Consider the following 56525-nt stretch of genomic DNA (forward strand, 5'->3'; position numbering starts at 1 on the left):
CCGGATACACCAGTGACAGCCCGAATCCGGCCAGCCCTGCGCCGATCAACGCATACGCAGTGGAGGGCGCCAGCCACAACATCACCAGGCCGACGGTTTCAACCGACATGCAAACGATGGCCGAGGCAAACCCGCCAAACCGGGCAATCGCCGAGATGAACAACAGCCGCGACAGGATGAAACACACGCCAAACACGGTCAGGCAGTACGCCGCGCCGGTCCAGCCTCGGTTGAGGTAATAAAGGGTGATGAAGGTGGTCAGCGTGCCGTAGCCGATCGAGGCCAGCGTCAGGCTGGTGCCGTACGGCGCAATCTTGCCGAACACCGCCCAGAACGACAGGCGCTCACCACGAATCACCGGCACCGAAGGCTTGTTGCGGATCAACCACAGCGCACCTGCCGCCAACGCCGACAGCGCGAGGCCAAGGCTGACAAAACCATATTCGGCAACCATCACCACGCCCAGCGGCGCACCAATGGCGATCGCGCCGTAAGAGGCGATGCCGTTCCAGCCGATGGATTTCGCGGTGTGCTCGACACCGACCTGGCCCATGCACCAACTGATGGTGCCGACGCCGATCAGGCCTTGGGCAATACCAAGCAGCAAGCGCCCGGCAATCAGGATCAACAGGCTGGTCAGCGGAAAGCTTTGCAGCAAGGTCGACAGCAACGTCAGCGCGCCACTGAGCACGATCCCCCACAAGCCATAAATGATCGCCCGTTTGGTGCCGAGCGTGTCCGACATGCGCCCGGCCATTGGCCGGCTGAGCAGGGTGGCGAGGTACTGCGAACCGATCACCAGGCCGGCAATGATCGCGCTGAAACCCAGTTGCTCATGGACGTAACCGGGCAATACCGCAATCGGCAAACCGATACAGAGAAAGGCAATGAAAGTGTAGAAAACGATGGAGACGATCTGCAGGGTGATCGCCAGGGAGCTTTGCGGTGGCAGTGGCTGCGCAGACATGAGCACTCGTTCGCGGGCGGCGGTGGGAGAGTTGCCGACATCATGGCGCGGGGCCGGGATAAAAGAAAGCAGGCTAACTACTTCGCCTTAATGATCGTTCCCACGCTCTGCGTGGTAACGCCGCCATGGACGCTCTGCGTCCGCTGTTGGGACGCGGAGCGTCCCGGGCTGCATTCCCACGCGGAGCGTGGGAACGATCAATGTGGGAGCGAGCCTGCTCGCGATTATCTGCGCACCCACAATTCCCAACCGCCGAATGCAAAAAGCCCCGTCACACGGACAGGGCTTTTAACTTGCAGCTTGCAGCTGGAAACTCGCAGCTGCCTTTAAAACACGACGCCCTGGCTACGCAGGTAGTCGTCATAAGTGCCGCTGAAGTCGGTCACGCCGTTCGGGCTCAGCTCGATGATGCGTGTGGCCAGGGACGATACGAACTCACGGTCGTGGCTGACGAAAATCAGCGTGCCCGGGTAGTTTTCCAGCGCCAGGTTCAGCGCCTCGATCGATTCCATGTCCAGGTGGTTGGTCGGTTCGTCCATGATCAGCACGTTCGGCTTTTGCAGGATCAGCTTGCCGAACAGCATGCGACCTTGCTCACCACCGGAGATGACCTTGACCGACTTGAGGATCTCGTCGTTGGAGAACAGCATCCGGCCCAAAGTACCGCGAATCATCTGTTCGCCCTGGGTCCACTGACCCATCCAGTCGAACAGGGTGACGTCGTCTTCGAAGTCGTGAGCGTGATCCTGAGCGTAGTAGCCCAGTTCGGCGGCGTCGGTCCATTTCACGCTACCGGCGTCCGGGGTCAGTTCGTTGACCAGGGTGCGCAGCAGGGTGGTCTTGCCGATACCGTTCGGGCCGATGATCGCAACGCGCTCGCCGGCTTCAACCTGGAAGCTGAAGTCCTTGAACAGTGGCTTGCCATCGAAACCCTTGGCCATTTTCTCGACCATGACCGCCTGACGGTGCAGCTTCTTGTTCTGCTCGAAACGAATGAACGGGCTGACGCGGCTGGAAGGCTTGACCTCGGCCAGCTGGATCTTGTCGATCGCTTTGGCGCGGGAGGTGGCCTGCTTGGCTTTCGAGGCGTTGGCCGAGAAGCGGCTGACGAACGATTGCAGTTCGGAAATCTGCGCTTTCTTCTTGGCGTTGTCCGACAGCAGTTGCTCGCGGGACTGGGTCGCCACGGTCATGTACTCGTCGTAGTTGCCCGGGAACAGACGCAGCTCGCCGTAATCCAGGTCAGCCATGTGTATGCACACGCTGTTCAGGAAGTGACGGTCGTGGGAGATGATGATCATCAGGCTGTTACGCTGGGTGAGGATGTTTTCCAGCCAGCGAATGGTGTTGATGTCCAGGTGGTTGGTCGGTTCGTCGAGCAACAGCACTTCCGGATCGGAGAACAGTGCCTGCGCCAGCAACACGCGCAGCTTCCAGCCTGGCGAGACTTCGCTCATCGGGCCGAAATGCTGTTCCATCGGAATGCCCAGACCCAGCAACAATTCGCCGGCGCGGGATTCGGCGGTGTAGCCGTCCATCTCGGCGAATTCGGTTTCCAGCTCGGCGACGGCCATGCCGTCTTCTTCGGACATTTCCGCCAGCGAATAGATGCGATCGCGCTCGGCCTTGACCTTCCACAGCTCTTCGTGACCCATGATCACGGTGTCGATCACGGTGAATTCTTCGTAGGCGAACTGATCCTGGCGCAGCTTACCCAGACGCACGTTCGGCTCGAGCATGACCTGACCGCCGGACGGATCGAGATCGCCGCCGAGGATTTTCATGAAGGTCGACTTGCCGCAACCGTTGGCACCGATCAGGCCGTAGCGATTGCCTGCGCCGAATTTGACCGAAACGTTTTCGAACAGCGGCTTGGCGCCAAACTGCATCGTGATGTTAGCTGTGGAGATCAATTACCTTACCTATCAATGGGTTAGAGCTGGTCTGTGGTGCCTGGTACCGGACTTGAATACCAATCTGGAGCTTTTCCAGCTCCCCCCAGTCTGTGCTTGAGTTGAGCCAACGCGCATAAGCCGTCCGCAACTGGGGCCGTTGAAGGCAAGCTGCTGAGCGACGAGTACGGGGTTCTTGTTGGACATTGGCGCGCATTGTCGCATAACTCAGACGGCAGTTATATGGCAGGCAAACGGGCGTACGCATCGGCTCGTCCGAGAAGTCACCGATATCCGCTGATCAAAATCTCGAAAACCCGAATGAACTCACTCGGCCATTTTCACTTCGGAAAGTGGAGCAGTAGCCATTTTCGTTCAAACGAGTGAGGACCAAGCCATGCGAGCAATGACCTATCACGGCGCCCATGACGTGCGCGTCGAAACCGTACCGGACCCGAAACTTGAAGCCGCCGACGACATCATCCTGCGCGTCACCGCTACCGCCATCTGCGGATCGGACCTGCACCTGTACCGAGGCAAAATACCCACCGTCGAGCACGGCGATATCTTTGGCCATGAGTTCATGGGCATCGTCGAAGAAACCGGCCCAGCCGTCACGGCCGTGCAGCGCGGCGACCGCGTGGTAATTCCGTTCGTGATCGCCTGTGGCGATTGCTTCTTCTGCCAGCAAGAGCTTTACGCCGCCTGCGAGACCACCAATGAAGGCCCTGGCGCGGCGCTGAACAAGAAAATGATTCCGCCGCCAGCAGCGCTGTTCGGCTACAGCCGTCTGTATGGCGGAATTCCCGGTGGCCAGGCGGAACTGGTGCGGGTACCGAAAGCCAATACCGGGCCGTTCAAGGTGCCGGGCACGCTGTCGGACGAGAAAGTACTGTTTCTCTCTGACATCCTGCCGACTGCCTGGCAAGCCGTGATCAACGCCGGCGTCCAACAGGGTTCGAGTCTGGCCATCTATGGCGCCGGGCCGGTCGGTTTGCTCACCGCAGCCTGCGCGAGAATGCTCGGTGCTGAGCTGATCTTCATGGTTGATCACCATCAGTACCGCCTCGATTATGCCCAGCGCACCTACGGCGTGATTCCGATCAACTTCGATGAAGACGATGACCCGGCCGACACTATTACCAGCCAGACTCCCGGCCATCGCGGCGTCGATGCCGTGGTCGATGCCGTCGGCCTTGAAGCCAAGGGCAGCACCACCGAAACGGTGATGGCTACACTCAAGCTTGAAGGCAGCAGCGGCAAGGCTTTGCGCCAGTGCATCGCCGCTGTACGCCGTGGCGGCGTGGTCAGCGTTCCGGGCGTATATGCCGGGTTCATCCATGGTTTTATGTTCGGCGACGCTTTTGACAAGGGCCTGACCTTCAAAATGGGCCAGACTCATGTGCAGCGTTTTCTGCCGGAGCTGCTTGGCTACATCGAAACCGGCAAGTTGCAGCCCGAAGCGATCATCACTCACAGGCTGTCGCTGGAGCAGGCGGCCGAGGGTTACAAGATCTTCAATAAAAAGCAGGAAGAATGCCGCAAGGTGATTCTGACCCCGGGTGGCAGCGATGTTCCGCTGGCGCAACTGGATGAAACCACGCCGTTCGCACCGGCCACCTGAAACCGAGGAGTTTTCATGGCGCTACCGTCATCTTCGTTCGCCGCCCCCGTACGCGCATGGTTCATGAACCTTTCGCGTACGGGCTGGGGAGGGCGCATTTTCTGGCTGACCCTGGTCGGTGTAACCGTGTTGCTGTTGATCAGTGGCTACACCGGTTTGGTCAGTACCGGCCGCGACACGCTACGCCTCGCGACTCTCGGCGGGCTGTCGGGTTTTGCCGCGACGGCAATCGGTGCGTTGCTCGCCCTGGCGTTGCGCGCGATTACTTCGCGAACTCAAGACACCATGCTCGGGTTTGCGGCAGGGATGATGCTGGCAGCCAGTTCCTTTTCACTGATCCTGCCGGGCATTGCGGCGGCGAAGGAGGCGGTGAGCAGTCCCATGCTCGCCGGTGCCGTCGGTGTGGGCGGCATGGCCTGGGGCGGAGCGTTGATGGTCGGCCTCGACCGTTTCGTTCCCCACGAACATGAAAAGAGCGGCCGGCGCGGCCCAGAAGCCAAGCGCTTCAATCGGGTCTGGCTGTTCGTGCTGGCGATCACCCTGCACAACCTGCCGGAAGGCATGGCGATCGGCGTCAGCTTCGCCACCGGCGACATGAAAATCGGCTTGCCGCTGACCACTGCGATCGCCATTCAGGACATCCCCGAAGGCCTCGCTGTGGCGTTGGCGCTGCGCGTGACGGGCATTTCCGCAGTGCGTGCAGCGTTGATTGCCGCCGCTTCAGGATTGATGGAACCGTTGGGCGCGATCATCGGTTTGGGCATCACCAACAGCTTCGCGTTGGGCTTCCCGGTGGCAATGGGCCTGGCTGCCGGTGCGATGATCTTCGTGGTATCCCACGAAGTGATTCCGGAAACTCACCGCAACGGCCACGAAACACCGGCCACGCTCGGACTGATGCTCGGCTTCGGCGTGATGATGTTTCTCGACACGGCTTTGGGTTAGCCAACCGGCGCACACCACTGAGCGCATCGCCCCGCACAAAAAAGGAATTTTTTTCAGCGCCAATCACTCTTTCGTTTATAGGCAATGCCAATAACGCAGGGGAATGAGTCATGTCGCTGATCGAAATCCCGACCAGGAAGTCTTCGGGTAAAACATCCACGCTGGCGGATACCGAGCGCCGGCTCTATGACCGATTGCTGGCGGAAGACTCCACGGTTGATCGCGCGGCACTGGACTTTCTGCGCCGGCAACTGAGCAAGGCGGCTGCGCTGTCTGACGATTTGCCGGCCAGCGCCGAAGACCTGCTGCAATGGTCGGAAACCCGCTGCGCCAGCGTGGCGGCCGAGTACGCCGATTACCTTGAGCAACGTCAGCAGGGCGCGCCGCGCCGCTATTTCCGCAACAAATCCCACGCGCTGTATTTCATTCTGCATGTGGCACCGACCAAAGAGGTCGATGGCGCCTGGTTGGCCGGGCTGTTGCCGCAGTGGCAGGACCCGCGTTTCGACGATTTACTCGATACCTATCTTGAAGAGCTGGGCGAGGGCGTGCCACGGCAGAATCATGTGGTGATCTATCGCAAGCTGCTCGCCGAGCATGACTGCTCCGATCTGAGCGGTCTTGCCGACGAGTATTTTCTGCAAGGCGCGGTGCAGTTGGCACTGGGACGTTTCGGCGGGCAGTTTTTGCCTGAAGTTATCGGTTTCAATCTCGGCTACGAACAACTGCCTCTGCATCTGCTGATCAGTGCTTATGAATTGGCAGAGCTGGGCATCGATCCGCACTATTTCCGCCTGCATGTGACCATCGACAACGCCAGCACCGGGCACGCGCGCAAGGCTGTGCAATCAATGCTCGAACTGATGCCGCTGGGTGAAGAGCGCGATGAGTTCTATCGGCGCATGGCCGTCGGTTATCGCCTCAATGACATCGGCAAGGGCACAACCGCCGTGATCACAGAGTTCGATCTGGACCACGAAGTCATCGCCATGCTTGAGCGCAAGGCTGTGTTTGGCCGGCACATGCATTCCGATTACTGCCGCATCGAAAACCGCACCATCAATCAATGGCTGGCCACGCCGGGGCAAATGGGCGAGTTTCTTTCGGCGCTGGAGCGCAAGAGCTGGATCAAGCGCGGCGAGGCGGTGGAAGAAAGTCGTTTCTGGCGTTTGATCGACGGCAGCGATGCGGCGATGTTCGGTGTGTTCAACGGCTATGAAAAACAGCTGCTGCGCGACTGGATCACTCAGGATTGCCCGGCCTCGCGGCCTCGGCCTTATGTGCGCCGCGAAGCTGCGGTAGAGGAAACCGTTGACGATGATGCCGATCTGCTCAATCTGGAAGCGGCCCTGGCTGACAAACCTGCCGCCGAGCAAATGGCGTTGTTGATGCCCTGGCTGCAACCGCAGCGGCATTGGCGCCCGGCCGGACTTTTCGCGACGCGTCGCTTCATCCAACTGCGCGCCCGCTTGCGTTGAAACAAGGAGGCTTCATGTCGGCACAAGAAACATCGGACAGAGCGCTGCTCGAGCTGGGCAATCGTCTGCTCGACAGCGGTTATCACTTCATTACCCCAACGCCATTGACTCACGAACGATTTCTGCAGCGCTTTGCCACGCCGTTGGCCAAGGATCTGCGCGATGTGTTTGGTTGGTCGATGCCGTTTCCTTCAGAGCTACTTCGCGCAGAGGAACTGGCCACGCTGGAGCAGGCCGGCGCAGTCGAACGCGATGGCGCGGTGTGGCGCAGCCATGTGCGCTGGTCGACCCTGAATGACCGGTTGTTCGCCCACTCGGCGTTCCCGACGACGGCGAGTGACGCGGTGTTCTTCGGCCCCGACACTTATCGCTTCGCCCAGGCCATCGAAGCGCAATTGCAGCAACGCTTTTCGCCGATCAGACGCGCGGTGGACATCGGCTGCGGAAGCGGCGCCGGTGCGGTGGTCATGGCCAAGGCACGTCCTGATGCCGACGTGCTGGCGGTCGACATCAATCCGCGGGCGCTGCGCATGAGCGCGGTTAACGCCGAGCTGGCGGGCGCAAACAATGTGTCGGTGTATCACAGCGACCTGCTCGCCAGTGTCGAAGGGCAGTTCGATTTGATCATCGCCAATCCGCCGTACATGAACGACGAACAACAGCGCGCCTATCGCCACGGCGGCGGGGCGCTGGGTGAGGGTTTGTCGGTGCGGATCGTGCGTGAGGCGTTGCCGCGTCTGGAAGTCGGCGGCACGTTGCTGGTGTACACCGGCGTGGCGATCGTCGCCGGGCAGGATCCGTTCCGCGAGGCCGTGGCGCCTCTGCTCAAGGGCGAGCGATTTGGCTGGACTTATCGCGAACTCGATCCGGATGTGTTCAGCGAGGAACTGCTCAAGCCGGAATACGAGCGCGCCGAGCGCATCGCCGTGGTCGCACTGACGGTAACCCGCGAGCAGTGACCGATAGTTGGGCCACTGCTCGCGCGGTGGCCTTCAGCGATTTCTGATGCGCGAGATCGTCAGCAGGCAAACCCCTACCAACATCGCAGCCCCGGCTACCAATAGCGGCGAAGGGCGGATCGGCTGCCGCGAAATACGCTCGATGCGCCCGCCGACGGAAGCGCGCACTGGCGCAGCAGGTTCCGCCAGATAAGGCGCTTCTTCGATCTCCAGGCGTAAGCCGTCCGGCATTACCAGCGTCAGCCCTTCGATCGTGCCGGCAATTCTGCCCGGATAAACCGGCTCACCGGTCGGGTCGAGCTGGTCGTAGAAGAATATTTGCCCTTCAAGCCAGCCAATGGCGGTCTGCAACTCAGGTCCCAGGTAATACTTTCCATCGAGAAAAAAGCCAGAGAATTGCGGCGCGCGCTCGACGCTTTCAATTCGATAGCGCTGACCTGGTTTCATACCGGTTTCTGGGGCGATCATGGGGGTTCCTCCGTTATTGGTAAGCGATAGAGGAGCGCGTGCCAAGCGTGGTTCCATCGAAATGAGCAACGGGCGTTTGTATGGGTTCAAGTGCGCTGGAGCTTTACACGCAAACGCGCAAGACAGTTTTTCACAGTTGAGGGTTCACTATCGGTTACGAACTGTGGCTAAAATGCCACCCTTTCACCGAGCGCCCGGAAACGGCGCGGGCCAAGGACGCGCCCTGTGCATCAAGACCGCTGCATAAGACGCTGGGCCTCAGGTCGCCACGCGCGCAGTTTGTTCACTTTTGACGTGTGACCCTTTTCCGTGAAACTCATCATTGCCGCTGTTTATGTCATCTCCATTGCTTACGTTCACTTGCGTGGGCGCGTGCGCCACAAACTGGGGCGGCAATTGAGTGATCACTCGACGTTCCTCGCGCCGATCAACTGCTTCCTCTATCTGTTTTCCAGGATGCCGAACAAGCCGTATCTGAACCCGGCAGACTTTCCCGATCTGAGCCCGTTGCAGGCGCACTGGGAAGAGATTCGCGAGGAAGGCCAGAATCTGTTGCGTGCCGGCGAGATCAAGCGCTCGAATCAGTATGACGATGTCGGCTTCAATTCTTTCTTCAAGACCGGCTGGAAGCGCTTCTACCTCAAGTGGTACGGCGACAGCCATCCATCGGCGATGAAGCTGTGCCCACGCACCACCGAACTGGTGCAAAGCATCGGCTCGATCAAGGCGGCGATGTTTGCCGAGCTGCCACCGGGCTCGAAGCTGGTGCGCCACCGCGATCCGTACGCCGGTTCCTACCGTTATCACCTGGGCCTGGATACGCCGAACGATCCTGGCTGCTACATCAACGTCGACGGCGAGAACTATCACTGGCGCGATGGCGAAGCGGTGATGTTCGACGAGACGTTTATTCATTACGCCGAAAACACCACGGATCAGAATCGCATCATTCTGTTCTGCGACATTGAAAGGCCGTTGAAGTACCGCTGGGCAGCAGCGTTCAACCGCTGGTTCAGCCGCACGGTGATGTCAGCGGCAGGCGCGCCGAATGATGCGGGGGACAAGACTGGCGGCATCAACCGCTTGTTTACCAAAATCTACAAGATTCGTTTGCGCGGCAAAGAGCTGAAGAAGCGCAACCGCACGCGGTATTACCTGGAAAAATGGGCGATTTTTGCCGCGTTGCTGGCGATCTTCATTCTGATCTGAAGACTTGCGGTGTCAGTACCGGCCTCTTCGCGAGCAGGCTCGCTCCCACAATCTGGAATGCGTTCCCCAGTGGGAGCGAGCCTGCTCGCGAAGGCGGTTTCACTTCCAACATACCTCTAGCTGGCCCAACGCTTACTCCCCGGACGCCTTCCGAGTCTTCTTCGCCGGCGCCGCCTTACTGGTTGATTTGGCCTTGGGCTTGGCCGGTGCCTTGCCGCCGAGGCTGCGTTTGAGCAGCTCGGTCAAGTCGATAACATCGGCAGTCTTGCGCTCTTCCTCGCCAGTAGCGGTCTCGACGTCCTCGATCTTGCCTTCATGGGCTTTCTTCTCGACCAGCGCCATGATCTTGTCTTCGAACTCGTCCTTGTAGTCTTCGGGCGACCACTCCGAGGTCATGTCTTCAACCAGACGTTTGGCCATGTCCAGCTCGCCCTTGGCCAACTGAGGCTTGGTCACTTCACTGCCCAGCGCCAGTTCATCAAGGCTGCGCACTTCCTGTGGCCAGCGCAGTTTCACCAGAACCAGCGCCGACTCCAGCGGCATCAACGCGGCCAGGTATTGACGGGTATGCAGGACAACGCGGGCGAGGGCGACCTTGTTGGTTTTGCTCAGGGTTTCACGCAGCAACGCGTAGACCTTGCCGCCGCGCTTGTCTGGCGCCAAGTAGTAGGGCGTATCGATGTTCTGCAGCGGAATCTGCTCGGCATCGACGAACGAGAAAATGTCGATGGTCTGCGTGGAAACCGGGTGCGCCGAGCGGATTTCTTCCTCGCTGAGCACCACATATCGGCCCTTTTCGTAGGCCACGCCTTTGACGATGTTCTCTTTGGTGACTTCCTTGCCGGTGACCTTGTTGATGCGTTTATAGCCCACCGGGTCCATGCTGCGGCTGTCGAGCCAATCGAAGTCCACGCCTTGGGACGACGTCGCTGAAACCAGCGCCACGGGGATGTGTACCAGTCCAAAACTGATTGCGCCTTTCCAGATTGCCCGAGCCATGACCTGTCCTCCGAGTGATGATCAGGTGACCCGTGGCGCGGTGAGAAAGTTTCCGGTGATTGCGCGGCTTCCAGCGGTACGGTCAAGCCGTGTTACATGTTGTTTAAGGCGCGAGGGTTAACAAATCCGAACCCACGGCGTAGCGTGGGCTCCAAGGCTCTAGTCCACGCACATCGAGAGGTATTTCCCATGAACCGGTTTCTGCTTGGCATCGCCGTCCTCGCCCTCAGTGGTGGCCTGGTTCACGCCGATGTCGTGCTGGCGCAAAGCCCTACCGGCAACAGCAACAATCCCTACAACAGCCCGATCCGCCGGGCCAATCCCAACAGCATGCAGGGCACCCAGCCCAGCGCTCCGCCCCTTCGCGGGCCGAACACCGTTCCCCTGCCACGTCAGCCAACCGTTGAAAATCGCGGTATCGGCAATGGCCAGCCAATTCGCTCGGTGCCGAGCAATCCTCCAACCTTCATTCCCAACCCGCCCCCACGGGGCACCGGCAGCAACCGTTGAACGGCAGGACTGATGTTCTGTCAGCCTTTCACACGAACAAAAGGAATCGTGCATGTTGCGTAAAACCCTACTAGCCACCTGCTGCGCCGCCGCGCTGATCAGTGCCCCGGCCTTCGCCGCCGCGCCCAAAGAGCTGAAAAGCGAACAGGGCATTCTTGAAGTCACCACCGTTGCCCAAGGCCTGGAGCATCCGTGGGCGCTGGCATTTCTGCCTGATCAGAAGGGCATGCTGGTGACCGAACGCCCGGGTCATCTGCGCGTCGTCAGCAAGGACGGCAAGCTGTCGGAGCCGATCAGTGGCGTGCCGCAAGTCTGGGCCAAAGGGCAGGGCGGTTTGCTTGATGTGGCGCTTTCGCCAGACTTCAAGCAGGATCGCATGGTCTATCTGTCGTATGCCGAAGGCGGTGGTGAGGGCGGCAAGGCTGGCACGGCGGTAGGGCGCGGACGGCTTTCCGATGACCTGAAGACGCTCAAAGACTTCAACGTGATCTTTCGTCAGGAACCGAAACTGTCGGTGAGCAACCACTTCGGTTCACGCCTGGTGTTCGATCGCGACGGGTATCTGTTCATCACCCTCGGCGAAAACAACGACCGCCCGACTGCGCAGGATCTGGACAAGCTGCAAGGCAAAGTCGTACGCATCTTCCCGGACGGCAAAGTGCCGGACGATAACCCTTTCGTTGGCCAATCCGGTGTTAGGCCTGAAATCTGGTCCTATGGCCTGCGCAACCCGCAGGGCGCGGCGCTCAATCCGTGGACCGGCACGCTGTGGGAGAACGAGCACGGGCCACGTGGCGGCGATGAAGTGAACATCATCGAACGTGGCAAAAACTATGGCTGGCCGTTGGCGACCCATGGCATCAATTACTCGATGCAGCCGATTCCGGAGGCCAAGGGCAAAACTGCTGAAGGCACCGTGGCGCCGCACCATGTCTGGGAAAAATCCCCCGGCGTAACCGGCATGGCGTTCTACGACGCCGATCGCTTCACGCCGTGGCAGCACAACGCGTTTATCGGCGCACTGGTGTCCCAGGAGCTGATTCGACTGCAGTTCGATGGCGACAAGGTCGTGCATGAAGAGCGTCTGCTGGGTGAGTTGAACAAGCGGATCCGCGATGTGCGCCAAGGGCCGGATGGCTATCTGTATGTGCTGACGGATGAAGAGAATGGCTCGCTGTACAGGCTGGGGCTGAAATGATTGCGTGCGGTTAATGATCCGACGCCTTCGCGAGCAGGCTCGCTCCCACATTGAAATGCAGTCTCCCTGTGGGAGCGAGCCTGCTCGCGAAGAGGCCCGCGCATCTTGCGCAGACTCCTAGCAGTCCCGCATTTGGCCGAACCGCCGCCCCGTTGCCTTGTTATAGTTCGGGCCTTAATTCCCATCCCGGTAAAGGATCACTGCCATGACTCAATACTCCGCCTTCAGCGTCGAACTGGCCGACAACATCGCGCATGTGCAGATCAATCGCCCGGAAAAAATCAACGCAATGAACGCGGCGTTCTGGAGCGAGATTGTCGAGATCTTCCAATGGATCGACGATACCGACGAAGTCCGCGTGGTGGTGCTCAGCGGTAACGGCAAGCATTTTTCCTCCGGCATTGACCTGATGATGCTTGCCGGTGTCGCCAATGAACTGGGCAAGGACGTGGGCCGCAATGCGCGCCTGTTGCGGCGCAAGATCCTCAATCTGCAAGCCTCGTTCAACGCCGTCGACAACTGCCGCAAACCGGTACTCGCCGCGATTCAGGGCTATTGCCTGGGCGGGGCGATCGATCTGATCTCGGCTTGTGATATGCGTTATGCCGCCGAGGACGCGCAATTTTCCATCAAGGAAATTGACATCGGCATGGCCGCTGACGTCGGTACGCTGCAACGGTTGCCGCGAATCATCGGAGACGGCATGCTGCGTGAGCTGGCTTACACCGGTCGCACCTTTGGCGCCGAGGAAGCACGCAGCATGGGCCTGGTCAATCGCGTCTACAGCAATAAGGACACACTGCTCGAAGGCGTGTTCGACATTGCCCGCGACATCGCGGCGAAGTCGCCGATTGCCGTGACCGGCACCAAGGAAATGATCAGCTACATGCGCGACCATCGCATCGACGATGGTCTCGAATACGTTGCCACCTGGAACGCCGCCATGCTGCAATCCACCGATCTGCGCGTGGCCATGGCCGCCCACATGAGCAAACAGAAACCCGAATTTCTGGATTGAGTTAACCATGACCTCTCGCTGGACCACTGCAGTACTCGACACCGATCAACCCGGCGGCTGGGCCGTAGCGCGCAGCCCGGAAGGCTTTCTGTTCGATGAAAACGGCGCACTGTTCCCGCGCGAATGGCTCAAGCGCCAGGACCTTTCGGTCCTTGCCGAGCACGGCATTGGTCATCTGAATGGCGAGCCGGTGTATCTGCTCGAGTTGCGCAGCGTCAGCGAAGTGCCCGGTTGCGGCTGGAAAGGCTTGCGGGCGTTCATGCTCGAAGGCGATCACACGCTGTACAAAGTGCTCGGCTATGCCGCACAGATCGGCACCTGGGCTCGCGAGCACCGCTTCTGCGGCAACTGCGGCCAGCCGATGACACAAGTACCGCGCGAACGAGCGATGTATTGCCAGCCGTGCGAACTGCGCAGTTATCCGCGCATTTCACCAAGCATGATCGTGCTGATTACCCGTGGCGACGAAATCCTTCTGGCACGCTCGCCGCGTTTCGTCACCGGGGTTTACAGCACGCTGGCCGGTTTCGCCGAGCCGGGGGAATCGGCCGAGGATTGCCTGATTCGCGAAGTGCGTGAAGAAGTGCAGATCGAAGTGAAGAACATCCAGTACATCGGCAGCCAGTGCTGGCCGTTCCCGCATTCGATGATGCTCGGCTTCCATGCCGAATATGCCGGTGGCGAGATTGTCTGTCAGGAAGACGAGATTGAAGACGCCCAGTGGTTCAACGTGCACGAGTTGCCGCCGTTGCCAGCGTCGCGTTCGATTGCCCGTTACCTGATCGACGTCTATGTGGCGCGGCGCTTAGGCCACGCTGAACCAGTGCTGCCAGGCTAAGCGCACAGTCAAGCCGAGCACGACGGTGATGAACACCGGACGAATGAATTTGGCGCCGCCGCTGATCGCGGTGCGCGCGCCAAAGAAAGCCCCGACCATCACCGACAGACCCATGCACAAGCCAATGATCCAGTCGACTTGTCCGGAGAAGATGAACACCGACAGCGCCGCGATGTTGCTGACAAAGTTCATGCTTCGCGCCACGCCGCTGGCCTTGACCAGGTCGATCGGATACAGCAGCAGACTGCTGACTGTCCAGAACGCGCCCGTGCCGGGGCCGGCCACGCCATCGTAGAAGCCGAGGCTGAAGCCTTGGGTCGATTGCCATTTCTTTTTGATCGGCGCGTCGCTGTCCAGCGGCGCTTTCGGCGTGCCGCCAAATAGCAAATACAGGCCACAGGCGAAAACGATCACCGGCAGCATCTTGTTCAGCCACTCGGCCGGCAGGTAATGCGCAACCACCGCGCCGGTAAGCGCGCCAACCAGAGTGCCGACAATCGCGTGGGTCCACTGGCGTGGATGAAACAGTTTGCGCCTGTAGAAGGTGAAACTGGCGGTCGCCGAACCGAAGGTCGAGCTCAGCTTGTTGGTGCCTAATACCAGATGCGGCGGTAAACCCGCAGTCAGCAGCGCCGGCGTGGTCAACAGACCGCCACCGCCAGCGATGGCATCGATGAAACCGGCAAGGAATGCAACAGCAGCCAGAATGGCCAGGGTGGTGAGGTCAACGCTGAGTTCGAAAGGCATGGAGTCGACTTATTCGGCAAGGCGCAGAACGTGGGCTGCGGGAGGGCGGTTATGTTACCTGTATCGAAGTGTTGCGGCGAGCCAGAGCATGCCGTCGTCAATTACAGTCTGGAATACATTCCTGTGTAGGAGCTGCCGAAGGCTGCGATCTTCCGGGACGCAGAGCGTTCCGGCTGCTGCGCATGGGAACGATCAAATCAAGATCAAAAGATCGCAGCCTTCGGCAGCTCCTACACAGGGGTGAGTAGCCCTTAGAGACCGAGTTCAGACAGCCCCGGATGATCATCAGGGCGGCGGCCCAGCGGCCAGTGGAATTTGCGCTCGCTTTCCTTGATCGGCATGTCGTTGATGCAGGCATAGCGCTGGAACATCAGGCCGTTGTCATCGAACTCCCAGTTCTCGTTGCCGTACGAGCGGAACCAGTTGCCCGAATCGTCGTGCCATTCATAGGCGTAACGCACGGCGATGCGCGTATCGGAGTAGGCCCAGAGTTCTTTGATCAAGCGATAATCCAGTTCCTTCGCCCATTTGCGCGTCAGAAAAGCCTTGGCCTCTTCGCGGTTGTTGGCGAACTCGGCGCGATTGCGCCACTTGGTATCGAGGGTGTAAGCGAGCGAAACCTTTTCCGGATCGCGGCTGTTCCAGCCATCCTCGGCCAGACGCACCTTCTCGATCGCTGACGCATGGTTGAATGGCGGCAATGGCGGACGTACCTGGGCTGCAGTCGACATGTTCAATCTCCTGATTCATTTAATGTATGAACAACAAGTCCGGCTTATCAAGAGTTACAGGCCCAATAACTTTCGCGCCATGCATTGCGCATTATCGGCGGCACTGTGATCACCCATCACAAGCGCTACGGTAATGGCGCCTTCAATCAGGATCAGCAACTGTCTGGCCAGCAGTTGCGGATCCTCGGCGCCATATTCGGTACACAGCTCGCACACGTAGTCGAGCAGCTTCTGTTTGTGTTCTTTGGCCACCAGCCGCACCGGATCCTGCGGATCGCCGGTTTCGCCGCTGGTGTTGATAAAGGCGCAGCCGCGAAAGCCTTCCGAGTCGAACCAGCCCTTGAGCACGGTAAACAGGTTGAGCAGGCGATCAACCGGGGTTTCGGCCTGATCGACAGCATGTGTGAACCAGTGCATCCAGCGAACATCGCGTCGCTGAAGGGCTGCGACAACCAGTGCGTCTTTGTCGGCAAAGTAACGGTAGATGCTTTTTCTGGAGACGCCGGCGGTCTTCACCAGAAGATCCATGCTGGTGGCAGCGATGCCACTTTTGTAGATCAACTTTTCGGTGACATCCAGAATGATGTCGCGTGTGTCATTGCTGATTGATTCGTTCATGTGGCGAACAGTAGAACGAGTGTTCTCCTTGGTCAAGCGAATTTCTTCAGCGTGTGTGAAAACGCTTTCGCGAGCAGGCTCGCTCCCACAGGGGAATGCAATTCAAAGGTGGGAGCGAGCCTGCTCGCGAAGGGGCCATTACGGACACTGACAAGACCCGGCGCAGACGATGGTGTAAGCTCTCAAACTCTTCGGAATCGAACCTTGCGAGCCTTATGCCGTTGCTTTTCAAACGTTCTCTGCTGCCTAAACTGCGCAGCTTCGCGCTGACCGCCGAGGCGGTGAGCATTCTGTCCAGTGCTGCCGAATTCCGACGCTGCCTGCTCGAGCAAATCGCCGCAGCGACCCAACGCATTTACATCGTCGCGCTGTATCTGCAGCAAGACGAAGCCGGCCAGGAAATCCTCGATGCCCTGCACGCGGCCAAGCTCAAGCGGCCCGAGCTGGAAATCGCCGTGGTGGTCGACTGGTTGCGCGCCCAGCGCGGTTTGATTGGCGCCGGCAAGCAGCCGGGCAACGCCGCCTGGTATCAGGACATGACCCGCACGCACCAGAGCGAAGTGCCGATCTACGGCGTGCCGGTGCAGACCCGCGAGCTGTTCGGCGTGCTGCACCTCAAAGGCTTCGTGATCGACGACAAGGTGGTTTACAGCGGTGCGAGCCTGAACAACGTCTACCTGCACAAACTCGACAAGTACCGTTTCGACCGTTACCACGTGCTGCGCAGTCGCGAGCTGGCGGATTCGATGCATCACCTGGTCAAGCATGGCCTGATCGAATCGAAAGCCGTGCACCGCCTCGACCTGCCCAACCTGCCGACTACCCGCAGCCTGCGCAACGACATCGGCGACCTGCGCAGCCGTCTCAAGTACGCGACTTACGACACCGGGGCCGGCAGCACCAGCCGTGAAGGGCTGTCGGTCACGCCACTGCTCGGCGTCGGCAAGAACAACCCGCTGAACCGGGCGATTCTCGAATTGATCGCCAGCGCGCAAAAGCAGCTGACCATCTGCACGCCGTACTTCAACCTGCCACTGGGCGTGATCCGTGAAATCAACCGAGCGCTGGCCCGGGGTGTGAAGATCGACATCGTGGTTGGCGACAAGACAGCCAATGACTTCTACATTCCGCCGAGCGAACCATTCAAGGTGATCGCCGCGCTGCCGTATCTATACGAGATCAGCCTGCGCCGCTTCGCCAAACGCCACCAGCACAGCATCGACAGCGGTCAGTTGAACCTGCACCTGTGGCGCGACGGTGACAACACCTATCACCTCAAAGGCATGTGGATCGATCAGCGCTACACCTTGCTGACCGGCAACAACCTCAACCCACGGGCGTTTCGCCTCGATCTGGAAAACGCGCTGCTGATCGACGATCCGAAAGGCGAATGGCTGGAGCCAAGGGCGAACGAGCTGGAGAACATCTTCCGCCATACCACGCGGATCGACAGCTTCCAGACCCTGGAGACACTGCCGGATTACCCGGCAGGGGTGGCGAAGTTTCTCAAGCGGGTGAGTCGGGTGAGGATTGAGCGGTTGCTTTACAGGATTCTCTAGAGCGTCCGGAATTGCTTTCGCGAGCAGGCTCGCTCCCACAGGGAAATGCATTCCAACTGTGGGAGCGAGCCTGCTCGCGAAGGGGCCAGACCAGAGGCTAAAAAATCAGTTCAGACCCAACTTCCCGCGCATCATCGACAAATCCTCCGCCAGCGTATTCACCGGCCCGACCAGCGCCTTGCGGTCGTTGTCTTTCACTTTGTCGTAGGTCTCAAAGCCACCATCCGCAGTCTTGTACTTGGCCAGAATCCGGTCGACCGTGGCGAAGTTCTTGTCGACTTTCGCTACAAACGCCTTGTCCTGCTGTTCGATCTGCGGGCGGAACAGATCGACGATCTTCTTGGCGCCGTCGATATTGCCCTGGAAGTCATACAGATCGGTGTGGCTGTAGCGGTCTTCCTCGCCGGAAATCTTCGTCGCTGCGACTTCTTCCACCAGCGCAGCAGCGCCGCCAACGACTTTCTCCGGCGGGAAGGTCAGACCGGCCACACGGGTTTGCAGATCCTGCACGTCCTTGTTCAAACCGTCGGCCAATGCATCCAGGCCCTTAGTGGACTTCTCCGCGAACAACGAATATTCGATGCGGTGAAAGCCAGTGAAGTCTTCAGCCTTCACGCCTTTTTCGTGGTCGTCGACGCGCGAGTCGATGGACGCATCGAGATCGCTGAACAGCTCGGCAATCGGCTCGATCGACTCGTAATACACCCGCGTCGGCGCGTAGAGCTTCTGCGCGGTCGCCAAGTCGCCTTTCTTCACTGCGTCGGTGAACTGCTGGGTGTGGCTGGCCAGTTCATCGAGCTTTTCGGTCACGTAGATCTTGTAGTCCGACACCGGCCCCACCAGATCCAGCGGCGCAGTCGCGGCGAACGCCGCTAACGGGGTGTTGAGCAAACCAAGGGTCAGCAATAACGCGAGTGGCGTTTTTTTCATGGGGCGGCTCCAGTGTCGGTTGGGTGTCATGCGGTTTTGTTTTGGGAGGTGGCAGCCAGTAACGAGCGACCGATGAAATCGTCATCGCCGGTAGCGCCGGGCAGGGTGAAGAAATAACCGCCGCCGACCGGTTTGAGATATTCCTCAAGCGGCTCGCCATTGAGTCGGGTTTGCACGGTGATAAAGCCTTTTTCCAGATCGGCCTGGTAGCAGATGAACAGCAGGCCCATGTCGAGCTGGCCGTTCTTGTTGACGCCGTTGGAGTAGTTGAACGGCCGACGCAGGATCAGATTGGCCTGGGTCGCGGCGGTGCGCGGGTTGGCCAGACGAATGTGCGCATCGAGCCTGGTCAGTTTGCCGGCGGGGTCCTTGCTGTAATCCGGCACTTCGCTTTCCTTGTGGCCGCCGATGGGCGCGCCGCTGCTCTTGACCCGGCCGAGAATGCTTTCCTGCTCCTGCAACGGCGTGCGATCCCAGCGCTCGACGAAGTTGCGGATGATGCGCACCGCTTGATAACTGCCGTGGGCAGCCCAGGCCGGTTCGTCACTGTCCGGTTGTACCCAGACAATCCGCTCCATCGCCTTGGCGTCGTTGGAATCGGGGTTGGCCGAGCCATCGCGAAAACCGAGGAAGTTGCGCGCCGACTGCGCCGGTACGCCGGGTTTGGCCGGCGCTTGCGGCGGGACGCTGCCTTCCTGTTTCCAGCGCACCAGCAGCAGGTCAGGCAGGTTTTTTACGATGTCGCGCAGGGCGTGAATGTTGGTGTCGGCGGTGTTGGCGCAGAACTGCAGACTGAGGTCGCCATGGCAGCAGTCGGCGTCCAGCGCATCGTTGGGAAAACCGACCATGCGTTGCAGACGCTTGGGCTTTGCCGCCGCCAGACCGAAGCGCTCGTCGAACAGCGAATCGCCGACGGAAACGGTGATGGTCAGGTTGTCCGGGGTGACCACCGGGCCGAGGATGCCAGAGTCCAGCGGCGGCAGTTTCGGATCAACCTGCGCGACCGGGCCGCCCTTCATCAAAAACGCGATGCGTTCGTTGAGAGTGCGGAAAAGCCGCTCAAGGTCTTCGCGATCGCTGGCCAGCACATCGAACGCCACCAGCATCCCGGAGGCCGGGCGCGGGGTGACGATGCCGGCCTGGTGCACACCGTGGAAGTCGTGGCGGTCTTCAGTCTTGTCGCTGCTCGGCGCTTCGGTGACTTGCGCCGGTACGGCGGCCATGGCCGGGCAGCTCAGCGCCGATCCGGCAAGGGCGACACCGGCGGCGCCCATGCCCATCAGCACGCGACGTCGTTGCAGGTTGAGAGGTTCTGAATCGTTCATCTGTCGTGGTCTTCTGCTTACAGGCCGGAAAGGCCGAGGGCGGGGTCGATGCCATCCATTGCCGCGGCCAGAGCCTTGGCTTTGGCGGCGATCTGCTGGCGTTGCGCGGCGGTCACGGCGTCGTAACTGACGTAGCCATCGGCGGATTTGAACGCGTTGAGCTGGTTGTCGAAGTCACTCATGGCCTGGTCGACATTCGCCAACACGTCAGCGGAGGATTTGCTCAGCATCGGGCGCAACAGGTCGACGACCTTGCGCGCGGTTTGCGCGTTGGCGGCGAAACCGTTGAGATCGCTGTGGCTGTAGCGTTCTTCCTCGCCGCTGCCGGCGCGCACATCGGCGAGGCTGCTGAGGTTGCGCACGAGAATGTTGACCAGTTGCTCCGGCGGCAGCGACTGCGCGAGCAACTGTTGCTTGAGGGTGGTGACATCTGCGAGCAAGCGCTGGGCAATCGGCGCAACCTCGTCGAGTTTGCGTTGCTGGAACAGCGCGTGTTCGAGGCGATGGAAGCCGACAAAGGCCGGATCCTGCTCACGCTTCTCGAAATAATCGGCGCGGGCATTGATCTGATTGTCCAGCTCGGCCAGACGCTGCGCCGCCGGCGCCAGACGCTGATAGGCTGCACGCGCCGGCAGGTACAACGCTTGCGCCTGCGCCAGATCGCCATTGGCGATCGCCTGATTCAGCGCCGTCGCCGCTTTGATCAACGCGCTGCCCTGAACGGCCAGATACACGCGAAATTCCGACAGCGGCCCGACGAAAGCCACCATCGATGGCTTGGCCTTGGCGGCGGCATCGGAAGCGGCCGTCGGTGTGACGTGCAAAGTACCGCGCGGGTTGCTGAGCAGGCCGCAAGTGATCGCATAGTCGCCCGGTTGCAGGTTGGCGTTGATCACTTGGCTCAGGCCCGGCGCGATGTTTTCCCGCTCTTCGACCACCAGCACGCCGTCGAGAATTTCCCACTCGACCGCACGCTCGGAGCGGTTGACGATGCGGAAACTGGCGCGGCCGGCCGGCACCGTCAGGGCATTCGGCTCGCAACTGTGGGGATGGATGTTGACGACGATTTCGTCGTGGTTGTGCTGACGCTTGGCGGCGGCCATGTTCGAGGCGTACCAGAACAGCCCGCCGGCGGCGACCATCAGCAGCACCGAGCCGGCCAGCGCCCAACGCAGGGCCGGAGGGGTTTGGGTAGTAGACATGAAGGGCCTTATTGGCTGGAAACGGAAGTGGTTGGCGTCGCCTGGCGAGGCGCGGGCATGAAGAACATCACCAGTGCCAGCAGCAGATAAATCAGGTACGCGCCCAAGGTGCTGACGGTCGGCGCATCCTGATAACCGAACATGCCGGCCAGCACCGAGCCCAGCGGGCCGTCCATCGGCAGCGTCGCGCTGAAGTCGAACAGCACCGTTTGCAGGTGATTCCACAGCCCGGCTTCATGCAGCGCCTGCACCGAGTTGGCGAGAATCCCGGCGGCGACCACGAGGATGAACAATCCGGTCCACTTGAAGAACGCCGAGAGATTGAGGCGCATGCTGCCGCTGTAGATCAGGAAACCGACGATCACCGCCAGGACCAGGCCGAGCAGGGCGCCAATCGGCGCGCCCGGGCCTTCGCTTTGCTGGAACACGGCAAGCAGGAAGAACACCGTTTCCAGGCCCTCGCGAGCGACGGCGAAGAAAACCATGGCGATCAATGCAATCACCTGATGCCTGGATTGGGTCAGCGCTTGATCCAGCGAGGCTTGCAGCGAGTGCTTGATCGACCGCGCGACCTTGCGCATCCAGAACACCATCGAACTGAGAATGCCCACGGCGACCAGACCGACCACGCCTTCGAACAACTCCTGCTGCTTTTGCGGGAATTCAGCACTGACCAGCTCCAGGCCACCGCCGACCAGCAGGGCAAGGGCAGCGGCGAGGAAGACGCCGATCCATACCGCTGGCATCCATTGACCACGGCCGGTCTGCTGCAAATAACTGGCAATGATGCCGACGATAAGCGCGGCCTCGATGCCTTCGCGCAACATGATCAAAAAGGGAACGAGCATTGGCGAGCCACAGCGATTTAGATAGGAGGCTAAGTTGTAACATAATGACACTCATTCCCAAATGGCATTCATTGACATTTAGCTGAACCTTAGCTGAACAACTGTCATTCCTGCTCGCGAATGCGGTATGCGTGTGACATTTGTTTATCTGACACACCGCCTTCGCGAGCAGGCTCGCTCCCACATTGGCCCTGCGGTGACTTCAGCAGCTGGGTTAAGATGCCCACCACCCAAAAAACAACAAGGCTCACCTCGCTCCATGGCAGAAAAAGACACCATTGCCATTCAACTGGTGCGCGAAGCGCTGCTGCAAAGTTGCGCCCCGGGCGCGGCGACGGATGAGGCATTGAGCAAGGTCGGCATCGATCCGGCTTCGTTAGCGGCCGATGAGGGCAGGGTGCCGGCCTCGCAATACGCCAGACTCTGGCGCCTGCTGGCACGACGCGGTGATGACGAGTTCTTCGGCATGGACCCACGCCCGCTCAAGTCCGGCAGCCTGGCGTTTTTGTGTCGCAGCGCCATGGCGCAACCGACGCTGGCGTCGGCGCTGGATACCGGTCTGACGTTCCTGTCGCTGATGCTGGAAAACCTGCCGGCGCAACTGGTGCATCAGCAGAGCCTTGCGGAAATCGTCCTGCTCGAAGACGACGCCGAGCCGCGCCGCGCCTTTACCTATTTCACTTACTGGATGATCGTTCACGGCGTCGCGTGCTGGCTGGCCGGGCGGCGGATTCCGATTCTCGCCATTGAACTGCGCTGCGCCGAACCGGATTTCACTGATGACTATCGGGTGATGTTTTCGGAAAACCTGCGTTTCGAACGCCCGCGAACACGAATGATCTTTTCCGCCGATTGTCTTGATCTGCCGATCAAGCGCAGCGCTGAAGAACTCAAGCGCTTCCTGGCCCAGGCGCCGGCGAACATTCTGGTCAAGTACCGCGACCCCGACAGCCTGGCCAGCCGGATCAAGCACGATCTGCGGCAAGTGCCCGCGGCGCATTGGCCGGAAACCGAGGCGCTGGCTCAGCAACTGTGCATGTCCGCGTCGACATTACGCCGGCGTCTGGCTGAGGAAGGGCAGACCTATCAGGGCCTCAAGGACAGTGTGCGCAAAGAGCTGGCGATCACCTGGCTGGCAGAGCCCTCGATCAGTTTCGTCGAGATTGCTGCACGGCTGGGTTTTGCGGATGCCAGTTCGTTCTACAAGGCGTTTCGCAAATGGTCCGGGTCGAACCCGGGGCATTACCGCACCCTGATCCTCAATGAGGTGGTCTGACCCGACGCCTTCGCGAGCAGACTCGCTCCCACATTTTTGAAATGCGGTCTCCTGTAGGAGCTGCCGAAGGCTGCGATCTTTTGATCTTGTACTTGATGGTAAAAATCAAGATCAAAAGATCGCAGCCTCGTTGCACTCGTCAGCTCCTACAGGGGATGCGGCCCCAACCCCTTGGCCAAACCAGTCAGCCACTTTGATAACTTTGACCATTGCCCCGAGCCCCGCGCGGCGCGACTATCCCTGTGTTGTTTACGGTTCCCAGCCTAATAAAAACACCGAGGGATTCTGGCAATGCGCGATTACTTGTCTGCCACCGAACAGTTCGATTATCAGCACACCGTCGATGCGTCGCTCAGCGGCACGCTGGCGGCACTCAACGCCTGCATCGAATGTTGCGACCGCCATGCCTTGCCTGGGCGAATTGCGTTGTTCTGGGAAGGTCGCGACGGCTCAAGTGCGACTTACACCTTCACTGATCTGCAAGACAAAGCCGCGCGTTTCGCCAATTTCCTCCTCGCCGAGGGTGTGCAGAAGGGCGACAAGGTCGCCGGCCTACTGCCGCGCAACGTCGAATTACTCATCACTGTGCTCGCCACCTGGCGCATCGGCGCGGTGTATCAGCCGCTATTCACTGCATTCGGGCCGAAAGCTCTCGAACATCGCCTGAACAGCTCCGGGGCGAAGGTCGTGATCACCGATGCGGTCAATCGCCCCAAGCTCAATGAAGTCAGCGCATGCCCGACCATCGTCACCGTTGGTGGCGCCAAAGGTCAGGGCATCGTTCGTGGTGATTTCAGTTTCTGGGCTGAGCTGGCCAACCATTCCAATGTTTGCGAACCGGTGTTACTGACCGGCGAAGACCCGTTCCTGCTGATGTTCACCTCGGGCACCACGGGGCCGGCGAAAGCGCTGTCAGTGCCGCTCAAAGCCATCGTCGCTTTCCAGAGCTACACCCGCGATGCGGTGGACCTGCGTCCTGAAGACGCGTTCTGGAACGTCGCCGATCCGGGCTGGGCCTATGGCATTTATTTCGGCGTCACCGGGCCGTTGGCGCTGGGCCACCCGATTACTTTCTACGATGGCCCGTTCACCCTCGAAAGCACCTGCCGGGTGATCAACAAATACGGCATTACCAATCTCACCGGCTCGCCCACTGCCTATCGTTTGTTGATTGCCGGTGGCGAAGAGTTCGCCAGATCGATCAAGGGCAAACTGCGCATCGTCAGCAGCGCCGGTGAGCCGCTGAACCCGGAAGTGATCCGCTGGTTCGCTGACAACCTCGAGGTGGTCATTCACGATCATTACGGCCAGACCGAACTGGGCATGGTGCTGTGCAACCACCACGGCCTCGAGCACCCGGTGCATGTCGGCGCCGCTGGTTTCGCTTCGCCGGGCCATCGCATCGTCGTGCTCGATGAGCAATACAACGAACTCGGCGTCGGTCAGCCGGGCATTCTTGCCATCGACCGCCCGCAATCGCCGATGTGCTGGTTCGGCGGCTACGAAGGCGCGCCGACCAAGGCCTTCGTCGGCGACTACTACCTGAGCGGCGACACCGTGGAATGGAACCCGGACGGCAGCATCAGCTTTGTCGGCCGCAGTGATGACGTGATCACCACTTCGGGCTACCGCGTCGGCCCGTTCGACGTGGAAAGCGCGCTGATCGAACACCCGGCCGTGGTCGAGGCGGCGGTCGTCGGCAAGCCCGACCCGGAACGCACCGAACTGGTCAAAGCCTTTGTCGTGCTGAGCGCGCAGTACCGCGCCGTGCCGGAGCTGGCCGAAGAGCTGCGCCAACACGTACGCAAGCGTCTGGCCGCGCATTCGTACCCGCGTGAAATCGAATTTGTCAGCGAATTGCCCAAAACCCCGAGTGGCAAATTGCAGCGCTTTATCTTGCGCAACCAGGAAATCGCCAAGGCTCAAGAGGCCGCGGCGCACAACGTTTCAGCTTGAATCCAAGGAAACACCGTCATGCAGATCGAGAACAAGGTTTTTATCGTCACCGGCGGCGCATCAGGCCTCGGTGCCGCGAGCGCGGAATTGCTGGTCAGTGCCGGCGCCAAAGTCATGCTGGTTGACATGAACGCCGAAGCCGTCGCCGCTCAGGCGCAGCGCCTGGGTGCGCAAAGCGTGGTTGCCGACATCAGCAATGAGGCGGCTGCCGAAGCGGCGGTGCAAGCGACGATCGCCGCGTTTGGCAGCGTCAATGGCCTGGTCAATTGCGCCGGCATCGTCCGTGGCGAGAAGATCCTCGGCAAAAACGGCCCGCACGCACTCAGCAGCTTCGCGCAAGTGATCAACGTCAACCTGATCGGCAGTTTCAACATGCTGCGCCTCGCCGCTGCGGCGATTGCCGAAAGCGAAGCCAATGCTGATGGCGAGCGTGGGGGGATCATCAACACCGCCTCGGTCGCAGCGTTCGACGGTCAGATTGGCCAGGCTGCGTACTCGGCTTCGAAAGGCGCGATCGCCAGCCTGACCCTGCCGGCCGCCCGCGAACTGGCGCGCTTCGGCATCCGCGTGATGACCATCGCACCGGGCATTTTCGAAACGCCGATGATGGCCGGCATGACCCCGGAAGTGCGCGACTCGCTGGCCGCCGGCGTGCCATTCCCGCCGCGTCTGGGCAAGCCCGCCGAATACGCCGCGCTCGTGCGCCATATCATCGAAAACAGCATGCTCAACGGCGAGGTGATCCGTCTCGACGGCGCCTTGCGCATGGCCGCCAAGTAAGGAGGATTAGTCATGACTATGTCCAATGATCCGATTGTTATCGTCAGCGCCGTCCGCACACCGATGGGCGGTTTTCAGGGCGAGCTGAAAAGCCTCAGCGCACCGCAACTCGGCGCGGCGGCGATCAAGGCTGCGGTCGAACGCGCCGGTGTCGCCAGTGATGCGGTTGATGAAGTGCTGTTCGGTTGCGTACTGCCTGCCGGCCTCGGCCAGGCGCCGGCACGTCAGGCTGCGCTGGGCGCCGGGCTGGATAAATCGACGCGCTGCACCACGGTCAACAAGATGTGCGGCTCGGGCATGCAAACCACCATCATGGCCCACGATATGCTGCTTGCCGGCAGCGCCGACGTGGTGATTGCCGGCGGTATGGAAAGCATGTCCAACTCGCCGTACCTGCTTGATCGCGCCCGCGCCGGCTATCGCATGGGCCATGGCCGCGTGCTCGATTCGATGTTCCTCGACGGCCTCGAAGACGCCTACGACAAGGGCCGCCTGATGGGCACCTTCGCCGAGGATTGCGCCGAGGCCAACAGCTTCAGCCGCGAGGCGCAGGACGCTTTCGCCATTGCCTCGACCACCCGCGCGCAACAGGCGATCGAGGACGGCAGCTTCAAGGACGAAATCGTCCCGCTGACGGTGACTGTCGGTAAAGAGCAGGTGGTCATCAGCAACGATGAACAGCCGCCGAAAGCCAAACTCGACAAGGTCGCCTCGCTGAAACCGGCGTTCCGCGACGGTGGCACGGTCACCGCAGCCAACTCCAGCTCGATTTCCGACGGCGCGGCGGCGTTGGTGCTGATGCGCCAGTCCCACGCGCAGCAACTGGGCCTCAAGCCGCTGGCGGTGATTCATGGCCACGCTGCGTTCGCTGATACCCCTGGCTTGTTTCCCACCGCACCGATTGGCGCGATCAAGAAACTGGTGAAGAAGACCGGTTGGGCGCTGGATCAGGTGGATCTGTTTGAAGTCAACGAGGCGTTTGCCGTGGTCGGCATGGCGGCGATGACGCACCTGGAGATTCCCCACGACAAGCTCAATGTGCACGGTGGCGCCTGCGCGCTGGGCCATCCGATCGGCGCCTCGGGGGCGCGGATTCTGGTGACGTTGCTCGCGGCGCTGCGGCAGAAACAGCTCAAGCGCGGCATTGCCGCGATCTGCATTGGCGGCGGAGAGGCCACGGCCATGGCTGTGGAATGCGTTTACTGAAGGCATCGCCGATCAACTGTGGGAGCGAGCCTGCTCGCGAAGACGTCGTTTCAGCCGGCACATGCGTGACTGACACACCGCTTTCGCGAGCAGGCTCGCTCCCACAGGGTTCTATGTCGTACTCAGATTTGAAGGAATCACCATGATCCCCAACGAAGACCAGACCCAGATCCGCGACATGGCCCGGCAGTTTGCCGAGGAGCGGCTCAAGCCGTTCGCCGCCGAGTGGGATCGCGAGCACCGTTTCCCCAGGGAAGCCATCGCCGAGATGGCCGAGCTGGGCTTCTTCGGCATGCTCGTCCCGGAGCAGTGGGGCGGCTGTGATACCGGCTACCTAGCCTACGCCATGGCCCTGGAAGAAATCGCCGCCGGCGACGGTGCCTGCTCAACGATCATGAGCGTGCACAACTCGGTCGGCTGTGTGCCGATTCTCAAGTTCGGCAATGACGATCAGCGTGAACGCTTCCTCAAACCATTGGCCAGCGGCGCCATGCTCGGTGCGTTCGCGCTGACCGAACCGCAAGCCGGTTCCGATGCCAGCAGCCTGAAAACCCGCGCGCGGCTGGAAGGCGATCACTACGTGCTCAACGGCTGCAAACAGTTCATCACCTCCGGGCAGAACGCCGGCATCGTGATCGTGTTTGCCGTGACTGACCCGAGCGCCGGCAAACGCGGGATCAGCGCGTTTATCGTGCCGACCGACTCGCCCGGCTACAAAGTTGCGCGGGTCGAAGACAAACTCGGCCAGCACGCCTCCGACACGTGCCAGATCCTCTTCGAAGATGTGAAAGTGCCGGTGGCCAATCGGCTGGGCGAGGAGGGCGAGGGCTACAAGATTGCCTTGGCCAACCTTGAAGGCGGCCGCGTCGGTATCGCCTCACAAGCCGTCGGCATGGCCCGCGCTGCGTTCGAGGCCGCGCGTGATTACGCCCGCGAGCGAGACACCTTCGGCAAGCCGATCATCGAGCATCAGGCCGTGGCGTTCCGCCTGGCGGACATGGCCACGCAAATTGCCGTCGCCCGGCAAATGGTGCATTACGCCGCAGCCTTGCGTGACAGCGGCCAACCGGCGCTGGTCGAGGCGTCGATGGCCAAGCTGTTCGCCTCGGAAATGGCCGAGAAGGTCTGTTCCATGGCCTTGCAAACCCTCGGCGGTTACGGTTACCTCAACGACTTCCCGCTGGAACGCATCTACCGCGACGTGCGCGTCTGCCAGATCTACGAAGGCACCAGCGACATTCAGCGCATGGTCATTTCGCGCAATCTCTGACAAGGAGTTTTTATTCATGACTTACGAAACGATTCTGCTGGAAACCCGCGACCGCGTCGGCCTGATCACCCTCAACCGGCCGCGGGCGCTGAACGCGCTCAATGCGCAACTGGTCAGCGAAGTGAACCACGCGCTCGATACGCTGGAAGCCGATGCGCACATTGGCTGCATCGTCCTCACCGGTTCGAAAAAAGCTTTCGCCGCCGGCGCCGACATCAAGGAAATGGCTGAGCTGACCTATCCGCAGATCTACATGGACGATCTGTTCAGCGACAGCGATCGAGTGGCCAACCGCCGCAAGCCGATCATCGCAGCGGTCAATGGTTTCGCCCTCGGCGGCGGCTGTGAACTGGCGCTGATGTGCGACTTCATTCTGGCTGGCGACAACGCCAGATTCGGCCAGCCGGAAATCAACCTCGGCGTGCTGCCGGGCATGGGCGGCACCCAGCGCCTGACCCGCGCCGTGGGCAAAGCCAAGGCCATGGAAATGTGCCTGAGCGGGCGCATGATCGACGCGGTAGAAGCCGAGCGTTGCGGCATCGTCGCGCGCATCGTGCCGAGCGATGAGCTGCTTGATGAAGCGCTGAAAGTTGCAGCGGTTATCGCCGGCAAGTCGCTGCCGATTGCGATGATGATCAAGGAGAGCGTCAACCGCGCGTTCGAGGTCAATCTGACCGAGGGTGTGCGTTTCGAGCGGCGGGTGTTCCATGCCGCGTTTGCGACGCAGGATCAGAAGGAAGGGATGGCGGCGTTTATTGCCAAGCGTGAGGCTGCATTCCAAGGCAAATAGTGTGTGACCTACCCTAGCCCTCTCCCCAAGGAGAGGGGACTGACCGCGTGATATGGGCAAATTACGCCGACCTGAAAGGTTGCCGCTGAATCCGTAACCGACTCGGTCGGCTCCCTCTCCCTGGGGAGAGGGCTGGGGTGAGGGGAAGGGCCAACGCCATTACAACTGGTAGTTCTTCAAATCTCGCGCAATCACCATCCGCTGTATCTCGCTCGATCCTTCATAAATCTGGGTAATCCGCGCGTCGCGGTAGTACTTCTCGACCGGGTAATCCTCAAGATAGCCATAGCCGCCATGGATCTGGATCGCCGACGAACAGACCTTCTCGGCCATTTCCGAAGCGAACAGCTTGGCCTGCGAAGCCTCGGACAAACACGGTTTGCCCGCCGTTCTCAACCGCGCCGCATGGAGGATCAGCAACCGCGCGGCGTTAATTTGCATGTGCATGTCAGCCAGCAGATTGGCAATGCTCTGGTGCTCGATGATCGGCTTGTCGAATTGCACGCGGTCTTTCGAATAAGCCAGCGCCGCTTCAAACGCTGCCCGGGCGATACCCAATGCCTGCGCGGCGATGCCGATGCGTCCGCCTTCAAGGTTGGACAGGGCAATCGCCAGGCCCTTGCCGCGTTCGCCGAGCAGATTGGCCTCGGGGACGCTGCAGTTGTTCAGTGTCACCGCGCAGGTGTCGGAAGCACGGATGCCCATCTTGTGTTCGGTGCGATCGACGATGAAACCCGGCGTGTCGGTCGGCACCAGAAACGCCGACAGGCCTTTCTTGCCCAAGTCCGGATCGGTTACCGCGAAAACGATCGCCAGTTTCGCCCGTTTGCCATTGCTGACAAATTGCTTGGCGCCGTTGATCACCCACTGGCCGTCGCGCAGTTCGGCGCGGGTGCGCAGGTTGTGCGCTTCGGAGCCGGCCTGGGGTTCGGTCAGGCAGAAGCAACCGATGGTCTGCCCACTGGCCAGATCGGCCAGCCAGGTCTTTTTCTGTTCGTCGCTGCCGTAGTTGAGCACCGGGCCGCAGCCGACCGAGTTGTGGATGCTCATGAACGCGCCGGTTGCGCCGTCACCGGCAGAGATTTCCTCAACCGCCAGCGCATAGGCGACGTAATCGACGTAGGTGCCGCCCCATTCTTCCGGCACAACCATGCCGAGCAAGCCCAGTTCACCCATCTTCGCCACCAGCGCGTCGTCGATCCAGCCGGCCTTTTCCCAGGCCTGGGCGTGGGGCGCGATTTCGCCACGGGCAAAATCCCGGGCCATGTCGCGGATCATCACTTGTTCTTCAGTCAGTTCGAGATCGTGCATGACTCAGCTCCCGCTCTCATCAAAACCATGGAAGAAGCTCGCCACCTGCGCAGCGTCCAGCTCAGCGACGGTTGGCGGGTTCCAGCGCGGTGACTTGTCCTTGTCGATCAGCAGGGCGCGCACGCCTTCGATCAGGTCGCCACGGGCAAACCACTGGCGGTCCAGATGCAGCTCCAGCGCAAAGCAATTCTCCAGACTCAGGTGCCTGCCGCGACGGAGCATTTCCAGGGTCACGGCCATGGCCAGCGGCGAGCGGGTTTCCAGCAGATCCGCCGTGGTGACCGCCCATTCGTGGCTGTCGGCGACGGTGACGGCGCGCAATTGCTCGATCATGCTCGGCACGTCGGGCAAGGCAAAGAAGTGGTCAATGGCCGGGCGCAATGCTTGGAGGGGCGCATCGGGCAGGGTTTGCACGGCGTGCTTGGCCAGCAGGTTCTGCAGCGATTTGAGCGGCGTGTCCTGCCACTCCATCTGATCGAGTTTCTCGTCGAGCAGGGCCAGTTTGCTGCTGTCCAGATACCAGTCGGCGAGGCCGCAGTACAGCGCATCGGCAGCGCGAATCTGCACGCCGCTGACGCCCAGATAAATCCCCAGTTCACCGGGAATGCGTGGCAGGAAATAACTGCCGCCGACGTCGGGGAAATAACCGATGGCCACTTCCGGCATCGCCAGTCGGCTCTTCTCGGTGACCACGCGCAGATCGGCGCCTTGTACCAGGCCCATGCCACCGCCGAGGACGAAACCGTCCATCAGGGCCAGCACCGGTTTGCGATAGTGATGAATCGTCAGGTCGAGGGCGTATTCCTCGACGAAGAAATCTTCGTGCAGCGTGTCGCCGCTCTTGTAGCTGTCGTACAGCGAACGAATATCACCGCCGGCGCAAAAAGCCTTTTCGCCGGCACCGCGCAATACCACGGCGTGCACATCGGCGTCAGACGCCCAGGCATCGAGCTGCTGTTGCAGCAGACGCACCATGTCCAGGGTGATTGCATTGAGGCCCGCAGGGCGGTTGAGGGTCAGGTGGCCGATATGATTGCGCACCTCGGCCAGCACGTCGTTTGGTATGGCATCCATGGACGGGGTCCGCCGGGATGAAGCCTGAGCTGTCATCAGTAACTCCCTGCTTTTATTGTCTTTATTCGAAAAGCCCGCGCGCGGGCGTTAGCGGATCGTAACAGTGCAAATTTGTCGTGTACAACGGGGATATGTGCAGGGGGAATCTGCGTTTTTACATGCCTCGAAATTGCGTGGCTATCGGAAGGTTTCGCTGATGCTGCGGCGCTTGGCGTGCAGTTCGCTGGCGTGGATCAGGCGTTCGAGGTCTTCGGGGGTGACGTCGATGAAGGCTTCCATGTCGGCCAGCGCCAGTTTCAAGTCTTCGGCGGTAATCGCCTGGCGGTCGACCGGGACCACTGGCGGTGCCGGGTCGGCAGCGCGTTTCGGATAGCGGATGCGGGTCAGGTTGTTATAGGCCAGCGCGCTGACGAGCATGCACAGGGCGCCGAGCATCACCGGCTCCATGGCTTTCCAGTCCATGGCGATGGTCGCAGGGTCGGCCAGTACCAGCGTCAGCGCCAGGGCGCCGGCCGGTGGGTGCAGGCAACGCAGCCAGCACATCAGAATCACCGCCATGCCGGCGGCAAGGCAGGCGCTGCCCAGTGTTCGGCCGAGCACGTGAGCGACCAGCAGGGCGACCACGCCAGCACACAGGTAGCCGCCGAGAATCGACCATGGCTGGGCGAGGGCGCCGGAGGACACGGCGAACAGCAGCACCGCCGAAGCGCCGAGCGGGCCGACCAGGTGAAAGGCTACGTCATGGCCGAACACCTGCGCGCACATCCACACGCTGAACAGCGTGCCCAAGGCCATACCGATCGCGGCACGGCTCCATTCAGTGGGGCGGGTGTTGATGGCAGCGGGCAACCAGCGAGCAAGCATGTAGAACTGATCCTTTACAAAATCCGGGGCAAAAAAAAGGACTTGTCCGGCATATCCGGAAAGCCCTCGAAGCGTTCCAACATTGGGGGAGGAACGCGCGTAGTTTGCCGATCAAACTCGATGCTGACAAATTCATATAAATGCAGTTTTAGTGCACTATTTTTGCATTGAACGGGTGCGCCGCGCGCTGACGAAGCATAGATAACCGCCCAGCGCCGCCAAGCCGCTCAGGGCGTAGAACATGCTCGGCGCCGGCGTATGCATCAGCAGAAACCCGCACAGCACTGGGCTCGCCCCACCGCCGAGTGCAGCCAGGTTCTGCGCGCCGTAGTAGCTGCCGCGCAGTGCCTCCGGGGCGAGGGTATCCACGAAGAGGAAGTCTGCCGGGTAAATGATCATTTCGCCCAAGGTGAAGATGAACATCGCCACGCACCAGCCGAGCAGGCTGTCCGCCACACTGAAGCCAATCAACCCGACGATGAACAGCGCAGTGCCGCCAGCAATCCAGTGACGCAGGTGTTCGCGACTGAGCCAGCGACCGACCTGGTATTGCAGCAGGATCACTGTGATTGCGTTGCAGGCGAGCAGGGCGGCCATGGTGTCCAGGGTCTGTTGCTGGGTGTGGGTGACCAGCAGGTATTGCGACAGGTACAGGGTGAAGCGCCCGTGCACCAAGGTGCTGAGCAGGCAGCCAAGGGTGAACAGCACCATGGTGCGGTCGTTTTTCAGGATCATCAGCGTGTTGAGGAAACTTTGCGGCGCACTGCCGGAAGTTGTCGGACTGGCATCCCTGGTCGCGCCGAGCAGCAGAAAAATACTGCCAATGGCGATCGCACCGGCAACGATGAACGGCGCGGACGGCTGCACCCCGGCAATCACCACGCCAATCATCGGGCCGACGGCGTAGCCGATATTGGTCAGCGTGTAATTGAGGGAAAACGCCTTGACCCGCTGGCCCACCGGCAGGTTTTCACTGAGGATCGCCTTGGAGCCGATCAGGAACAGCGCCGACGCGGTTTCGCTGATGATCAGCACCAGGGTGACCAGATACAGGTTCTGCGCGAAGGTCAGCAGGATCAGGCCGATACCGCTGGAGAGCATGGCCACAATCAGCAACTGGCGCTTGTCCAGCTTGTCGATGATGTAGCCACCGTACAGCGACAGCAATGTTGCGCTGAATACGGCGATGCCGAGCAGCAAGCCGACATCCTGCGGATCGAGCCCGAGCTTGTTGCTGAGGAACAGCGTCAGCAACGGACTGACCAGGGCGCGGCTGATGACCACGGTCAGCGAGCTGATCATCAACCGGCGAATAAACGGCGAATACATGGCCACGGAAGGGGAATGTCCTTATTCGGGAAGCCTGGGCGAACGCCATCCTCTCTGGGCAGCCGCCACCGGTCAAGCTCCATCGCTCCATGCGCACAACCCCTGTGGGAGCGGGCTTGCCAGCGATCGCGGGGGGTCAGGCAACATTTGAGTCAACTGATACTCCGCCATCGCTGGCAAGCCAGCTCCCACAGGGTCTGTGTGCAGTCCACTGCCATCACTGGCCACCAGCGGGCCAGTTCAAGCCACATCCGACTCCGCCGGCCTGTGCCGCAATGTGATCGGCAACTTGCACGATTCACCGCGCCCCATCGGGAAATACTGGAAACCATTGCGCGCCAGGCGCCCGGCGTCGTACAGGTTGCGGCCGTCGAAGATGACCGGGCTGTTGAGGCGCTGTTTGATCAGCTCGAAATCCGGGGCCTTGAACTGTTGCCATTCGGTGCAGATGATCAGCGCATCGGCGCCGGCCAGTACCGATTCCGGCGTGCCCATCAGCATCAGTTTTGATTCGTTTGGATAGAGATTCTGGGTTTCCACCATGGCTTCCGGATCAAACGCGCGCACGCTGGCCCCGGCAGCCCATAAATCTTCGAGCAGAACCCGGCTCGGCGCGTCGCGCATGTCGTCGGTGTTGGGCTTGAACGCCAGGCCCCATAGGGCAAAGGCCTTGCCGCGCAAATCGCCCCGGTAGAACGCGTTGATGCGCTCGAACAGCTTGTGCTTCTGGCGCTGGTTGATCGCTTCTACCGCTTGCAGCAGATCACTGGAGCAATGCGCCTGTTCGGCACTGTGAATCAACGCGCGCATGTCCTTGGGAAAACACGAACCGCCGTAGCCGCACCCCGGATAGATAAAGTGATAGCCAATTCGCGTATCGGCACCGATGCCCTGGCGCACTGATTCGATGTCCGCGCCGAGGTGCTCGGCGAGTTCGGCGATCTGGTTGATGAAGCTGATCTTGGTCGCGAGCATGCAGTTGGCGGCGTATTTGGTCAGCTCGGCGCTGCGCAGGTCCATGAACATGATGCGGTCATGGTTGCGGTTGAATGGCGCGTACAGATCGCGCATCACATCGCGCACTTCAGCGCCTTCGCAACCGATGACGATGCGATCGGGGCGCCGGCAATCGGCCACCGCTGAACCTTCCTTGAGAAATTCCGGGTTGGAGACAATATCGAACTGCAGCAGGCGGCCAATCTTGATCAGGGCTTTTTCGATGTGGCTGCGCAAAGCGTCGCCCGTGCCCACCGGCACCGTGGACTTTTCCACGACGATCAACGGCTGCTGGCGATGCCGGGCAATCGCGTCGCCGACCGACAGCACGTAGCGCAGGTCCGCCGAACCGTCCTCGCGTGACGGCGTGCCCACCGCGATGAACGCCACCCGCCCATGCAACACCGCAAACCGCTCATCAGTGGTGAACTGCAGGCGCTGCGAGTCCAGGCCCTCACGCACCAGGCTGGCCAGTCCCGGCTCGAAAATACTGACGTGACCCTGGCGTAACTGCTCGATTTTCTGCGCGTCGACATCCATGCACACAACGTCGTGACCGACCTCGGCCAGCACCGCCGCTTGCACCAGACCGACATAACCACTGCCAAACACCGTGATCTTCATGCCGCACTCCTGTTCGCAGTCCCTGCATTGAACATAAGAGCGCGATGTTTCAGTTCGCCTACCGTGCAGATAAAGCCGCAAACAGACCGTTCGGGGAATGCCCGATTGACTTTTACCGCCTCGAACGGCAGGTTGTCGGCCTTTCGCGGCAACCCCCGTCTTTGAGTCACGCCGTTTTTTGCGTTTCATTTCATGCATTTATTGTTTTTGTTGAATCGTTTTTTATTTCAAGGCCGTTTCGTTTGAGTGATTTGTCGAGTACCCAACCTGCACCGTCCACCAGCAATCCGCTGACCGTTTACCTGGCGCGACTGGCACCTTCCAGCCAGTTGACCATGCGCTATGTGCTGCAAGATGCCGCTGACCGCCTCGGTTTCGAGGACGTCGATATCGAAGAAATCCCCTGGCACGGTCTGCAACCGGAAGACGTGGTGGCGCTGGTCGCCGCTTTGCGTGCCGACGGTTATGCACCGAACACCTCGTCGCTTTACGTCAACGCCGTGCGCGGGGTGATGAACGAGGCGTGGCGCATGAGCCTGATCAGCCAGGATCACCTGTTGAAGATGCGTTCGGTCAAGGGCATAGCCGGCACACGGCTGTCCCAGGGGCGCAACCTCAAGCGCACGCTGATTCACGAACTGATGGAAGTCTGCGCTGCCGACCCGCGCCCGCAGGGCTTGCGTGATGCGGCGGTGATAGCGTTGCTGTATGGCACCGGCATGCGCAAGTCGGAATCGGTGGATCTGGATCTGAGTCAAGTCGACTTCAACGAACGCAGCCTGACCGTCACCGGCAAGGGCAACAAACAGCTGATCAAGTACGCGCCGGCCTGGGCCTTTGCCAAGCTCGACGCCTGGCTGGAACTGCGTCGTTCACAGCTCAAGGAAGGCGAGAGCGACGATGCTTTTCTGTTCAATCGCATTCGCCGGGGCAGCCACATCACCCGCGAGCGCATCACCAAACACGCGATTTACTACATCGCCCGCCAGCGCGGTACGCAGGTCGGGGTGAAAATCATGCCCCACGATTTTCGGCGTTCATTCATCACCCGGGTGATCGAAGAGCACGACCTGTCGATCGCGCAGAAACTCGCGCATCACAGCAATATCCAGACAACCGCCAACTACGATGTGCGCGATGACAACGAGCGGCGGCGGGCGGTGGATCGCTTCGATTTGTGACGCGTTTAGCCCGATGAAGGGCAATTGCGCGCGGCCGTCGCAGCCTGAGTGATTTGTGCAGCAAGCCGTTTGACGTTGTTCTGTTGCGCAGTCACCAGCTCTTCGATGCTTGGCCCTGAAGGCGTCTGCAACACCGAGCGACAGGTCAGTAGCGCCGCGTCCGCCGCACCCAGCGGGCGCACTCGCCATTTCACGTCGATCAAGGCGTACTGGCCGGGAATCGAATCGAAGCGCTGCACGTCGATACGGACCGAGGCGCGCTGCTGGCCGACACCGCTGCTCAATTGATCGATCAGCGCGCCGCGCAACTCATCGGCAAGAGTGGCGCTCCACCAATCGGTTTCCAGAATCGCCACGCCGCTGTTGCCCTGGCGAATCACAATCTGCGCGCGATCGACCTGTGGCGGCACGCTGATGCTTTCGATGGCAATGTCGGCGCCGTTGCGGCTGGCACCCGGGTGCGCCGGGGTCAGTGTGTGAAAGCTGATCGGGTCGCTACGGCACGCAGTCAGCAGCAAGAAGGCAGCGAGCACGGTGATCTTCAACGGTAAAGCCATGGATGCAGCTCCTGTGCTCAATTGCGTGGCGGTCCTTTGAGGTCCAGCGGCGCGGCGTTGTCGGGGCGTCCGCGAATCAGCGACTCAGGGTGGCGACCGAGGTAATCCGACAGCTCTCGCAACGAGCGCGACATGCGCCCGAGCTCGTCGAGGGTCTCGGTGAGTTGCTCACGTTGCGGTGAGTCCTCGGCGAGAGTCGCATTGGCGGACTGCAACGTCTTGCTGACATCGGCGAGGGTGCTCTGTACGCCCGGCAAAGTCCTGGCGTTGAACTGCTTCAGGCCCTTGCGCAGCTCGACCAGATTGCCGTCGAGGTTGCTGGCGATGCGTTCAACCGGCAATGCGTTGATCTTGTTGACCATCGCCTCGAGTTTTTCCTGCAATTGTTCGAGGCTGCCGGGAACGGTCGGAATGGTGACCGGCCGTGCCTTGGGGTCGAACGCGACTTTCGGCGCTTTGGGATAGAAATCCAGCGAGATATACAACTGACCAGTGAGCAGGTTGCCATTGCGCGCCTGGGCGCGCAGGCCATTTTCGATGAACGTGCCGATCAGGCGCGCGCCGGTGGCCTCATCGTTTTCGTCGCCATGGTAGGTCTTGAGAATCTTCGCGTGGGCACGGCCGAGTCGCTGCGGATAAATGACGATGCCGACGTTCACCGGAAAGGTGCGCTTGACCTCGTCGAAGTCGAGATTGACCGCCACCACCCGGCCGATTTCGATACCGAGAAACTCTACGGGCGCATCCACCTTGAGGCCGCGCAAGGCCTGATCAAACCGCAGCGCCAGATATTGCGCCTTGCCGTCGGGCGGGGCGAGGGCGGCGGTCTGGTTGGCGAACAGCTCGAAACTCTTGTCGTCGCTGGCCGGCTTATCGTCGGGGCTATAGTCCGGGGCGCGGAAAGCGATGCCGCCAACCAGCAGGGTCGACAGCGATTCGGTTTTCACCGCGAAGCCGTTGGCGCCTACATTGATATCGATGCCACTGGCGTTCCAGAAGCGGGTGTTTTCGGTGACGTAGGCATCGTTGGGCGAATGCACGAATACTTCGATATTGACGCCTTTGCCGTCCGGGTCCAGCGCGTACGACACGACCTGGCCAACCGGAATCTTGCGGTAATAAACGGGGGAGCCGATGTCCAGCGAGCCAAGGTCCGCGGTGTGCAACGTAAAGCGTTTGCCCGGTTCGCCGTAGGTGATCGGCGGCGGGTTCTCCAGACCCTTGAAGTTTTTTGAGCGGGTATTGGCCTGACCAATGTCGGCGCCGATATAGTCGCCCGACAGCAGCGTATCGATGCCCGATACACCGCCAGCGCCGATACGCGGACGTACGACCCAGAATTGCGAATCCTCGCGGGTGAAGGCTTCAGCTTGCTTGGCCAGTTTGATCGTGGCGTTGACGTGTCTATGGTCGTTGGCCAGTTCGACGTCGGAGACATGGCCGATGACTACGTTGCGGTACCGGACTTCGGTCTTGTTTGCGGTCAGGCCATCGCCGGTCTTGAAGGTGACGGTGATGACCGGGCCTTCCTGAAGGATGTTGTGAATCACCAGCGAAATGCCGACCAGCACCGCCACAATCGGCACGATCCATACCAGTGAAATCGCGAAACGGCGGGTTTTGATCGGCGCCTGACCGGGTGCTCGCGGCTCATCGCTGGCTGACGACTTCATCCATGTCCTCCTCAATTTATCGGGCCCTGAGCGTCGGGAACGCAAAAGCACTCCATCAATATAGAAGTGCTTGGCGATAGAGCAAATGTGTATAGCTGGCGTGGGACGCGATTGCGGTGCAAGGAGCTGCCGAACGCTGCGACCTGATCGTTCCCATGCTCTGCGTGGGAATGCAGCCCGGGACGCTCTGCGTCCCAAGATCGCAGCCTTCGGCAGCTCCTACAGGGGCCAGAGTCGTGGCGGGCTCAGCCGAGCATTTCGCGCACGCGATACCAGAACATACCCAGCGCCAGCAGCGGCGAACGCAAGGCCGGGCCACCGGGGAAGGTCATGTGCGGCACACCGCTGAACACGTCCATGCCCTGGCTGTGCCCGGCATGAATGGCTTCGCCCAACAACTTCGCGCACCAATGGGTGACGTTGAGGCCATGACCGGAATAACCCTGCGCGTAAAACACGTTCGGGTGCTGCTTGAGCCGGCCAACCTGAGGAAAACGGTTGGCGGTAATGCCGATCTTGCCGTCCCATTGGTAGTCGATGCGCACATCGGTCAGTTGCGGGAATATCTTGAGCATTTTCGGGCGCATATAGGCGGCGATGTCCGCCGGATCGCGGCCGGAATAATGACAAGCGCCGCCAAACAGCAATCGTCGATCAGCCGAGAGTCGGTAATAGTCCAGTCCGACTTTTTGATCGCACAGCGCCAGGTTCTGCGGAATCAACTGGGCGGCGCGTCTTTCGTCCAACGGCTCGGTGGCGATGATGTAACTGCCGGCGGGCAGCACTTTGCCGCTGAGTTTCGGCTCGAGGTCATCCAGATGCGCGTTGCAGCCGAGCACCAGGCTGCCGGCGCGCACTGAACCCGTGGCGCAACGGACCTCGACAGTCGGGCCATGGAGGATTTCCAGCACCGGACTCTGCTCAAAGATACGCACGCCCAGCGATGCCGCGAGACGCGCTTCGCCCTGGACCAGATCCAGCGGATGCAAGTGCCCCGAACCCATGTCGATCAATCCGCCGGCGTACACACCAGCGTCGACCACTTGCTGCCGGATCTGCTCCGGCCCGACCAGCCTGGTTGCGTGGGTATAGTCGAGTTCGCCGAGGCTGTCCTGTTCCTGCTTGAACGCGGCGAATTGCGCGGCGGTGTTGGCCAGTTCGCAAAAGCCCCAGCGCAGATCACAGTCGATGGCGTTTTCAGTGATGCGCTGGCGCACCATCTTTACCGAATCGATGCCGGCGCGCTGCAGATAGCGCACGCCGTCCTGGCCGACGTAGCGAGCGAACCCCTCGACTTCATGGCCGATACCGCGAATCAGCTGACCGCCATTGCGCCCGCTGGCGCCCCAGCCGATACGTCGCGCCTCAAGCAACACCACCGACAAACCGCGCTGGGCCAGCTCAATCGCGGTATTGACGCCAGTGAAGCCGCCACCGATTACGCAGACGTCGGCAAGCAAATCACCATCCAGCGCTGGGTAGGGCGTGCTCGCCCGCGCAGAAGCGGCGTAATAAGAGCCGGTGTGTTGTGCGCTGTGCTGATTCATTTGTTCGACTTCACTTTGCTCCACGACCGGGTCATCAGACGCATGATCGCCTGGGGCGGGGTCGAGGAAATGTAGAGTTTGTCGAGCACCGACTGCGGCGGGTAAACCTCAGGGTTGTTGACCAGTGCCTCATCCATGAACGGCTTGGCCGCCGGATTCGGATTGGCGTAGCCGACGGTGGCGCTGACCTTGGCGATCACCTGCGGATCGAGCAGGTAATTGATGAAGGCGTGCGCCTCTTTGGCGTTGCTCGCATCGGCTGGGATCGCCAGCAGATCGAACCACAGGTTGGCGCCTTCCTTGGGGATGGCGTAAGCGATATTCACACCGTTCTTGGCTTCCTTGGCGCGGTTGGCTGCCTGGAACACATCGCCGGAGTAACCGAACGCGACGCAGATGTCACCATTGGCCAGGTCCGACACGTACTTGGAAGAATGGAAATAGGTGATGTACGGGCGGATGCTCAGGAGCTTGGCTTCGGCCTTTTTGTAGTCTTCAGGGTTTTCACTGCGCGGGTCCATGCCCATGTAGTTGAGGATGGCCGGGAAGACTTCGTCGGCGGAGTCCATCATCGACACGCCGCACTGGCTGAGCTTCTTCAGATTTTCGGGTTCGAACAGCACGGCCCAGGAGTCGATGTGGTCGATGCCGAGCACTTGCTTGACCTTGTCGACGTTGTAACCGATGCCGTTGGTGCCCCACAGGTAAGGCACCGAGTGCGCATTGCCGGGATCATTTTTCTCAAGTAATTCAAGCAGTTTCGGGTCCAAGTTCTTCCAGTTTGGTAACTGTGAACGATCGAGCTTCATGAACGCCCCGGCCTTTACCTGGCGGGCGAGGAAGTGGTTGGACGGCACTACCACGTCGTATCCGGTCCGACCGGCGAGGAGTTTGCCTTCAAGGGTTTCGTTGGAGTCGAAGACGTCGTAGATCACCTTGATCCCGGTCTTGCTCTGGAAGTCGGCGAGGGTGGTTTCGCCAATGTAGTCGGTCCAGTTGTAGACGCTGACTTGGGGCTCGGCGTGGGCTACGGCACTGAACAGCACGCTCAGTGCGACCGGGAGTACGGATTTCAATAGACGCATATCGACACCTCTTCTTGTAATGATCGTTCCCACGCTCTGCGTGGGAATGCCGCAACGGACGCTCCGCGTTCGGCTTTGGATGGGACGCAGAGCGTCCCGGGATGCGTTCCCACGCGGGAGCGTGGGAACGATCAACTGTGCGGCCGTCTTCGCGAGCAGGCTCGCTCCCACAGGGACGAGGCGCCGTCAGACGCTCAGCAGCAGGAACTCACGCTCCCACGAGCTGATCACGCGCTTGAAGTTTTCGTGCTCGGCGCGTTTGACCGCGACGTAGCCGCGGACGAATTTGCTGCCCAGGTACTCTGCGACCTTCGGGCACTCTTCCATCTGCGTCAGGGCTTCTTCGATGGTGATGGGCAGGCGTAGATTGCGCCGTTCGTAGGCCCGGCCTTCGACCGCCGCGCTCGGCTCGATCTTCTCGACCATGCCGATGTAGCCGCACAGCAGGCTTGCGGCAATCGCCAGGTACGGGTTGGCGTCGGCGCCGGGCAAGCGGTTCTCCACGCGCATCGATTCCGGCCCCGATGTCGGCACACGCAGGCCCACCGTGCGGTTCTCTTCACCCCATTCGACGTTGACCGGTGCCGAGGTGTCCGGCAGGAAGCGGCGGAACGAATTGACGTTCGGCGCGAACATCGGCAGGACTTTCGGGATGTATTTCTGCAAGCCACCGATGTGATGACGGAACAGCTCGCTCATGTTGCCCTCGGCATCGGCGAAAATCGGCTGACCCGTCGCGATCTCGACCACGCTCTGGTGCAGGTGCATGGCGCTGCCAGGCTCGTCGCCGATCGGCTTGGCCATGAACGTCGCGGTGACGTTGTGCTTGAGCGCCGCCTCGCGCAGGGTGCGCTTGAACACGGTGATCTGGTCGGCCAGATCCAGCGCATCGCCATGACGGAAGTTGATTTCCATCTGCGCCGGGCCGTCTTCGTGGATCAGCGTGTCGAGGTCCAGGCCTTGCAGTTCGCACCAGTCGTAAACGTCTTCGAACAACGGATCGAATTCGTTGGCGGCATCGATCGAGAACGACTGGCGACCGCTTTCCGCACGGCCCGAACGGCCAAGCGGTGCTTTGAGCGGCAGGTCCGGATCTTCACAGCGCTGGGTCAGGTAGAACTCCATTTCCGGCGCGACAATCGGCTTCCAGCCCTTGTCGGTGTAGAGCTGCAGAACTTTCTTCAGTACGTTGCGCGGCGACAGTTCGATCGGGTTGCCGAACTTGTCGAAGGTGTCATGGATGACGATGGCGGTCGGCTCTATCGCCCACGGAATAACGTAGACGGCGTCGGAAACCGGTTTGCAGACCATGTCGATGTCGGCCGGATCGAGCAGGTCGTAGTAGATGTCGTCGTCGACAAAATCCCCGGTTACCGTTTGCAGCAGCACGCTTTCCGGCAGGCGCATGCCGCGCTCATGCAGGAACTTGTTGGTCGGTGCAATCTTGCCGCGGGCGATGCCGGTCAGGTCGCTGACCACGCATTCGACTTCGGTAATCTTGTGATCTTTCAGCCAGGTGAACAGCTGATCGAAAGGGGCGTTCATAAAGACCTCGTTATTGGTTTTGTAGACGCCGGGGAGGGCGGGTTTCATCTTCCGCCCCTTCCCCTGTGGCGCGTTGGCGACTATCTTGGGCGCGGCTTGCGATTCCATCTATCCACTTTCAGCAGCACCAAAGCGCACCAAAAGAGTGCGCAAGGTCACCCCATGACAACGTGCAATCCGCTCCAGGTACAAGCGTTCAATACCGCCGACGTGGCCGAGCAAATCCGCGCCACACCGGGCTGGGTCCAGCATTACCAGCAGATGTCGCCGGGACATTTCGCCGGGCAGATTCGCTATCTCGATCTGCAGGGCGTCGAGGTTTACGAAGAACAGATGAACACTCGGGTCGAGCAGAATTTCAGTGCGCCATCCGGGGCTCTGGCTTTCTGCTTTGATCGCAGCGACAACGCGCTGTACCTGCTCAACGAAGAGAGCCGCAACATCTGGATCACCCCGGAGAACTACCGGGAAATCGCCGTGGTATTTGGTCCGGATTTCGTCCGCGAGCACGGTTTGCAAGTGGCGAAACTCGAAGGGTTGTTCATGGCGCCACTTAACTGCGGACAGAACGCTTTGTTCAGCGGCTGGTTAAGCTCGATTCTCACGAAGTTGGCGCAAGCTGCTGATCCACTTGATAAAGATCGCCTGACTCAACAGTTGCTTGAGGACTGCCTGTTCATCCTTGATAACGCTCACACCAGCCTTGATCGCAGCGGATTGCAGCGGCGCAACAACGAACGCCAAATCATCAAAAGAGTAGGGGAGTGGGCGGCTGATTCGCCGGAAGACACGGTCAATCTGCTCGAACTTTCTCACGTTGCCGGCGTACCGTTGCGCCAGTTGCAACAGGCTTTCAAGGCCTACACCGGAATGACCCCGAGTCACTGGTTACGCCTGCGGCGGCTGAACAGTGCGCACCGTGAATTGCTCAAGCGCAAGCCCACGGAAACCACCGTTGCCGAAGTGGCGATGCGCTGGTCGTTCTGGCATCTGGGACGCTTTTCCAGCAGTTACCGCGCGCTTTTCAAGGAGCTGCCGAGCGAAACGCTCAAGCGCTGAGCAGAAAAAGGCTTTGTGTCCTTCGAGAAGTTAAATAGAATCAGTCTCATTTGAATCTACCTTCGCGCAGGGTCTCTTGAGATGATTGAAGCTACGTCACCGTCGGAGCAGAGCCTGCAGCAGTTGTATCGCGAGCACCGCGGCTGGCTGGAAACCTGGCTGCGCCGGCGCATGGGCAATGCGTGGGATGCGGCGGACCTCAGTCAGGACACCTTTCTGCGCGTCCTGTGCAACGCGCCGCCACTGGCCGAGTTGCGCGAGCCGCGCGCGTATTTGCTCACCGTCGGCAAACGCCTGCTGAGCAATTTCTACACGCGGCGCCATCTGGAAAAAGCCTACCTCGACGCCTTGGCGCAATTGCCGGAAGCGTGCGCACCGTCGCCGGAGCAGCGCTGGTTGCTGCTGGAAACCTTGCAGGCGCTGGATGAATTGCTCGATGGCTTGCCGCGTGCGGTGCGTCGGGCATTTCTTTGGAGTCAACTCGAGGGCCTCGGCTACCGCGAGATCGCCGAGCGCTTGCAGGTTTCCGAGCGCACGGTGAAACGCTACATGGCCCAGGCTTACGAGCATTGCCTGCTGGCGGAGCTGTAATGCGCGTTACCCCGAGCGAGGAAACACGGCAAGTGGCACGGGCCGCAGCGCAATGGCTGGCACTGCTCGAATCCGGCGGCGCCAGTGATGAAGATCACGCCCGATTGCAGCATTGGCGCGCCAGTGACAGTCGCCACGAGAACGCTTGGCAGAAAATCCAGCAGCTTCGCCAGCGTTTCGCAGGTTTGCCGCCGACACTGGCCATGGCCACCCTGGATCGGCCTGATCCGGCGCGGCGCGCGGCACTCAAGCGTGCCTTGGGCGTGGCGGCGCTGGTGCCGGCGGCGTGGTTGATCAGTCGGGAGCTGCCGCTGGAGGCCTGGCGCGCCGATTTGCACACCAGCACTGGCGAGCGGCGCAAAGTGCAGTTGGCCCAGGATTCTTCATTGCAACTCAACACCGACAGCGCGGTGAATGTCGATCTGCCTGCACGTCAGCTGACAATGATTCGTGGCGAGATGGCGCTCAACGTGGCGGGCGATTCAGCCTTTATCGTCAACGCGCCTTATGGGCGGATGATCGTCAATCACAGCGACATCTCGGTGCGCCTCAATGCGCGCGATTGCCAGGTCTGCGTGCTGCGCGGTTCGGTGCAATTGCAGCCGCTGCACGGCCCGGCGCTGGTATTGCAGCAGGGCCAGCAAGTCAGCCTGCAAGCTTCGGGCGCGGGAGCGGTGACGGCATTCGATGCGTTGATGCCCGGTTGGCGCGACGGTGTGCTGATGGCGCAAAACCAGCCGCTGGGTGATTTCCTTCGCGAGCTGAGTCGCTACCGCTCGGGCGTGCTGCGCTGGGATCCGGCGCTGGAATCGCTGCGCATCACCGGCAGTTTCCGCCTCGACGATACCGATCAAGTGCTGGCACTGCTGGCAGCCAGTTTGCCCGTCGACGTGCACACGCGAACGCGATTTTGGGTGTCACTGGTACCGCGCGCAGAAAAAACTGGCTGAAGCCTGTCCCTTTTTTTCGCCTCGCTGGTCATTCCAGGCAAGTGAACAAAATCGAGAGCTTCTTCCAATGCCCGCAGTATTTCCAGGTCGTTTGCGTCCGTTGTTGCAGTTGAGCCTTTTGCTGAGCCTGAGTGCCAGCCCCTTATTGATGCAATCGAGCTGGGCCGACGATGGCAGCCGCCGCAGTTATCAGGTGCCGGCCGGTAGTCTGAGTACAGCGCTGACGCGCTTCGCCGGTCTCGCTGGAGTCAATCTTTCGGTGGATCCGGCGCTGGTCAGCGGCCGCAACAGCAATGGTTTGTCCGGCGAGTTCGGTGTAGAGGAGGGGTTCAGCCGGTTGTTGCTGGGTTCCGGTTTGCAGCTGCAACCGGTCGGTGATCAGGCTTATACGCTGGTGCCCGCAGCGCAAGACAGCACCTTGCAACTGGCACCGACATCGATTCTCGGCGCGAGCGGTTCAGCGGATGCCGACGTGTTTGCTGGCGGTCAGGTTGCACGGCGCGGCTCGCAAGGGCTGTTGGGCTCCAGGGATTTCATGGAAACCCCGTTCAGCATGACCACCTACACCAGCGAAACGGTGAAAAACCAACAGGCGCGCACCCTCGGCGACTTGATCGGCAGCGACCCTTCGGTACGCGCCACCAACCCGGCCGGTGGCCGCTATGAACAATTCACCATCCGTGGTTTCAGCCTGTTCAACAGTGATGTTGCCTACAACGGCCTCTACGGAATCTTGCCGACGTACACCATTGATATGGAAATGGCTGATCGCGTCGACATCCTCAAAGGTCCGAGCCAATTGATCAACGGGATTTCGCCACGGGGCAGTGTAGGAGGGGGGATCAACGTCGTACCGAAACGCGCGACCGACAAGCCGATCACCTCGCTGACAGCCAATTACGCCTCGAACAACCAAGTCGGCGGCGCGGTGGATATCGGACGGCGTTTTGGTGACGAAAACCAATTCGGTCTGCGCTTCAACGGGGTCAAACAGTCCGGAGATACGGAATGGGATCACCAGAGTGTCGATCGCGACATGGCGGTCCTTGGTCTGGATTTCCGTGGTGAACGCTTGCGACTTTCCACCGATATCGGCCACACCGAACGCGACACCGACGCACCGCAGGAACGCGTGCAAGTCGCCGCCAATGCCAAAGTGCCGAACGCCAATCATGTGCGCGACAACTATGCGCAACCCTGGAGCCAGGCGCGTACCAAAGACACCTTCGGCACAGTCAACGGTGAGTTCGATGTCAGCGATTCGGTCATGCTGTATGGCGGCGTCGGCGCACGTAAAAGCAATCACGAATTCTTGCGCCACGCGGTTTCGGTGACCAACGATGCCGGTGATTTCAGCGTCCAGCCACGAGATTTCACTCGCGACGAAAACGTTCGCACGGCTACCGCTGGTGTTCGTAACTGGTTCAGTACTGGGCCGGTCAGCCATGAAGTGAACCTGGCGGCCAATTACTTTTATATGGACTTCGAAAACGGCGGCGCGCGTTACGCGGCCGGGCGCAGCAATCTCTACGACCCGGTGGAAATCGCCAGACCCGGCACGCCGACCCGCAATGACGCCAAGGTCTACACCGAAAATCGCTTCAGCGGCGTGGCGCTGTCCGACACGCTCGGCTTCTTCGAGGATCGTCTGTTGCTGACTTTGGGCGCGCGCTGGCAGCGGGTCAAAGTCGATGACTGGAGCGACGGCATCAAGGGCGACACGGCTTACGATGAGGAAAAAGTCTCGCCATCGGGCGGGATTCTGTTCAAGGCGACGGACAAACTTTCGCTGTACGCCAACTACATGGAAGGCCTCAGCCAAGGCAAGATCGCGCCATCGACATCTATCAACGAAGACGAAATCTTCCCGCCATTCATCAGCCGCCAGGTTGAAGTCGGCGCCAAGTACGACGCGGGCTCATACGCGCTGACGGCAGCGGTGTTCCGCATCAAACAGCCTGCCTACGAAACCAATGCGACCACGCGAGTCTTCGGCCCGAACGGCAAGCGTGAGAACAACGGCGTGGAACTGAGCGTGTTCGGCGAACCGCTCAAAGGCTTCCGGTTGCTCGGCGGGGTGATGTACATCGACAGCGAACTGACCCACACCACCAACGGCACATTCGACGGCAACCGCGCACCGGCGACACCGAAATACAACGTCAACCTTGGTGCGGAGTGGGACGTGCCGAGCGTGCCGGGGCTGACTTTGACCAGCCGTGGTATTTACTCGAGTTCGCAGTATCTGGATCAGGCGAACGACAAGGAAATCGACTCCTGGGAGCGGTTCGACGTAGGTACACGCTATGCTTTCAAGCTGGACGAGAAGACCATTACCTTGCGCGCCAATGTCGAAAACGTGTTGGATAAACGCTATTGGAGTTCGGCCGGTGCATCGGATGATAGTGAGCCGGGGTTGACGCTTTCTACGCCGCGAACGTATCTGATGTCGGCGACGATAGACTTCTAATGGAGCAGGGTAAGTGCGTCGATTGTCTTCGAAAATACGTTAACTACACTAAATGGCCGTTTAGTTGAGCTAACAAAAATTGGTCGCGATAGCGGCCGAGGTAATGACTCAGCCCAACTCAACATGGCTTTTCGTTATGAGCAATAACGCAAACGGGCCTAAAAAACTGTTATTTCTTACAGTTTTAAAATTGCTCTGAGGCGCAAAGGATAGTCGCTGCGTAATGAGCACATTCTCTCCAAGGAGCAAACGCCATGACAACGTTCAGCGATGACCAGCTCTTGAACCTGACTCCAGAGCAATTGAAACAATTAACACCCGCGCAACTGGCACGCCGAAAGGATTTAATCCACGAACCGGCGGATCAGCGTGTTGTTACGAAGATTATTAATGTGCAAACGACCGAGCCTATAAACCCGGTGAGTGACGAGTAAATTTTCCAGAAGTGTAGACAAAGCGTTTCAACCAGCTCAGAAATCCCGTTACGGTAAGTAGCGGGATTTTTTTCAGTTGAATGATCGAAAGGGGAAATCTGCGGCAATACCGGAGGTAGAGGTTTGGCAATATTTATCGTGGCAGTGGATTTCGATTACGCGTGGCAATCACGACAACCATGCGAAGCCCGTAACATCTTGTTACGTGTAATGTATATTATGTTAAATGTTGGATGTGAATGGCCTCAGGCTTTAGATGCCAGATCCACCACTCCTAATGCGGCAATCGCTACGACTGGACGCTGCGCAACACCGATGTCGGCGAAGTCTTGGGCATTGGCAAGCGCATGAAGGCTCATCTGGAAACAATGGGCATCAAGACCGCCATGGACTTGGCGAAAGCCGATCCATGGATGCTTCGCCAGAAATTCAGCGTGGTGATCGAGAAGACTGCTCGTGAAGAAGCCGTCGCCACCTACACCCAGCACGCAGCAGAGAAACTCCGAGCGCAAAACTCGCTATGCAAGAAAATCCGCGTCACCATTCGCACCGGCATGTTCAATCCCGAGGAAGCGAAATATGCGAATGGCGGCTTAGTGGAATTGCCGTACCCGACCAACGACGCCCGGCTGATGACGAAGGCTGCGACCGAAGTGGTCAATCGCCTCTTCCGATCGGGCTTAAGGTAATGCGATGAAGAGAAAACCAAGAATGAGTGCACCTCAGACCAGTAATTCAGCAACCCAGCCTGGGCCTAGCTGGACGTTTGACCCTGATCGCATGAACCGAATAGCCGATTGTCATTCGATCATCGAAGTACTTCGCCACATCCAACACAGTGGGCCGGAATGGGCGCACCGTAATGTCCGAATTTGCTTTCCCGGCCAATCAAATGCATGGGCTCTGGTGTACCCGCTTCAGAATGCCAGTGCCCCGTACTTTGACTTCATGTATATCCACAAAGAGCCTCCTCAGGAAGTGCTGTCCGCACTGCTAAGGAAGTATCCACAGTGTTCCGTCATCGACTGGTCGCCCGGACGCTTGGCCTGCATCGAAGCTCAGGAGGCGGATGTTGAGACGCTCGCTGAAATTATCCAGGATCTAGCTGAAGCTGCTTGGGATGAGCACATCACATTCGTCGATGCTTCGTACGAGGAAATGGGTAAAGCTTGACCCCATAGCGGACGGTCGACCTTGGCTTCCCAAGCGCGTGCGCAAAGATCAGGTCTTTGGCAACAATCGACAAGACGGGAACGGAACGCAGGTCAACATAATCGAAGGGATGTTTGTTATGAGCCACCTTAACAACGACTTGAGGGCCGATTTCGTTGAGGCACTTGAGGAGATTTCGACGCTGATGTCCATTGCATACGACCAGCTTGGCCCTTTACCGGAAGACCATGCATTAGCTCAGGCAGGTTTAGAGAATGGTGTTGAAATAGTTCTGGATTATGTCGATCACAACGAGGCTGGAGTAGCGTTCGAACACTTGCTTTACATGATTAACGAACCACCGCTCGTTGTTTCTGAAAAATGCATAAAAATTTTAGCTCGGATCGCAAAGTCCTTGAAGATGCCATTCACGAGATGAAAAAAATTTACCCATCTGAAGATCAGCTTTGAGTCGAAAACAGTCACTCCCACCCGAAACTTCCACGGAGAATTGGCCCATGAAAACCGCCCTAATATCCGACACTCACAACCTCCTCCGCTCCGAAGCCATCAGCGCGCTCCAAGGCTGTGACCTGATCATCCACGCCGGCGACATCGGCAACCCGGACATTCTCGCCCAATTGTCCGAAATTGCTCCCGTCCATGCCGTGCGCGGCAACAATGATCTCAGCAGCCCATGGGCCAAAGACCTCCCCGACTTTCTGACCTGCACTCTCAACGGCTGGCACACTCTCCTTATCCACGACATCGCCGACGTCCCCGCCGATTTAGATCCAGACATAAAGCTCATCATCACCGGCCATTCCCACAAACCGCGCATAGAATGGCGCGGCGATCGTCTATACGTGAACCCTGGTAGCGCCGGCCCTCGGCGTTTCAAATTGCCGGTCACGCTGGCAATTCTCGAGATACAACCCGACAGTATCGAGCCGCGCCTGATTTCCCTGCTGGATCCCCCCGCCTGAAATCGCTACGGTTACTGCGATCCAGAACCAGGAAGCGCCACCTCCTACCAAGCCCGACCTATCTCGCGGCGAACCGATCCTCAACGCCGTTGAGCGTGCGATCAAGTGACAGGACAGCGGGTTTAGATCCGATCCGCGCCGCTCAGCAGGGCGGACTGACACTTCCGACATGGAGGCGTCTAATCACCCGATTAATCTCCCCTGCCACCCGCCCCGTCGCCTCCTCGATCGTTCCCTCATTGCGGCAAATAAACCAACCCTGATCGGCAGCGGCCACCTCAAACGCCTCAGTACAAGCGACATGCTCCTCCAGACCGCGAAGTACAGTACTGCTCAAGCCGCGCCGGCGTGAACCTGCCCTCTCCCACGAAATCTCCGCCGCTGTAACCACCCCGACATGCAGGTCTGGCACCTGTACGTTGCGGTCAATGTTCAATTGCAGGATTTCAGCAAACGGGACTATCCGGCGAAACGCGGCATCGGACGGGTACCAGCGATCGATGAGGATGATGCTGTCGGCGGGTTGTTTGGTCAGCACGTGCTGGGAAATCCAGCGGCGGCTATCAGCCAGGCGTTGGCAAACGTCCAGTTCCAGATCCCTGTCAGGATGGCGGACGAGCCGGTTCACCAAGTGCATTGTCTCGCCCCTGAAAGGGTCGCTTTTTTTCTCGCAGAGTCGGATGACTTTCTGGTTGTCTGCCCTCAGGACTTCAGTGATGGCCTCCAACAGCGAGGTTTTGCCGACGCCTTTGGGGCCATCCAGAGCGACAAACAGCGGACGAGTCATTTTTCTCACAGGCTTTAACGGGGAGTAGCGCGCACTCTAACGGATTTTCAGGTTGAACCTCTGTTGCTTAGCAGGACTCCCAAATTCAAATCCAGGAGAAACCTATGACCCAGACAGCTCTAGTCGTGGGCGCCAGCGGCATCGTCGGCAGCGCCATCACCCAGTTACTCATCGACAACCAGTGGCAAGTCGCTGCGCTGTCGAGACATCCATCGCAAGCGCACGGCGTGATTCCTGTGGCGGCAGACCTTCAGGATCCTGCTTCTCTGGAACAGGCGCTGAGGGATGTGAAACCCACTCATGTGTTCATTACGACATGGTCGCGGCAAGCCACGGAGGCCGAGAACATTCGCGTCAATGCGGCCATGGTGCGCAACGTCCTCGCCGCCATTCGCCCAGCGAAAAGCGTCAAACACGTAGCACTGGTTACCGGCCTGAAACACTACCTCGGCCCGTTCGAAGCCTATGGTAAAGGCAGCTTGCCGCAGACACCGTTTCGCGAAGAACAGGGTCGTCTGGATGTCGAGAATTTCTATTACGCTCAGGAAGACGAACTCTTCGCCGCTGCGGAAAAGGACGGTTTCACTTGGAGCGTTCATCGCCCGCATACCGTCACTGGGGTGGCCGTGGGCAATGCGATGAACATGGCGACCACCCTCGCCGTCTATGCCTCGATTTGCAAACACACCAATCGCCCTTTTGTGTTTCCCGGATCCAGGGTGCAGTGGGACAGCCTCACCGACATGACCGATGCGCGGCAGTTGGCGAAACAGCAACTGTGGGCGGCCACCACGCCGGCTGCCGCAAATCAGGCATTCAATATCACCAATGGCGATGTATTCCGCTGGAAATGGATGTGGAGCCGAATTGCCGAATACTTCGACCTGCCTGCTGCTGACTATCCCGCGTCACCCTCGCCTCTAGAGAAGCAGATGGCTGACGATCAAGCCGTATGGACGCAAATAGTCGCCGAACACGATTTGAAAGAATCCGATATCGGTCGCCTGATTTCCCCATGGCATACCGATGCAGATCTCGGTCGCCCTATCGAAGTGGTCACGGACATGTCGAAAAGCCGCCTGATGGGCTTCACTGCCTACCAAGCGAGCGATCAGGCATTTTTTGACGTGTTCGACAGGCTGCGGGAGATGCGCTTGATACCTTAGGCGTTTCCAGAAAGATAAGGTGGGGCACCTGGCGTGCCCCCCTCATTCAACAGTACTTTCCACGCCCTCGCCCCTCCGCTTATCTGCGACGTTCATTCGCCCTGCGAAATCCTCCCGCCAGCTACCGGCAGAACGCAGCCGATCGTATATCCCAACTCCAAAATAGCGCCTTCGACAGGTATCGCTCTGTATCCAAGTGTGTACGGACGCAAACACGTTACACAACATTGATCTTCCCACCCCTCAAGACACAAGCGAGATACACCAGCACGATGAACTGCGCTCACGGCCAGCGCAGTGCTCCTGTGCCTGACACCTGTCATTGGGAGCACCTGAACGGCTTCCACTTTCTTGACGACGAGTCGGAGGATTAAACCAATGCGAACAAACGCGTCATCGGTCTTGAATCGGCTGCAACTTAATCTCGATCGCGCTGGGGACTGGATCGCCCCTTTAAGCCTGCGCGTTTTTCTGGCCTGGGAATTTTTTGAAGCGGGATGGGAAAAGTGGAACGGTGAGAACTGGTTCCCGAGCATTCAAGGGGCCTTTCCTTTTCCCTTCAATCAGCTGCCGGCTACGTTCAATTGGCAGTTATCCATGTGGGCAGAACTGCTCTGTTCCATTGCTTTGCTTGTAGGCCTGGGAACACGTCTTTCGGCACTGATCCTCATAGTGGTCACCGTCGTGGCAACTGCCGCAGTTCACTGGCCAGCAGAGTGGTCGACGTTGAGCGAACTGGCTATGGGGTACTCCATCAGCAACAAAGGCTACGGCAATTTCAAGCTGCCGTTGATCTATCTCGTCGCACTTCTGCCACTGGTATTCACAGGCGCCGGCAAGCTGAGCCTGGATGCATGCATCGGTCGGTATCTCAAGCGTTTGAATGCGCGCTGAGTGTTATCGCGTCACCAAGGTTATCGCTCTCAACCCCACTAGTAATCAGGAGTTTCATCATGACCCATATTGATAAAGTGCTGTACACCGGCAAAGTCCATACCTCCTCGGGTGGTCGTAATGGCACCGCCCTCAGTGACGACGGCCGACTGGATATAAAGCTGTCGTCGCCAGGCACCTCTGGCGCCGGTACCAACCCAGAGCAGTTGTTCGCCGCGGGTTGGTCGGCTTGTTTTATCGGTGCAATGGGACTAGCTGCGAGCAAGCTGAAAGTCACCCTCCCGGTTGACCTTGCGGTCGACGCCGAAGTCGATCTAGGCACAACCGATGGCGCTTATTTCCTCCAGGCTCGCCTCAACGTCTCCCTTCCCGGGCTGGATCGCAACGTCGCTCAAGACCTGATCGATGCCGCACACCAGACATGCCCGTACTCCAAAGCGACGCGGAACAACATCAACGTGGTGATCAACCTCGTTTGAGAAGAACCGTGGCGGGTTTCAATCACCCGATTCACACCCCCCGGCTGCCAGCGGTAACCGTGGAGGTGCTGTGGATCCGGGGTTCCAGACGTCGAATTGGAATATTGAGCTCATGCAAACGAACACTTCATCACCAACGCATTTAGATCCACAGATCCCCCTTGAGGGGACCGTCGGGCTGGGATTGCGCCGTGCGCTGCTTAACACGCTCCGTGACGCTCCAGTCGGTGATTTCGATTTTCTAGAGGTTGCTCCAGAGAACTGGATCGGCATCGGTGGCGCTCATGGTGAGGCCTTGCAGTTGCTGGCTGAACGCTACCCGCTGTCATGCCATGGCCTCTCACTGTCGCTGGGTGGCAGTGCGCCGCTGGACGAATCTTTTCTTGAGCAAGTCCGCGGGTTTCTTGATCGCTTTAACGTGCCGTTCTATAGCGAACACCTGAGTTACTGCAGTGACGATGGCCATTTATACGACCTGCTGCCGTTGCCATTCACTGAGGAGGCCGTTCATCACGTTGCTGCGCGCATCCGCCGTGCACAGGACATTCTCGGTCGTCGTCTTGCTGTAGAAAACGTCTCTTACTACGCCGCTGCTCATCAGGACATGGACGAACTGACGTTCACCAATGCAGTGCTCCGCGAGGCCGATTGCGACTTGTTGCTCGACGTTAACAATGTGTACGTCAACTCGGTAAACCACCGCTTCGATCCAGCGGTTTTCCTCGCCGGCCTGGAACCAGAACGCGTAGTCGCCATGCATGTGGCAGGCCATTACGACGAAGCTGAGGACCTGATCATCGACACCCATGGTGCGTCGGTCAAACCGGTAGTCTGGTCATTGCTGGGCCAGGCTTATGGCCTGTTCGGTGTGAAGCCAACCCTGCTGGAGCGCGATTTCAACTTTCCGTCCTACGACGAACTGGTGGCTGAGCTGAACACCATCAGGCGCTTGCAACGCGACGCCAATGCTTTGGTGCGGGTGACCGTCGATGGCTGACTCCCCTTCAAGTTTGCACAGTCAGCAGCTCGCGCTGACCCGGTACCTGCGTGACCCGGACAGTTATGCGCCGCCTGCGCAGATGAATCCCGAGAGAGCGCAGGTCTATCTCAACCTGGTGTTGAACAATCTGTTGGGGTTGCTGGGTGGGACGTTTCCGGTGCTGGTTGCCGTGCTGGGTGATGACGGTTGGCGTGCACTGGTACGACGTTTTTTGCGTGACTACCGCGCGCAAACGCCACGTTTCGGAGAAATTGCTCGGGAGTTTGTAGACTTCGTAGCGAGCCTGGAAGACTCGCCCGATCACGAACATCCCTGGTACCCGTTCTTGCCTGAATTGGCCCATTACGAGTGGGTGGAAATGGCGCTGCAACAGTTGGACGCTGCGCCGTTAAAGGCCAGTGATGCGGCGCATTTACTCGACCGTCCCCTCAGCCTTTCCCCGCTCGTCTGGCCGCTGGCTTACACCTGGGCCGTACATCGTCTCGGGCCAGGCCACCTGCCTTCTGAACCGCCAGAACAACCGACGTTGCTGCTGATCAGCCGTGTGCCGAGTGGCCAAGTGCAGTTCTCCCAGGTCAGCCCTCTCGCGTTCCGTTTGTTGCAGCGGATCGAGCAGTTCCCTGACATGGCTGGTCGAGCGCAGTTGCACGCGTTGGCTGCGCAGGCTGGTGCTTCAGACGTGACCCGCTTCGTCGCTGACGCACTGGTGCTGCTGCGCCAGCTGCATGCGCAAGCTGCCGTCGGCGTAGCCGCGACACCCGTGTTAAAGCTGTTGTCCTGACTGACGAGCAAAGGCTGAGGTCGGTTTTTGTATCTCTATGTACCCAAACGCGAAGTCTTGGGATTGGCTTACAAATGCTCCGCTCGCCGATACATCGCCGATACATGACTCCCGCTAAATAGGCCTACCCGAACAAGGACGCTGTATCGAAGTGGACGACACTTGCGCCCTTCGCCTCGAGCTTCCTTGAGGGTCTATCCGCCCTGTGGCATGAACCGCGGCCTGGCCGCGCAAAGCATCTGGAGAAGCACTATGTACCGTAAACCAATGTCGAACAAAACCAGTCTCGGCCTGGCCGCAATTGCTTTAGCCAGTGGCATGAGCCTGGCATCGTCTGCGGCTTTTGCTGTTGAGCCTTTGTCCCAAGGCTACCAACTGGCATCGGCCGATAAAACCGGCGAAGGCAAATGTGGCGAGGGCAAATGTGGAGAAGGCAAATGCGGGGCCAGCGAAACCAGCGACAAGTCCGCTACTGCCGAAGGCAAGTGCGGTGAAGGCAAATGTGGCGACGAGTCTTTCGCTCGCACAGACACCGACCATGATGGCCTCGTCTCTCTTAAAGAACTGCTGGCTGTAGCGCCTCAGGGCGGTGAAGAATTCAAAGCAATGGACACCAACCACGATGGTTTTCTTTCGGAAGGTGAGGT

Annotated in this window: 53 protein-coding genes and 1 pseudogene (2 of these 54 cut by a window edge); 32 read left to right on the plus strand and 22 right to left on the minus strand. The window is 59.8% G+C overall.

Annotated elements, in window-relative coordinates:
• Both OC605_RS19785 and OC605_RS19790 read right to left on the minus strand, forming a co-directional pair.
• On the minus strand, positions 1-967 hold the 5' portion of the coding sequence (locus tag OC605_RS19785) for an MFS transporter (RefSeq protein WP_262138995.1). The gene continues 221 nt to the left of window position 1, outside the view; only the first 967 of its 1188 coding nucleotides appear in the window; it begins with the start codon at positions 965-967; its stop codon lies off the left edge, out of view.
• Positions 968-1293: 326 nt separating this feature from the next.
• Positions 1294-2880, minus strand: coding sequence for an ABC-F family ATPase (locus OC605_RS19790; RefSeq protein ID WP_262138997.1), 1587 nt, complete (start codon positions 2878-2880; stop codon positions 1294-1296).
• 376 nt (positions 2881-3256) lie between these two features.
• Here OC605_RS19790 and OC605_RS19795 point away from each other — a divergent pair, with 376 nt between their 5' ends.
• The 4 genes from OC605_RS19795 to OC605_RS19810 all read left to right on the plus strand — a co-directional run bounded on the left by OC605_RS19795 (position 3257) and on the right by OC605_RS19810 (position 7865).
• Positions 3257-4483: a zinc-dependent alcohol dehydrogenase gene (locus OC605_RS19795; RefSeq protein WP_186569693.1), complete on the plus strand. Its 1227-nt coding sequence runs from the start codon at positions 3257-3259 to the stop codon at positions 4481-4483.
• Positions 4484-4498: 15 nt separating this feature from the next.
• On the plus strand, positions 4499-5428 hold the full coding sequence (locus OC605_RS19800) for a ZIP family metal transporter (protein WP_262138998.1): 930 nt from the start codon (positions 4499-4501) through the stop codon (positions 5426-5428).
• A 110-nt stretch (positions 5429-5538) separates the two neighbouring features.
• Positions 5539-6906 (plus strand): iron-containing redox enzyme family protein, encoded by a 1368-nt coding sequence (locus OC605_RS19805; protein ID WP_262139000.1) that lies wholly within the window; start codon positions 5539-5541, stop codon positions 6904-6906.
• A gap of 14 nt (positions 6907-6920) precedes the next feature.
• Entirely contained in the window at positions 6921-7865 is a 945-nt protein-coding gene (locus tag OC605_RS19810; protein ID WP_262139002.1) for a class I SAM-dependent methyltransferase, read from the plus strand.
• Between the two features lie 33 nt (positions 7866-7898).
• Here OC605_RS19810 and OC605_RS19815 read toward each other — a convergent pair whose 3' ends face one another.
• Positions 7899-8333 (minus strand): short chain dehydrogenase, encoded by a 435-nt coding sequence (locus OC605_RS19815; RefSeq protein ID WP_262139004.1) that lies wholly within the window; start codon positions 8331-8333, stop codon positions 7899-7901.
• Positions 8334-8642: 309 nt separating this feature from the next.
• Here OC605_RS19815 and lpxO point away from each other — a divergent pair, with 309 nt between their 5' ends.
• Positions 8643-9542 (plus strand): lipid A hydroxylase LpxO, encoded by a 900-nt coding sequence (gene lpxO, locus OC605_RS19820; RefSeq protein WP_039764006.1) that lies wholly within the window; start codon positions 8643-8645, stop codon positions 9540-9542.
• A gap of 132 nt (positions 9543-9674) precedes the next feature.
• Here the strand turns inward: lpxO and OC605_RS19825 are convergent, their stop codons facing one another.
• Entirely contained in the window at positions 9675-10541 is an 867-nt protein-coding gene (locus OC605_RS19825; RefSeq protein ID WP_039762960.1) for a Ku protein, read from the minus strand.
• A 189-nt stretch (positions 10542-10730) separates the two neighbouring features.
• Between OC605_RS19825 and OC605_RS19830 the strand changes: the two genes are divergently transcribed.
• The 4 genes from OC605_RS19830 to nudC all read left to right on the plus strand — a co-directional run bounded on the left by OC605_RS19830 (position 10731) and on the right by nudC (position 14105).
• Positions 10731-11051: a hypothetical protein gene (locus OC605_RS19830; RefSeq protein WP_133337825.1), complete on the plus strand. Its 321-nt coding sequence runs from the start codon at positions 10731-10733 to the stop codon at positions 11049-11051.
• Between the two features lie 52 nt (positions 11052-11103).
• Entirely contained in the window at positions 11104-12249 is a 1146-nt protein-coding gene (locus tag OC605_RS19835) for a PQQ-dependent sugar dehydrogenase (protein ID WP_073474484.1), read from the plus strand.
• Between the two features lie 205 nt (positions 12250-12454).
• Positions 12455-13267 carry a crotonase/enoyl-CoA hydratase family protein gene (locus OC605_RS19840; RefSeq protein ID WP_262139006.1) on the plus strand — a complete coding sequence of 271 codons (813 nt, stop codon included), beginning with the start codon at positions 12455-12457 and terminating at the stop codon, positions 13265-13267.
• 7 nt (positions 13268-13274) lie between these two features.
• Positions 13275-14105, plus strand: a complete 831-nt coding sequence (gene nudC / locus OC605_RS19845; protein WP_262139008.1) for an NAD(+) diphosphatase — start codon at positions 13275-13277, stop codon at positions 14103-14105.
• Here nudC and OC605_RS19850 read toward each other — a convergent pair.
• The 3 genes from OC605_RS19850 to OC605_RS19860 all read right to left on the minus strand — a co-directional run bounded on the left by OC605_RS19850 (position 14073) and on the right by OC605_RS19860 (position 16201).
• Positions 14073-14852 (minus strand): TSUP family transporter, encoded by a 780-nt coding sequence (locus OC605_RS19850; RefSeq protein WP_133337817.1) that lies wholly within the window; start codon positions 14850-14852, stop codon positions 14073-14075. The genes nudC and OC605_RS19850 overlap by 33 nt on opposite strands.
• A 251-nt stretch (positions 14853-15103) precedes the next feature.
• Positions 15104-15583: a DUF1348 family protein gene (locus OC605_RS19855; RefSeq protein ID WP_016774707.1), complete on the minus strand. Its 480-nt coding sequence runs from the start codon at positions 15581-15583 to the stop codon at positions 15104-15106.
• A 54-nt stretch (positions 15584-15637) separates the two neighbouring features.
• Positions 15638-16201 carry a TetR/AcrR family transcriptional regulator gene (locus tag OC605_RS19860; RefSeq protein WP_223631346.1) on the minus strand — a complete coding sequence of 188 codons (564 nt, stop codon included), beginning with the start codon at positions 16199-16201 and terminating at the stop codon, positions 15638-15640.
• A 215-nt stretch (positions 16202-16416) separates the two neighbouring features.
• Here OC605_RS19860 and pssA point away from each other — a divergent pair, with 215 nt between their 5' ends.
• Complete coding sequence (gene pssA, locus OC605_RS19865; protein ID WP_186569685.1) at positions 16417-17760, plus strand: CDP-diacylglycerol--serine O-phosphatidyltransferase; 1344 nt, start codon at positions 16417-16419, stop codon at positions 17758-17760.
• Between the two features lie 105 nt (positions 17761-17865).
• On the opposite strand, the gene efeO (OC605_RS19870) is transcribed toward pssA, so the two are convergent.
• From efeO (OC605_RS19870) to efeU, 4 genes are read right to left on the minus strand one after another with little or no spacing between them, the layout of a single operon-like run.
• A complete protein-coding gene (efeO, locus tag OC605_RS19870; protein WP_262139012.1) occupies positions 17866-18690 on the minus strand; it encodes an iron uptake system protein EfeO in 825 nt (274 codons plus the stop codon).
• Between the two features lie 26 nt (positions 18691-18716).
• Positions 18717-20015 carry an iron uptake transporter deferrochelatase/peroxidase subunit gene (gene efeB / locus OC605_RS19875; RefSeq protein WP_262139014.1) on the minus strand — a complete coding sequence of 433 codons (1299 nt, stop codon included), beginning with the start codon at positions 20013-20015 and terminating at the stop codon, positions 18717-18719.
• 17 nt (positions 20016-20032) lie between these two features.
• A complete protein-coding gene (gene efeO / locus OC605_RS19880) occupies positions 20033-21217 on the minus strand; it encodes an iron uptake system protein EfeO (RefSeq protein ID WP_262139016.1) in 1185 nt (394 codons plus the stop codon).
• 8 nt (positions 21218-21225) lie between these two features.
• Positions 21226-22065, minus strand: a complete 840-nt coding sequence (gene efeU / locus OC605_RS19885; protein ID WP_122507337.1) for an iron uptake transporter permease EfeU — start codon at positions 22063-22065, stop codon at positions 21226-21228.
• 259 nt (positions 22066-22324) lie between these two features.
• On the opposite strand from efeU, the gene OC605_RS19890 reads away from it, so the two are divergent.
• From OC605_RS19890 to OC605_RS19915, 6 genes are all read left to right on the plus strand, one after another.
• Positions 22325-23341, plus strand: a complete 1017-nt coding sequence (locus OC605_RS19890) for an AraC family transcriptional regulator (RefSeq protein WP_262139019.1) — start codon at positions 22325-22327, stop codon at positions 23339-23341.
• 291 nt (positions 23342-23632) lie between these two features.
• Positions 23633-25297, plus strand: coding sequence for an AMP-binding protein (locus tag OC605_RS19895; protein WP_262139021.1), 1665 nt, complete (start codon positions 23633-23635; stop codon positions 25295-25297).
• Between the two features lie 18 nt (positions 25298-25315).
• The gene (locus OC605_RS19900) at positions 25316-26077 is read left to right on the plus strand and encodes an SDR family NAD(P)-dependent oxidoreductase (protein WP_262139022.1); all 762 of its coding nucleotides are present in this window, start codon (positions 25316-25318) and stop codon (positions 26075-26077) included.
• 12 nt (positions 26078-26089) lie between these two features.
• Positions 26090-27283 carry an acetyl-CoA C-acyltransferase gene (locus OC605_RS19905; protein ID WP_262139023.1) on the plus strand — a complete coding sequence of 398 codons (1194 nt, stop codon included), beginning with the start codon at positions 26090-26092 and terminating at the stop codon, positions 27281-27283.
• Between the two features lie 142 nt (positions 27284-27425).
• Positions 27426-28553, plus strand: coding sequence for an acyl-CoA dehydrogenase (locus OC605_RS19910; RefSeq protein WP_130910508.1), 1128 nt, complete (start codon positions 27426-27428; stop codon positions 28551-28553).
• A gap of 16 nt (positions 28554-28569) precedes the next feature.
• Positions 28570-29343: an enoyl-CoA hydratase gene (locus tag OC605_RS19915; protein WP_262139024.1), complete on the plus strand. Its 774-nt coding sequence runs from the start codon at positions 28570-28572 to the stop codon at positions 29341-29343.
• Positions 29344-29502: 159 nt separating this feature from the next.
• Here the strand turns inward: OC605_RS19915 and OC605_RS19920 are convergent, their stop codons facing one another.
• The 5 genes from OC605_RS19920 to OC605_RS19940 form a co-directional block, all read right to left on the minus strand.
• A complete protein-coding gene (locus OC605_RS19920) occupies positions 29503-30654 on the minus strand; it encodes an acyl-CoA dehydrogenase family protein (protein ID WP_024012951.1) in 1152 nt (383 codons plus the stop codon).
• Between the two features lie 3 nt (positions 30655-30657).
• A complete protein-coding gene (locus OC605_RS19925) occupies positions 30658-31764 on the minus strand; it encodes an enoyl-CoA hydratase/isomerase family protein (protein ID WP_110600601.1) in 1107 nt (368 codons plus the stop codon).
• 141 nt (positions 31765-31905) lie between these two features.
• Positions 31906-32592, minus strand: coding sequence for an HPP family protein (locus tag OC605_RS19930; protein ID WP_024012953.1), 687 nt, complete (start codon positions 32590-32592; stop codon positions 31906-31908).
• 156 nt (positions 32593-32748) lie between these two features.
• Complete coding sequence (locus OC605_RS19935; RefSeq protein WP_262139025.1) at positions 32749-33927, minus strand: MFS transporter; 1179 nt, start codon at positions 33925-33927, stop codon at positions 32749-32751.
• Between the two features lie 234 nt (positions 33928-34161).
• Entirely contained in the window at positions 34162-35541 is a 1380-nt protein-coding gene (locus OC605_RS19940) for a UDP-glucose dehydrogenase family protein (protein WP_262139026.1), read from the minus strand.
• A 242-nt stretch (positions 35542-35783) separates the two neighbouring features.
• On the opposite strand from OC605_RS19940, the gene xerC reads away from it, so the two are divergent.
• Positions 35784-36722, plus strand: a complete 939-nt coding sequence (xerC, locus tag OC605_RS19945; RefSeq protein ID WP_186569674.1) for a tyrosine recombinase XerC — start codon at positions 35784-35786, stop codon at positions 36720-36722.
• A 5-nt stretch (positions 36723-36727) separates the two neighbouring features.
• On the opposite strand, the gene OC605_RS19950 is transcribed toward xerC, so the two are convergent.
• The 5 genes from OC605_RS19950 to OC605_RS19970 all read right to left on the minus strand — a co-directional run bounded on the left by OC605_RS19950 (position 36728) and on the right by OC605_RS19970 (position 43129).
• Positions 36728-37279 (minus strand): membrane integrity-associated transporter subunit PqiC, encoded by a 552-nt coding sequence (locus OC605_RS19950; protein ID WP_262139027.1) that lies wholly within the window; start codon positions 37277-37279, stop codon positions 36728-36730.
• A 17-nt stretch (positions 37280-37296) separates the two neighbouring features.
• Complete coding sequence (locus OC605_RS19955; RefSeq protein ID WP_262139028.1) at positions 37297-38952, minus strand: intermembrane transport protein PqiB; 1656 nt, start codon at positions 38950-38952, stop codon at positions 37297-37299.
• Positions 38953-39197: 245 nt separating this feature from the next.
• Complete coding sequence (locus tag OC605_RS19960; protein WP_262139029.1) at positions 39198-40499, minus strand: NAD(P)/FAD-dependent oxidoreductase; 1302 nt, start codon at positions 40497-40499, stop codon at positions 39198-39200.
• Positions 40496-41584, minus strand: coding sequence for a polyamine ABC transporter substrate-binding protein (locus tag OC605_RS19965; protein WP_130902550.1), 1089 nt, complete (start codon positions 41582-41584; stop codon positions 40496-40498). Before OC605_RS19965 ends, OC605_RS19960 begins: the two co-directional genes overlap by 4 nt.
• Positions 41585-41770: 186 nt before the next feature.
• A complete protein-coding gene (locus OC605_RS19970; protein ID WP_016774729.1) occupies positions 41771-43129 on the minus strand; it encodes a glutamine synthetase family protein in 1359 nt (452 codons plus the stop codon).
• A gap of 162 nt (positions 43130-43291) precedes the next feature.
• Between OC605_RS19970 and OC605_RS19975 the strand changes: the two genes are divergently transcribed.
• The 9 genes and pseudogenes from OC605_RS19975 to OC605_RS20015 all read left to right on the plus strand — a co-directional run bounded on the left by OC605_RS19975 (position 43292) and on the right by OC605_RS20015 (position 50771).
• The gene (locus OC605_RS19975) at positions 43292-44188 is read left to right on the plus strand and encodes a helix-turn-helix domain-containing protein (RefSeq protein WP_024012961.1); all 897 of its coding nucleotides are present in this window, start codon (positions 43292-43294) and stop codon (positions 44186-44188) included.
• An 81-nt stretch (positions 44189-44269) separates the two neighbouring features.
• Positions 44270-44779, plus strand: a complete 510-nt coding sequence (locus OC605_RS19980) for a sigma-70 family RNA polymerase sigma factor (RefSeq protein WP_110600592.1) — start codon at positions 44270-44272, stop codon at positions 44777-44779.
• A complete protein-coding gene (locus OC605_RS19985; protein WP_110600590.1) occupies positions 44779-45729 on the plus strand; it encodes a FecR domain-containing protein in 951 nt (316 codons plus the stop codon). The genes OC605_RS19980 and OC605_RS19985 overlap by 1 nt, the downstream gene beginning before the upstream one ends.
• Before the next feature lie 67 nt (positions 45730-45796).
• Complete coding sequence (locus OC605_RS19990) at positions 45797-48199, plus strand: TonB-dependent receptor (protein WP_262139030.1); 2403 nt, start codon at positions 45797-45799, stop codon at positions 48197-48199.
• 254 nt (positions 48200-48453) lie between these two features.
• Positions 48454-48633: a hypothetical protein gene (locus tag OC605_RS19995; protein ID WP_125927040.1), complete on the plus strand. Its 180-nt coding sequence runs from the start codon at positions 48454-48456 to the stop codon at positions 48631-48633.
• 293 nt (positions 48634-48926) lie between these two features.
• Positions 48927-49319: pseudogene (locus OC605_RS20000) on the plus strand (DNA polymerase V subunit UmuC); the annotation flags it as partial.
• Positions 49320-49344: 25 nt separating this feature from the next.
• Complete coding sequence (locus OC605_RS20005; RefSeq protein WP_262139031.1) at positions 49345-49806, plus strand: hypothetical protein; 462 nt, start codon at positions 49345-49347, stop codon at positions 49804-49806.
• A 118-nt stretch (positions 49807-49924) separates the two neighbouring features.
• Complete coding sequence (locus OC605_RS20010) at positions 49925-50224, plus strand: MafI family immunity protein (RefSeq protein WP_262139032.1); 300 nt, start codon at positions 49925-49927, stop codon at positions 50222-50224.
• A gap of 79 nt (positions 50225-50303) precedes the next feature.
• Entirely contained in the window at positions 50304-50771 is a 468-nt protein-coding gene (locus tag OC605_RS20015; protein ID WP_186569664.1) for a metallophosphoesterase family protein, read from the plus strand.
• Positions 50772-50913: 142 nt separating this feature from the next.
• On the opposite strand, the gene OC605_RS20020 is transcribed toward OC605_RS20015, so the two are convergent.
• Positions 50914-51558 carry a dTMP kinase gene (locus OC605_RS20020; protein WP_186569663.1) on the minus strand — a complete coding sequence of 215 codons (645 nt, stop codon included), beginning with the start codon at positions 51556-51558 and terminating at the stop codon, positions 50914-50916.
• Between the two features lie 104 nt (positions 51559-51662).
• On the opposite strand from OC605_RS20020, the gene OC605_RS20025 reads away from it, so the two are divergent.
• The 6 genes from OC605_RS20025 to OC605_RS20050 form a co-directional block, all read left to right on the plus strand.
• Positions 51663-52724, plus strand: coding sequence for an SDR family oxidoreductase (locus tag OC605_RS20025; protein WP_262139033.1), 1062 nt, complete (start codon positions 51663-51665; stop codon positions 52722-52724).
• Between the two features lie 378 nt (positions 52725-53102).
• Positions 53103-53618 carry a DoxX family protein gene (locus OC605_RS20030; RefSeq protein WP_186569661.1) on the plus strand — a complete coding sequence of 172 codons (516 nt, stop codon included), beginning with the start codon at positions 53103-53105 and terminating at the stop codon, positions 53616-53618.
• A 59-nt stretch (positions 53619-53677) separates the two neighbouring features.
• Positions 53678-54097: an organic hydroperoxide resistance protein gene (locus OC605_RS20035; protein WP_262139034.1), complete on the plus strand. Its 420-nt coding sequence runs from the start codon at positions 53678-53680 to the stop codon at positions 54095-54097.
• Positions 54098-54209: 112 nt separating this feature from the next.
• Complete coding sequence (locus OC605_RS20040) at positions 54210-55094, plus strand: DUF692 domain-containing protein (protein WP_262139035.1); 885 nt, start codon at positions 54210-54212, stop codon at positions 55092-55094.
• Entirely contained in the window at positions 55087-55878 is a 792-nt protein-coding gene (locus tag OC605_RS20045) for a DUF2063 domain-containing protein (RefSeq protein ID WP_262139036.1), read from the plus strand. The genes OC605_RS20040 and OC605_RS20045 overlap by 8 nt, the downstream gene beginning before the upstream one ends.
• Positions 55879-56130: 252 nt before the next feature.
• Positions 56131-56525, plus strand: partial view of a hypothetical protein gene (locus OC605_RS20050; protein ID WP_262139037.1) — the 5' portion only. 88 nt of this gene lie beyond the right edge of the window; the window shows 395 of its 483 coding nt (coding positions 1-395); it begins with the start codon at positions 56131-56133; the stop codon falls past the right edge of the window.

This window comes from Pseudomonas sp. Marseille-Q5117 (assembly GCF_946901175.1).
GTDB classification, from domain to species: domain Bacteria; phylum Pseudomonadota; class Gammaproteobacteria; order Pseudomonadales; family Pseudomonadaceae; genus Aquipseudomonas; species Aquipseudomonas iranensis.

What these genes read in the sequence shown, in the direction of transcription:
- OC605_RS19905 (WP_262139023.1), top strand. Translation starts at nt 26,090, where the DNA reads ATGACTATGTCCAATGATCCGATTGTTATCGTCAGCGCCGTCCGCACA.
- nudC (WP_262139008.1), top strand. Translation starts at nt 13,275, where the DNA reads ATGACCTCTCGCTGGACCACTGCAGTACTCGACACCGATCAACCCGGC.
- OC605_RS20025 (WP_262139033.1), top strand. Translation starts at nt 51,663, where the DNA reads ATGACCCAGACAGCTCTAGTCGTGGGCGCCAGCGGCATCGTCGGCAGC.
- OC605_RS19830 (WP_133337825.1), top strand. Translation starts at nt 10,731, where the DNA reads ATGAACCGGTTTCTGCTTGGCATCGCCGTCCTCGCCCTCAGTGGTGGC.
- OC605_RS20015 (WP_186569664.1), top strand. Translation starts at nt 50,304, where the DNA reads ATGAAAACCGCCCTAATATCCGACACTCACAACCTCCTCCGCTCCGAA.
- OC605_RS19980 (WP_110600592.1), top strand. Translation starts at nt 44,270, where the DNA reads ATGATTGAAGCTACGTCACCGTCGGAGCAGAGCCTGCAGCAGTTGTAT.
- OC605_RS19895 (WP_262139021.1), top strand. Translation starts at nt 23,633, where the DNA reads ATGCGCGATTACTTGTCTGCCACCGAACAGTTCGATTATCAGCACACC.
- OC605_RS19990 (WP_262139030.1), top strand. Translation starts at nt 45,797, where the DNA reads ATGCCCGCAGTATTTCCAGGTCGTTTGCGTCCGTTGTTGCAGTTGAGC.
- OC605_RS19850 (WP_133337817.1), bottom strand. Translation starts at nt 14,852, where the DNA reads ATGCCTTTCGAACTCAGCGTTGACCTCACCACCCTGGCCATTCTGGCT.
- OC605_RS20010 (WP_262139032.1), top strand. Translation starts at nt 49,925, where the DNA reads ATGAGCCACCTTAACAACGACTTGAGGGCCGATTTCGTTGAGGCACTT.
- OC605_RS19960 (WP_262139029.1), bottom strand. Translation starts at nt 40,499, where the DNA reads ATGAATCAGCACAGCGCACAACACACCGGCTCTTATTACGCCGCTTCT.
- OC605_RS19835 (WP_073474484.1), top strand. Translation starts at nt 11,104, where the DNA reads ATGTTGCGTAAAACCCTACTAGCCACCTGCTGCGCCGCCGCGCTGATC.
- OC605_RS20040 (WP_262139035.1), top strand. Translation starts at nt 54,210, where the DNA reads ATGCAAACGAACACTTCATCACCAACGCATTTAGATCCACAGATCCCC.
- OC605_RS20035 (WP_262139034.1), top strand. Translation starts at nt 53,678, where the DNA reads ATGACCCATATTGATAAAGTGCTGTACACCGGCAAAGTCCATACCTCC.
- OC605_RS19975 (WP_024012961.1), top strand. Translation starts at nt 43,292, where the DNA reads ATGACAACGTGCAATCCGCTCCAGGTACAAGCGTTCAATACCGCCGAC.
- OC605_RS20045 (WP_262139036.1), top strand. Translation starts at nt 55,087, where the DNA reads ATGGCTGACTCCCCTTCAAGTTTGCACAGTCAGCAGCTCGCGCTGACC.
- OC605_RS19985 (WP_110600590.1), top strand. Translation starts at nt 44,779, where the DNA reads ATGCGCGTTACCCCGAGCGAGGAAACACGGCAAGTGGCACGGGCCGCA.
- OC605_RS19920 (WP_024012951.1), bottom strand. Translation starts at nt 30,654, where the DNA reads ATGCACGATCTCGAACTGACTGAAGAACAAGTGATGATCCGCGACATG.
- OC605_RS20030 (WP_186569661.1), top strand. Translation starts at nt 53,103, where the DNA reads ATGCGAACAAACGCGTCATCGGTCTTGAATCGGCTGCAACTTAATCTC.
- OC605_RS19915 (WP_262139024.1), top strand. Translation starts at nt 28,570, where the DNA reads ATGACTTACGAAACGATTCTGCTGGAAACCCGCGACCGCGTCGGCCTG.
- OC605_RS19825 (WP_039762960.1), bottom strand. Translation starts at nt 10,541, where the DNA reads ATGGCTCGGGCAATCTGGAAAGGCGCAATCAGTTTTGGACTGGTACAC.
- OC605_RS19930 (WP_024012953.1), bottom strand. Translation starts at nt 32,592, where the DNA reads ATGCTTGCTCGCTGGTTGCCCGCTGCCATCAACACCCGCCCCACTGAA.
- OC605_RS19890 (WP_262139019.1), top strand. Translation starts at nt 22,325, where the DNA reads ATGGCAGAAAAAGACACCATTGCCATTCAACTGGTGCGCGAAGCGCTG.
- OC605_RS19900 (WP_262139022.1), top strand. Translation starts at nt 25,316, where the DNA reads ATGCAGATCGAGAACAAGGTTTTTATCGTCACCGGCGGCGCATCAGGC.
- OC605_RS20020 (WP_186569663.1), bottom strand. Translation starts at nt 51,558, where the DNA reads ATGACTCGTCCGCTGTTTGTCGCTCTGGATGGCCCCAAAGGCGTCGGC.
- efeB (WP_262139014.1), bottom strand. Translation starts at nt 20,015, where the DNA reads ATGAACGATTCAGAACCTCTCAACCTGCAACGACGTCGCGTGCTGATG.
- OC605_RS19805 (WP_262139000.1), top strand. Translation starts at nt 5,539, where the DNA reads ATGTCGCTGATCGAAATCCCGACCAGGAAGTCTTCGGGTAAAACATCC.
- OC605_RS19955 (WP_262139028.1), bottom strand. Translation starts at nt 38,952, where the DNA reads ATGAAGTCGTCAGCCAGCGATGAGCCGCGAGCACCCGGTCAGGCGCCG.
- OC605_RS19995 (WP_125927040.1), top strand. Translation starts at nt 48,454, where the DNA reads ATGACAACGTTCAGCGATGACCAGCTCTTGAACCTGACTCCAGAGCAA.
- OC605_RS19855 (WP_016774707.1), bottom strand. Translation starts at nt 15,583, where the DNA reads ATGTCGACTGCAGCCCAGGTACGTCCGCCATTGCCGCCATTCAACCAT.
- OC605_RS19950 (WP_262139027.1), bottom strand. Translation starts at nt 37,279, where the DNA reads ATGGCTTTACCGTTGAAGATCACCGTGCTCGCTGCCTTCTTGCTGCTG.
- efeO (WP_262139012.1), bottom strand. Translation starts at nt 18,690, where the DNA reads ATGAAAAAAACGCCACTCGCGTTATTGCTGACCCTTGGTTTGCTCAAC.
- OC605_RS19940 (WP_262139026.1), bottom strand. Translation starts at nt 35,541, where the DNA reads ATGAAGATCACGGTGTTTGGCAGTGGTTATGTCGGTCTGGTGCAAGCG.
- OC605_RS19965 (WP_130902550.1), bottom strand. Translation starts at nt 41,584, where the DNA reads ATGCGTCTATTGAAATCCGTACTCCCGGTCGCACTGAGCGTGCTGTTC.
- OC605_RS20005 (WP_262139031.1), top strand. Translation starts at nt 49,345, where the DNA reads ATGAGTGCACCTCAGACCAGTAATTCAGCAACCCAGCCTGGGCCTAGC.
- pssA (WP_186569685.1), top strand. Translation starts at nt 16,417, where the DNA reads ATGCCGTTGCTTTTCAAACGTTCTCTGCTGCCTAAACTGCGCAGCTTC.
- OC605_RS19795 (WP_186569693.1), top strand. Translation starts at nt 3,257, where the DNA reads ATGCGAGCAATGACCTATCACGGCGCCCATGACGTGCGCGTCGAAACC.
- efeU (WP_122507337.1), bottom strand. Translation starts at nt 22,065, where the DNA reads ATGCTCGTTCCCTTTTTGATCATGTTGCGCGAAGGCATCGAGGCCGCG.
- OC605_RS19815 (WP_262139004.1), bottom strand. Translation starts at nt 8,333, where the DNA reads ATGATCGCCCCAGAAACCGGTATGAAACCAGGTCAGCGCTATCGAATT.
- OC605_RS19860 (WP_223631346.1), bottom strand. Translation starts at nt 16,201, where the DNA reads ATGAACGAATCAATCAGCAATGACACACGCGACATCATTCTGGATGTC.
- OC605_RS19800 (WP_262138998.1), top strand. Translation starts at nt 4,499, where the DNA reads ATGGCGCTACCGTCATCTTCGTTCGCCGCCCCCGTACGCGCATGGTTC.
- OC605_RS19970 (WP_016774729.1), bottom strand. Translation starts at nt 43,129, where the DNA reads ATGAACGCCCCTTTCGATCAGCTGTTCACCTGGCTGAAAGATCACAAG.
- OC605_RS19810 (WP_262139002.1), top strand. Translation starts at nt 6,921, where the DNA reads ATGTCGGCACAAGAAACATCGGACAGAGCGCTGCTCGAGCTGGGCAAT.
- efeO (WP_262139016.1), bottom strand. Translation starts at nt 21,217, where the DNA reads ATGTCTACTACCCAAACCCCTCCGGCCCTGCGTTGGGCGCTGGCCGGC.
- OC605_RS19925 (WP_110600601.1), bottom strand. Translation starts at nt 31,764, where the DNA reads ATGACAGCTCAGGCTTCATCCCGGCGGACCCCGTCCATGGATGCCATA.
- OC605_RS19840 (WP_262139006.1), top strand. Translation starts at nt 12,455, where the DNA reads ATGACTCAATACTCCGCCTTCAGCGTCGAACTGGCCGACAACATCGCG.
- OC605_RS19910 (WP_130910508.1), top strand. Translation starts at nt 27,426, where the DNA reads ATGATCCCCAACGAAGACCAGACCCAGATCCGCGACATGGCCCGGCAG.